The 57286-nt window shown below is 64.1% G+C and carries 51 protein-coding genes (2 of these 51 only partly in view); 24 read left to right on the top strand and 27 right to left on the bottom strand.

Translation table 11 applies throughout. The features are described from left to right. The 4 genes in view from QM672_RS13420 to QM672_RS13405 are tightly spaced (at most 4 nt apart) and all read right to left on the bottom strand, a layout consistent with a single transcriptional unit that may run on beyond the window. A protein-coding gene (locus QM672_RS13420) for an MBL fold metallo-hydrolase (protein ID WP_415083126.1) crosses the window boundary here: on the bottom strand, window positions 1-563 show its 5' portion. Its footprint begins 310 nt before the window's first position; 563 of the gene's 873 nt are visible here — the first part of the coding sequence; it begins with the start codon at window positions 561-563; the stop codon falls past the left edge of the window. 4 nt (window positions 564-567) lie between these two features. Continuing rightward, window positions 568-1500, bottom strand: coding sequence for an NAD(P)-dependent oxidoreductase (locus QM672_RS13415; protein WP_311944773.1), 933 nt, complete (start codon window positions 1498-1500; stop codon window positions 568-570). 4 nt (window positions 1501-1504) lie between these two features. Further along, entirely contained in the window at window positions 1505-2458 is a 954-nt protein-coding gene (locus QM672_RS13410; protein WP_415083124.1) for a shikimate dehydrogenase family protein, read from the bottom strand. Continuing rightward, window positions 2455-3111: a bifunctional 4-hydroxy-2-oxoglutarate aldolase/2-dehydro-3-deoxy-phosphogluconate aldolase gene (locus QM672_RS13405; RefSeq protein WP_311944775.1), complete on the bottom strand. Its 657-nt coding sequence runs from the start codon at window positions 3109-3111 to the stop codon at window positions 2455-2457. The genes QM672_RS13410 and QM672_RS13405 overlap by 4 nt, the downstream gene beginning before the upstream one ends. 232 nt (window positions 3112-3343) lie before the next feature. Here QM672_RS13405 and QM672_RS13400 point away from each other — a divergent pair, with 232 nt between their 5' ends. Continuing rightward, window positions 3344-4852 (top strand): xylulokinase, encoded by a 1509-nt coding sequence (locus tag QM672_RS13400; RefSeq protein WP_415083121.1) that lies wholly within the window; start codon window positions 3344-3346, stop codon window positions 4850-4852. Between the two features lie 42 nt (window positions 4853-4894). Beyond that, a complete protein-coding gene (locus tag QM672_RS13395; protein ID WP_311944777.1) occupies window positions 4895-5653 on the top strand; it encodes an SDR family NAD(P)-dependent oxidoreductase in 759 nt (252 codons plus the stop codon). A 69-nt stretch (window positions 5654-5722) separates the two neighbouring features. Here QM672_RS13395 and QM672_RS13390 read toward each other — a convergent pair whose 3' ends face one another. Together QM672_RS13390 and QM672_RS13385 are read right to left on the bottom strand one after the other, a co-directional pair. Continuing rightward, complete coding sequence (locus QM672_RS13390) at window positions 5723-8623, bottom strand: caspase family protein (protein WP_415083119.1); 2901 nt, start codon at window positions 8621-8623, stop codon at window positions 5723-5725. 289 nt (window positions 8624-8912) lie between these two features. After that, window positions 8913-9275: a hypothetical protein gene (locus QM672_RS13385; protein ID WP_311944779.1), complete on the bottom strand. Its 363-nt coding sequence runs from the start codon at window positions 9273-9275 to the stop codon at window positions 8913-8915. Between the two features lie 100 nt (window positions 9276-9375). Between QM672_RS13385 and QM672_RS13380 the strand changes: the two genes are divergently transcribed. The 4 genes from QM672_RS13380 to QM672_RS13365 all read left to right on the top strand — a co-directional run bounded on the left by QM672_RS13380 (window position 9376) and on the right by QM672_RS13365 (window position 13554). Then, window positions 9376-9840, top strand: a complete 465-nt coding sequence (locus QM672_RS13380; RefSeq protein WP_311944780.1) for a MarR family transcriptional regulator — start codon at window positions 9376-9378, stop codon at window positions 9838-9840. Then, the gene (locus QM672_RS13375; RefSeq protein ID WP_415083116.1) at window positions 9833-11017 is read left to right on the top strand and encodes an HlyD family secretion protein; all 1185 of its coding nucleotides are present in this window, start codon (window positions 9833-9835) and stop codon (window positions 11015-11017) included. The genes QM672_RS13380 and QM672_RS13375 overlap by 8 nt, the downstream gene beginning before the upstream one ends. Window positions 11018-11113: 96 nt before the next feature. After that, window positions 11114-12688, top strand: a complete 1575-nt coding sequence (locus QM672_RS13370) for a DHA2 family efflux MFS transporter permease subunit (protein ID WP_415083114.1) — start codon at window positions 11114-11116, stop codon at window positions 12686-12688. A 113-nt stretch (window positions 12689-12801) separates the two neighbouring features. Further along, window positions 12802-13554 carry a helix-turn-helix transcriptional regulator gene (locus QM672_RS13365; RefSeq protein WP_311944783.1) on the top strand — a complete coding sequence of 251 codons (753 nt, stop codon included), beginning with the start codon at window positions 12802-12804 and terminating at the stop codon, window positions 13552-13554. A gap of 20 nt (window positions 13555-13574) precedes the next feature. Here the strand turns inward: QM672_RS13365 and QM672_RS13360 are convergent, their stop codons facing one another. From QM672_RS13360 to QM672_RS13350, 3 genes are all read right to left on the bottom strand, one after another. Then, a complete protein-coding gene (locus QM672_RS13360; protein WP_415083112.1) occupies window positions 13575-14678 on the bottom strand; it encodes a polyamine ABC transporter substrate-binding protein in 1104 nt (367 codons plus the stop codon). A gap of 107 nt (window positions 14679-14785) precedes the next feature. After that, on the bottom strand, window positions 14786-15892 hold the full coding sequence (aguA, locus tag QM672_RS13355) for an agmatine deiminase (RefSeq protein WP_415083110.1): 1107 nt from the start codon (window positions 15890-15892) through the stop codon (window positions 14786-14788). A gap of 137 nt (window positions 15893-16029) precedes the next feature. Continuing rightward, window positions 16030-17358: a glycoside hydrolase family 15 protein gene (locus QM672_RS13350; RefSeq protein ID WP_415083108.1), complete on the bottom strand. Its 1329-nt coding sequence runs from the start codon at window positions 17356-17358 to the stop codon at window positions 16030-16032. 267 nt (window positions 17359-17625) lie between these two features. Between QM672_RS13350 and QM672_RS13345 the strand changes: the two genes are divergently transcribed. Beyond that, window positions 17626-19755, top strand: coding sequence for a glycoside hydrolase family 3 N-terminal domain-containing protein (locus QM672_RS13345; RefSeq protein WP_311944791.1), 2130 nt, complete (start codon window positions 17626-17628; stop codon window positions 19753-19755). Between the two features lie 53 nt (window positions 19756-19808). Here QM672_RS13345 and QM672_RS13340 read toward each other — a convergent pair whose 3' ends face one another. Next, a complete protein-coding gene (locus QM672_RS13340; protein WP_415083106.1) occupies window positions 19809-20957 on the bottom strand; it encodes an alpha-hydroxy acid oxidase in 1149 nt (382 codons plus the stop codon). A 134-nt stretch (window positions 20958-21091) separates the two neighbouring features. Then, entirely contained in the window at window positions 21092-21535 is a 444-nt protein-coding gene (locus QM672_RS13335; RefSeq protein ID WP_415083104.1) for an RES family NAD+ phosphorylase, read from the bottom strand. A 177-nt stretch (window positions 21536-21712) separates the two neighbouring features. Between QM672_RS13335 and QM672_RS13330 the strand changes: the two genes are divergently transcribed. Then, the gene (locus QM672_RS13330; protein ID WP_415083102.1) at window positions 21713-22114 is read left to right on the top strand and encodes a DoxX family protein; all 402 of its coding nucleotides are present in this window, start codon (window positions 21713-21715) and stop codon (window positions 22112-22114) included. 13 nt (window positions 22115-22127) lie between these two features. Here the strand turns inward: QM672_RS13330 and opgC are convergent, their stop codons facing one another. Then, entirely contained in the window at window positions 22128-23624 is a 1497-nt protein-coding gene (gene opgC / locus QM672_RS13325; protein WP_367625027.1) for an OpgC domain-containing protein, read from the bottom strand. 413 nt (window positions 23625-24037) lie between these two features. Between opgC and QM672_RS13320 the strand changes: the two genes are divergently transcribed. Then, a complete protein-coding gene (locus QM672_RS13320) occupies window positions 24038-25117 on the top strand; it encodes an alpha/beta hydrolase-fold protein (RefSeq protein ID WP_415083100.1) in 1080 nt (359 codons plus the stop codon). An 81-nt stretch (window positions 25118-25198) separates the two neighbouring features. On the opposite strand, the gene QM672_RS13315 is transcribed toward QM672_RS13320, so the two are convergent. Continuing rightward, the gene (locus QM672_RS13315) at window positions 25199-25984 is read right to left on the bottom strand and encodes an SDR family NAD(P)-dependent oxidoreductase (protein WP_311944800.1); all 786 of its coding nucleotides are present in this window, start codon (window positions 25982-25984) and stop codon (window positions 25199-25201) included. 349 nt (window positions 25985-26333) lie between these two features. Between QM672_RS13315 and QM672_RS13310 the strand changes: the two genes are divergently transcribed. The 5 genes from QM672_RS13310 to QM672_RS13290 all read left to right on the top strand — a co-directional run bounded on the left by QM672_RS13310 (window position 26334) and on the right by QM672_RS13290 (window position 34046). Next, entirely contained in the window at window positions 26334-27560 is a 1227-nt protein-coding gene (locus tag QM672_RS13310; protein ID WP_415083097.1) for an efflux RND transporter periplasmic adaptor subunit, read from the top strand. A gap of 1 nt (window position 27561) precedes the next feature. After that, the gene (locus QM672_RS13305) at window positions 27562-30753 is read left to right on the top strand and encodes an efflux RND transporter permease subunit (RefSeq protein WP_367625025.1); all 3192 of its coding nucleotides are present in this window, start codon (window positions 27562-27564) and stop codon (window positions 30751-30753) included. A 318-nt stretch (window positions 30754-31071) separates the two neighbouring features. Then, window positions 31072-32022, top strand: coding sequence for a GNAT family N-acetyltransferase (locus QM672_RS13300; RefSeq protein WP_415083095.1), 951 nt, complete (start codon window positions 31072-31074; stop codon window positions 32020-32022). A 746-nt stretch (window positions 32023-32768) separates the two neighbouring features. Next, window positions 32769-33734 (top strand): hypothetical protein, encoded by a 966-nt coding sequence (locus tag QM672_RS13295; protein ID WP_311944807.1) that lies wholly within the window; start codon window positions 32769-32771, stop codon window positions 33732-33734. A gap of 102 nt (window positions 33735-33836) precedes the next feature. Then, a complete protein-coding gene (locus QM672_RS13290) occupies window positions 33837-34046 on the top strand; it encodes a hypothetical protein (RefSeq protein WP_311944808.1) in 210 nt (69 codons plus the stop codon). Window positions 34047-34220: 174 nt separating this feature from the next. Here QM672_RS13290 and QM672_RS13285 read toward each other — a convergent pair whose 3' ends face one another. Further along, window positions 34221-35048 carry a helix-turn-helix transcriptional regulator gene (locus QM672_RS13285; RefSeq protein ID WP_311944878.1) on the bottom strand — a complete coding sequence of 276 codons (828 nt, stop codon included), beginning with the start codon at window positions 35046-35048 and terminating at the stop codon, window positions 34221-34223. A 195-nt stretch (window positions 35049-35243) separates the two neighbouring features. Here QM672_RS13285 and QM672_RS13280 point away from each other — a divergent pair, with 195 nt between their 5' ends. Together QM672_RS13280 and QM672_RS13275 are read left to right on the top strand one after the other, a co-directional pair. Then, window positions 35244-36428: an NAD(P)/FAD-dependent oxidoreductase gene (locus tag QM672_RS13280; RefSeq protein ID WP_311944810.1), complete on the top strand. Its 1185-nt coding sequence runs from the start codon at window positions 35244-35246 to the stop codon at window positions 36426-36428. 21 nt (window positions 36429-36449) lie between these two features. Further along, window positions 36450-36863 (top strand): hypothetical protein, encoded by a 414-nt coding sequence (locus tag QM672_RS13275; protein ID WP_311944811.1) that lies wholly within the window; start codon window positions 36450-36452, stop codon window positions 36861-36863. Window positions 36864-36965: 102 nt separating this feature from the next. On the opposite strand, the gene QM672_RS13270 is transcribed toward QM672_RS13275, so the two are convergent. Continuing rightward, window positions 36966-37529 (bottom strand): chorismate mutase, encoded by a 564-nt coding sequence (locus QM672_RS13270; protein WP_415083091.1) that lies wholly within the window; start codon window positions 37527-37529, stop codon window positions 36966-36968. A 187-nt stretch (window positions 37530-37716) separates the two neighbouring features. On the opposite strand from QM672_RS13270, the gene QM672_RS13265 reads away from it, so the two are divergent. Beyond that, entirely contained in the window at window positions 37717-39120 is a 1404-nt protein-coding gene (locus QM672_RS13265; protein WP_415083089.1) for an amidase family protein, read from the top strand. 269 nt (window positions 39121-39389) lie between these two features. On the opposite strand, the gene QM672_RS13260 is transcribed toward QM672_RS13265, so the two are convergent. The 6 genes from QM672_RS13260 to QM672_RS13235 all read right to left on the bottom strand — a co-directional run bounded on the left by QM672_RS13260 (window position 39390) and on the right by QM672_RS13235 (window position 44656). Further along, entirely contained in the window at window positions 39390-39524 is a 135-nt protein-coding gene (locus QM672_RS13260; RefSeq protein WP_311944816.1) for a hypothetical protein, read from the bottom strand. 111 nt (window positions 39525-39635) lie between these two features. Continuing rightward, entirely contained in the window at window positions 39636-40280 is a 645-nt protein-coding gene (locus QM672_RS13255; RefSeq protein ID WP_415083161.1) for a LuxR C-terminal-related transcriptional regulator, read from the bottom strand. Between the two features lie 469 nt (window positions 40281-40749). Next, entirely contained in the window at window positions 40750-41442 is a 693-nt protein-coding gene (locus QM672_RS13250; protein ID WP_415083087.1) for a DUF899 domain-containing protein, read from the bottom strand. A gap of 2 nt (window positions 41443-41444) precedes the next feature. After that, entirely contained in the window at window positions 41445-41738 is a 294-nt protein-coding gene (locus QM672_RS13245; protein ID WP_415083085.1) for a hypothetical protein, read from the bottom strand. A gap of 588 nt (window positions 41739-42326) precedes the next feature. Next, window positions 42327-43202: a glycosyl hydrolase family 17 protein gene (locus tag QM672_RS13240; RefSeq protein ID WP_415083083.1), complete on the bottom strand. Its 876-nt coding sequence runs from the start codon at window positions 43200-43202 to the stop codon at window positions 42327-42329. Window positions 43203-43699: 497 nt separating this feature from the next. After that, window positions 43700-44656, bottom strand: coding sequence for an NAD-dependent epimerase/dehydratase family protein (locus QM672_RS13235; protein WP_415083081.1), 957 nt, complete (start codon window positions 44654-44656; stop codon window positions 43700-43702). Window positions 44657-44722: 66 nt separating this feature from the next. Between QM672_RS13235 and QM672_RS13230 the strand changes: the two genes are divergently transcribed. From QM672_RS13230 to wrbA, 6 genes are all read left to right on the top strand, one after another. Further along, window positions 44723-45352 (top strand): TetR/AcrR family transcriptional regulator, encoded by a 630-nt coding sequence (locus QM672_RS13230; RefSeq protein WP_415083079.1) that lies wholly within the window; start codon window positions 44723-44725, stop codon window positions 45350-45352. A 180-nt stretch (window positions 45353-45532) separates the two neighbouring features. After that, window positions 45533-46120 (top strand): helix-turn-helix domain-containing protein, encoded by a 588-nt coding sequence (locus QM672_RS13225; RefSeq protein ID WP_311944824.1) that lies wholly within the window; start codon window positions 45533-45535, stop codon window positions 46118-46120. Between the two features lie 47 nt (window positions 46121-46167). Then, complete coding sequence (locus tag QM672_RS13220; protein WP_311944825.1) at window positions 46168-47487, top strand: glycosyltransferase; 1320 nt, start codon at window positions 46168-46170, stop codon at window positions 47485-47487. Between the two features lie 289 nt (window positions 47488-47776). Further along, entirely contained in the window at window positions 47777-48292 is a 516-nt protein-coding gene (locus tag QM672_RS13215) for a cytochrome c (RefSeq protein ID WP_311944881.1), read from the top strand. A gap of 136 nt (window positions 48293-48428) precedes the next feature. Then, window positions 48429-49244: an arylamine N-acetyltransferase family protein gene (locus QM672_RS13210; protein WP_311944826.1), complete on the top strand. Its 816-nt coding sequence runs from the start codon at window positions 48429-48431 to the stop codon at window positions 49242-49244. A 208-nt stretch (window positions 49245-49452) separates the two neighbouring features. Then, the gene (gene wrbA, locus QM672_RS13205) at window positions 49453-50052 is read left to right on the top strand and encodes an NAD(P)H:quinone oxidoreductase (protein WP_415083076.1); all 600 of its coding nucleotides are present in this window, start codon (window positions 49453-49455) and stop codon (window positions 50050-50052) included. A gap of 149 nt (window positions 50053-50201) precedes the next feature. Here the strand turns inward: wrbA and QM672_RS13200 are convergent, their stop codons facing one another. From QM672_RS13200 to QM672_RS13175, 6 genes are all read right to left on the bottom strand, one after another. After that, a complete protein-coding gene (locus tag QM672_RS13200) occupies window positions 50202-51170 on the bottom strand; it encodes a 2-hydroxyacid dehydrogenase (protein ID WP_415083074.1) in 969 nt (322 codons plus the stop codon). A 154-nt stretch (window positions 51171-51324) separates the two neighbouring features. Beyond that, window positions 51325-52221: a succinate--CoA ligase subunit alpha gene (gene sucD / locus QM672_RS13195; RefSeq protein WP_311944831.1), complete on the bottom strand. Its 897-nt coding sequence runs from the start codon at window positions 52219-52221 to the stop codon at window positions 51325-51327. Between the two features lie 12 nt (window positions 52222-52233). Then, window positions 52234-53418, bottom strand: a complete 1185-nt coding sequence (locus tag QM672_RS13190) for a malate--CoA ligase subunit beta (RefSeq protein WP_311944832.1) — start codon at window positions 53416-53418, stop codon at window positions 52234-52236. 12 nt (window positions 53419-53430) lie between these two features. Beyond that, the gene (locus tag QM672_RS13185) at window positions 53431-54396 is read right to left on the bottom strand and encodes a CoA ester lyase (protein WP_311944833.1); all 966 of its coding nucleotides are present in this window, start codon (window positions 54394-54396) and stop codon (window positions 53431-53433) included. 120 nt (window positions 54397-54516) lie between these two features. Beyond that, window positions 54517-55707, bottom strand: a complete 1191-nt coding sequence (locus QM672_RS13180) for an aminotransferase class V-fold PLP-dependent enzyme (protein ID WP_311944834.1) — start codon at window positions 55705-55707, stop codon at window positions 54517-54519. Between the two features lie 226 nt (window positions 55708-55933). Then, on the bottom strand, window positions 55934-56680 hold the full coding sequence (locus QM672_RS13175) for a DUF899 family protein (RefSeq protein ID WP_415083071.1): 747 nt from the start codon (window positions 56678-56680) through the stop codon (window positions 55934-55936). Between the two features lie 242 nt (window positions 56681-56922). On the opposite strand from QM672_RS13175, the gene QM672_RS13170 reads away from it, so the two are divergent. Beyond that, a protein-coding gene (locus QM672_RS13170; protein WP_415083069.1) for a DNA-binding response regulator crosses the window boundary here: on the top strand, window positions 56923-57286 show its start. Its footprint extends 695 nt past the window's final position; only the first 364 of its 1059 coding nucleotides appear in the window; it begins with the start codon at window positions 56923-56925; its stop codon lies off the right edge, out of view.

Here is a 57286-nt window from a genome sequence, read left to right as displayed (position 1 = left end):
AAGGGGATCGTATCGCCGGAATGGAAGACACACACACCGTTCAGCGCGAGGCCATAGCCCAGAAACAGGTGATGGCCCTGCTCGTCCCGCTGCAGCGCTTCATGGGCAGCCCGCACCGCGCGCACCTCGATGTCCTGGTCGAGCATGAGGGTTTCGCCGGCATCCAGGCCGATGAAGCGCTCCGCATCGAGCCCGGTTCTCTCCTGCGCCAGTTTCAGCGAGGCCTTGGGCACCACCAGGCGCAGCCGCGGAAAGCGCCGGGCGAGCGGGGTCAATGTCGCCGCATCGAGGTGATCGGTGTGGTGGTGAGTGCAGAGGATGAAATCGAGCGGCGGCATGTCCTCGATCTCGATCGGTGCCGGCATCATGCGTTCATGCGAGGGGCCGCGATCGCGATATTTCTGCGCCAGCGAATCCGAGAGATAGGGGTCGATCAGCAGGCGGCGCCGGCCGCTGTCGAGAAGGAAACCGGCCTGCCCGAGCCAGTAGAGCGAGAGGCCGGCCTGCGGACGGTTCGCGAGCTGTCCGGCCAGCGGGCCGGCAAAGGGCAGGACTTCCAGCATTCCCTCACGCCCTCCCCTGCAGCGCATCCATCAGATTGGCGATGGCGACCTCGGTGGCCCTGTCGACGCTCTCCTGGGTGAAGCCGCCGATATGGCTGGTGGCGATCACTCCGGCGTGGCCGGCGAGAGCGAGGCTCGCCGGCGGCTCCTCTTCGAAAACATCGGTGGCGTAACAGCCGAGACGCCCGTCTTCGAGGGCCTCCAGCAGAGCCGCTTCATCGACCAGCGACGACCGCGCCGTGTTGATCACCACCGCGCCACGCCGCATGGCCGCGAATTCGGTCGCGCCCAGCAGGGGACGACCATCGGCCGGCGCCGGACAATGAAGCGTGACGACATCGGCTTCCGCCAGCATGCCTGAAATCTCCACCCAGCGCAGGCTGCTTGCCTCGACATTGACGGCAGGACGTTGCGGATCATAGGCGAGAATCTCGGCCCCGAGCGCGGCAGCCAGGCGCGCGACCTCGGCGCCAATGGCGCCACAGCCGACCACGCCGACCTTGCGGCCCCGGATCTCGGCACCGATCCGGCGCGGCCAGCTCCCCTGCTTGATGCCGGCATCACAAAGGGGAATCTGGCGGAGCGCCGCGAAGATCAGGCCGATGGCAAGCTCCGCCACACCCGCCGCATTAGCGCCTGCGGCGATGCGCACGGCGATCTTGCGCGCGAGCAGCGTATCGACCGGCAGATTGTCGGTCCCGGTGCCGTTGCGGCTGATCGCCCGCAGCGAGCTCGCCGCGGCGATGACACGCGGCGAGATCTTCTCCACCCCCGCCAGCCAGCCGGTCACGCCCGGCACGAGTGCGAGCAGGTCCGCCTCATCCGGCAATTTGCCGGGCGCCGGCATGACGATCTCGTGGCCCTCGGCCCGGAGGCGTTCGACCAGGGGATGGGTCGCCGATGTCAGCGAGCGCGGCGTGACCAGGATACGTTCCACGGCATCACCCCTTGGAAGCGGCGATGGCGATCTCGCCCAGCCGCTCGAAGGAGGGGCCGGCGGTTGGGATCTCGATGTCGAAGACCTCGGCGATCACCTGAGTCCAGCCATGCAGGAAATAGGTCCAGCCATCCTCGATCTGCAGATGACGTGCCGCCTGCTGGCGCCGGGCCTGGTCGAGGAAGACGAGGTCGCCGCGATAGTTGAGATCCCACACGATCGCCTGTTCCGGAAAGACCACCGCATCGGTGAGCGGCGAACCGGGCGCATCCTTGCCGAGCCCGGTGGCATTGATCACCACAGAACCTGGCTTCAGGGCAGCGGTGACCGCGTCATTGTCCGTCGGGTGGGGTGCGAGCACGTAATCGACCGGCACCGGCATGCCGATCTCTTCGTGAATGCGCCGGATCTCGTCGAGGCGGGGCTGGCTGCGATTGGAGACCACGATGCGCGACGGCCGGTCGGCGCCGCGTGCCTCTCGCACCATGTGCCAGGTCAGGGCAATGGTGGAACCGCCTGCCCCCATCGAAAAGAGCTCGGCGCCGGTCCGTTCGAAATGGCCCCTGGGAATGAAATTGTCGAGGGCGAGCCCGGAGGAGATCGGGTCCTTGGCGTGGCAGATCAGGCGTCCGTCCCGCTTGGACAGGCAGCTGGTCTCCTCCATGCGCAGGGCGAAATCGTCGACCTCGTCGAACAGGTCCCGGCAGGCCTTGTAGAGGTCGATCTTGTGGGTGGTGACCAGTGCCCCCAACGAGAGGGGATCGGCCTTGATGAAGGCGACCGCCTCGCGATAGGCGGCCGGATCGGCATGGAGAGGAAAGTCGATGCCCTTGATCACCGCATCCTTCAGGCCCAGATGTTCGGCCCAGGCTGGGAAGACCCGCATGATCGAGCTTTTGGTGGTGGTCACACCGATGAAATAGAGAGTCGGCCGGGTCGCCGGCTGATAGTTGCTCATGCCGCGCCCGCCCGGATCGCCTTGACACGCTCGACGGCGGCCTTTGCCTTGGCGGTGATCTCGGCGAACTTGCCGCCGCTGATATCTTCGGGCTTGGCGATCCAGGTGCCGCCGACAGCCGCGACGAAGCGATGCTTGAGCCAGTCGCCCATCGTCTCCAGCGTGACGCCACCGGTCGGGATGAAGCGAACGCCCAGGTGATTGAAGGGCGCGGCGATGCCTTCCAGGGCCTTCGGCCCACCGGCGACACCGGCCGGGAAGAACTTGCACAGGCGCAGGCCGGCGCGCGTGGCCGCGGTAAGGTCCGTCGGCGTCATGATGCCCGGCGCGAAGGGCAGTCCGATCGCCTTGGCGGCAGCGACGATCTCCGCATCGAAACCGGGGGAGAGGGCGAAGCTCGCGCCATTGTCCTTGCAGGCCTGCACCGATTCCAGATCCAGTACCGTTCCGGCACCGGCCAGGAACTCCGGCCTCTGGTCGTGCAGGATGGCCAGGACTTCGGCGGCCGCCTTGGTGCGGAAGGTGATCTCGGCGATCGGCAGGCCGCCGGCCGTCAAGGCATCGGCCAACGCGACTGCGTCCGCGGGATTGTCGATCGCGATGACCGGCACCACGCCAATCGCCTCGATCCGCTCAATGGGGTTGATGGCCATGTCTGCGCTCTCCTCAGGGCTTGCCGATGATATCGGCCTGGGCGTCAATTTTGTAGCAATGCTACATATTCCATGTCGCCCCGGCAAGATAGTTCGGTGATTTTATTGCGATGCAGCATGAATATGTCGGAATTTTCAGTTGACCGCCTGGAAAACGTGTAGCATCACTCCCAAAAATGCAGAGGCAATGGCTGCACGCCCATTCTTCAAAGAGCGAGCCGAGGACACACCCATGACGCAGGATCTCATCCTGGCCATCGATGTCGGAACCGGCAGCGCCCGGGCAGCCCTGGTCGAGGCCGGCAAAGGCGCCATTCTGGAGATTGCCGCCAGCGAATATGACCAGATCGTACCTGCTTTCGGCTGGGCCGAACAGCGCCCGAGCGACTGGTGGTCCGGCACCGTGGCGGCCATCCGCACCGTGCTCGCCCGGCAGGAGAATGCCGCCGCCCGGATCCAGGCCGTCGCCGCCTGCGGCCAGATGCACGGCACCGTGCTGGTCGATGGTCACGGCAATCCCACCCGCGATACCGCCCCCCTGTGGAACGATAAGCGCACGGCGGGCCTGGTGGCGGCCTTCGAGCGCGACAACCCGCCTGGCTCCTACCTTTCCGAGAGCGGCAACCCGCCGACGCCCGCCTGGCCCGGCTTCAAGCTCGCCTGGCTGCGTGACAACGACCCCGAGGCCTATCGAGCCGCCAGCACGGTGCTGATGCCGAAGGACTACATCAACCTGCGGCTGACCGGCGAGATCGCCATGGACGAGGGCGATGCCTCCTGCAGCTTCCTGATGAATCCGGCGAGCGGAACCTGGTCTACCGCGATGATCGATCGTCTCGGCCTCGATGCCGCCAAACTGCCGCCGATCCGCTCGCCGCTCGACATTCTCGGCTATGTCACCGCAGGCGCCGCCCTGGAGACCGGCCTTGCCCAGGGCACGCCCGTCCTGGTGGGCGGAGCCGACTATCCGGTGGCGGTGCTCGGATCGGGCGTCGTCCACCCCGGGACGGCCTCGGATGTGATGGGCACCTCCTCCATCATCACCCTGGTGACGAACGAACCGCTGCTCGATCCCGAGATCTGCAACGTGCGCACCGTCGAGGGGCACTGGGGCCCGTTCACCCTGCTGGAAACCGGGGGCGACGCCATGCGCTGGGCCCGCCGCGCCTTCCATGAGAAGGCGCTCTCCTATGGCGACATCGTCGCCAAGGCCGCCGAGGCCCCGGCCGGCGCCGAAGGCCTGTTCTTCCTGCCCTTCCTGGCCGGCGAGCGGCTCGGCGCCCATCGCAATGCCCGCGCCCAGTTCTTCGGCATCGGCGCCAAGCATGGCCTCGCCCATCTCCATCGCGCCACGCTGGAAGGGGTGGCCTTCGCGGTCAACCGCCATATCCGCGTGATGGAAGCCTCCACCGGCCAGAAGCTCGAGCGTGTGGTCGCCTCCGGCGGCGGCGCCAAGACCGAGCTCTGGCTCAAGATCAAGGCCAGCGCCTACAACGTGCCCATCCTGGTGCCCGAGGAGACCGAATGCGGCCTTGTCGGCTGCGCCGCGATGGCGGCAACGGCCCTGGGGCGTTTCGGCAAGGTCGAGGATGCCGTCCGCCATTTCGTGCGCTATGGCGCCGAGATCCTGCCCGACTCGGCCTGGGCCGAGACCTATGCCCGCATGCAGCCGGTGTTCGACCGGCTCTACCGCCATTCCCAGGCGCTCTACGACGATCTCGACCGGCTGCAGCAAGGCTGAACCGCCGTCTGGTCCTCTCTCATCCAATCGAAGGAAATCTCCATGCAGGACGTCCTATCCGCCTTTCGCCCCGGCCTGTTCGAAGGCAAGACCGTCGTGGTCTCCGGCGGTTCCAGCGGCATCGGCCTCGCCATCGCCCAGGGTTTTGCCGATCTCGGCGCCGATGTCATCGCAACGGGCTCCACCGAAGCGCGCCTGGCCGCAGCCAAGGCCGCCAATGGTGGCCGGTCCATCCGTTTCGAGCAGCTCGACGTTCGCGACAAGGCAGCAGTCGAGCGCTTCTTTGCGGCCTTGCCGGCCCTCGACGTGCTGGTCAACGCCCAGGGCATCGCCCGGCCCGATGCCGAATGGACCGAGGAAACCTATCTCGAAGTCGTCGACGTCAACATGAACAGCGCCATGCGCCTTGCCATGGCGGCCCACCCCCTGCTGGTGAAATCGCAAGGGTCCATCATCAACTTCGCCTCGATGTTGAGCTATCTCGCCGATGACAGCGTGCCGGCCTATTGCGCCAGCAAAACCGGCATCATGGGGCTCACCCGGGCCCTTGCCCACAAATTCGGGCCCGAGGGAATCCGCGTCAACGCGATCGCGCCCGGCTATCACCGCACCGACATGACCAAGCCCCTGTGGTCGGATCCGGTACCGGCCGGCAAGATCGCCAACAAGGCGGCGCTCAAGCGCTGGGGCAGCGTCGATGATCTCGTCGGCACCGCCCTGTTCTTCGCTTCGCCCGCCTCGATCTTCGTGACCGCCACCACGCTGCCCGTCGATGGCGGCTATGTCGTCAGCGGCTTCTGACCCGAAAAACTCCGGTAGAAGGCCTGAAGCAACACCGCCCGGCAAGCCGGGCGGTGTTTTCGTCACGTCTCATTCACAAGGCGGTGCGCCCTGGCCGCCACAGCGGCGCTGACGTCCGCCACCACCCGCGGCCGGACCACCCTCTTGCGCCGGCGGCCGCAGGCGTTGCATCGGCCGGGACGCCCCACCCTCGAGCTCTGGCTGCGCGCGCGGCTGCCGATTCTGACGCGGTGCATTCACGGCCGGTTCCATGTCCGGCGCGGGGGCCTGGTTCAAACGCTTCTGGCGCGGCGGGGGTGCCCCACCCTCGTCAGATCCACCACCCGGCTGGCCCTGCTGGACGCGCGGCCGGCGAGCGGACGGCTGGGCCGGCTCGTCCGGCTGAGCAAAACCGGCATCGGGCTGGCGCGGGCGACGACGGCCCGGCTGGGGCTGCGGCTGCCCGCTGCCGTCCGGAAGAGCTCGCCCGGCTGGTGGCAAGGGTTCGCCAAGGCCTTGCCCGTCCTGGGCCGGGCGACGCTTGCGGCCTGCCGGCTGCGACGGTGCTCCGGCATCAGGCAAGGCCTGTTCCTCAGGGGTAGCGCCAGGCCGCGGAGCCTGGATACCACCATCCTGGGGCTGACGGCCCTTTGGCCGTTTGCGGCCGGGAAGCGGCTGCGCCTCGTCGGCTCCCGGCAATGGCTTGCCGAGCTGCTGGCCGTTCTCGGCCGGAGGCTGAGTGGTGCCGTCCGGCTGCGGCTGCCCCGGCCTCAGGCGACCTTGGCCCTTCTGCCCCGGAAGGGGTTTTTGAGGCTGGGTCTGATCCGGCTGCCCCTCAGGCTGTGCTCCTGGCAGTGGCTGGCCGAGCTGACCCGGCTTGGCGGCTTTGCCACCAGGCTGCTTGCGTCCGGGAAGCGGGGTGTCACCCAATGGCGGCTTGCCGTTATCGAGCGGCAGAGCCTCGCCATTCATGCCCGGCAAGGCCTTGCCCGGCTGGCCTTGACCGGGCTTCAGGCCGGGTTGGCGCTGTCCCGGCTTGGCTTCATCAGGCTGGGCCGCCTGGCCCGGCGGGAGTTGTCCGGGCTGGGCTCGTCCCGGCTTGGTTTCATCCGGCTGGGCGGCCTGGCCTGGCTGGACCCGTCCCGGCAGCAGCCGACCGGGCTGACCCGGCTGAGCCTGCCCCGGTTTCAGCGTACCGGGCTGCACGGCCTGTCCTGGTTGACCTTCCTGCCCCGGCAGCAATCGGCCGGGCTGGCCTTCCTGACCGGGAAGAGCCTGGCCAGGAACAGCCTGTCCTGGCAGAAGGCGCCCCGGCTTTTGTGGTGCGCCGGGAGCCGGAGCCAGACCGGGCTCACCCGGCTGCGGCGCCACAGCCGGCTGCGTCATGCCGGGTTGGCCACCGCGCCCGCCGCGATTGCGCAGGAAGGGCGGCAAGGCGACGCGAGCGGCTGCAGCCGCCGCACCAACGGCAATCGCCGCACCGGCCGCCTTCTCTCCGGTCGTCAGGCCGCCCTCGCCTTCCTGGCGCGGCATGCGCTCGGGCGGGGCTTCCAGCGTCTCGTTGATGACGGTGGCGTTGTGGATGTTGTTGAAGATGAAGTTCTGCGGCGGCGGCTCGACGTAACGCGGCGGCCGCACCCATTCGGGCATCGCCACATAGCGCGGCGACGGCAGCACATACTCATCGACCGGCGGCGGCGGCGGCGGAAGTTCCACGAATTCCCGCGGCGGCGGCGGCAGGAAGATCACCGGCGGCGGCGGCGGCGGCGGCAGGTCGAATTCGGGATCGGAGAAGACGATTACCGGACGTTCGACATAGACGACCTCGACTTCCGGTGGCGGCGGCACGTCATATTCGATCACGTCGAAACGCGCCGGCGGCTCGATCTCGGCCGACAGATATCTCAGGCGGCGGCGGGCGTCCCAGGCATGGGGACCGCGCGGATAGCGCTTGAGATAGGACCAGTAGGCATTGGGCGTATCGCGCTTCCAGGTCTCGTGCCAGGTGATGGCCTCGCGCCGGGCAGCCACGATAGCGCGCACGCGCTTGGCCATGGGATCGCGCGGAAAGGCAGTCAGGAAGTCCTGATAGCCCTGCATGGTGTCCCGATCCACGGCGGCGACATAGGCATCACGCGCGTCGAAATCGGCGATGCGCTTGGATTGCATCGCCTTGTCTTCTTCCAGGGAAACCTGCGGAGCGGGCGCATCGGCGGCACGGTCGAAGAAGGCGAAGGGCTCGCCGAGCTTCGATGCGCTCCAGGGCAGCACCGCGCCATTGGTCCTCTCGCTCACCCGCAACCGGGTACGGTCGAACACATCGGCGATCGGCAACCCGCCCGTCCGCATCATTTCGGCGAGGGCCTGGGCATAGGCGCCATAAGGCCCCTGCTCGGCCGGCCCCACCGTACCGGGTGCCGCGTTGAAGGCGATCAGGGAGTTGGGCTCGGCATCGACGAGTGCCAGGCCGCCGGCGAGGGGCTGGTCGCCGCGGGCGAACTGGTTGGCGCGCGCGCCGTCGATCACCACGATGCTGGCCTTCAACTGCAAGGCGCCGAGCGGCCGAATGAAATCGGAGAGCCGTATCGCCTCTGCCGGCACGGCGGCTGGCGTCTGAATGGCGGCGTCGACGGGCACGAAGTAATTCTGCCCTTCCGATTGCAGGCCATAACCGGCCAGATAGACGAAAGCCACCGTGTCGGGTCCCGATGCGGAGGCCTTGTCGAGGAATTCACGGAACGCCTTGCGCAGCGAATCCTGATCCAGGTCGCGAGCGCCGGTGACGTCGAAACCGGCAGCCTGCAGGGTCTGGGCGATAAGGCCCGCATCATTGGCGCTGGTCGCCAATGGTCCGGCCTTGTAGTCGGCATTGCCGATGACGAGGGCAATGCGCTTTTCGCCCTGGCTCTGTGCCCGAGCTGGTTGCAGCGGCAAACTCGCCGCGATGAGGATGAACAAAAGCGCAAACGCGCTGCGAAAGGTCGCGGACATTGATCTGGCCCTCTTGGTTTCCACCCGGGGTGGGCCGAGCTCGAACGGCTCATGGCCTGTGAGTACAACCTAAGCGATAGCTTGGCCGACTTGTATGGCGTGTGAACCAAAAGGGGCTGTTTTGGGGCGTTGTAGCGGCAATAGAGAGGCTGGCCGCCGAAAGCGGACCGTGACGGTCATCCCGAGCTTCATCGAAAACGACTCCTGGCTCCGTCCGACGATACTCGCCAAACCCTTGATTTGGTGTCGAAAATCGTTGGGTTTTGAAGCCCCGGATGCGAGACTGGTCTTAATTCTGGTCCTGGCAGAGGATGATCGGTGACGCCAGGGCGGCGACATAGCCGGCCCCCTGATAGACCTGGGCGTTGTTGGCGCCCGGCGGCAGCAGGAAGGAACCGCTCACCACCTGCGGGACGTTACCGACCTGCAAGAGGCTCCAGCTGAAATTGCACAGCTGCGCCGGCTTGGTCGGTGCTAGGTGGGAGCAATTGAGCAGTGCAGCCCCCAGCATGGCGGCGCCGCCGCAACTGACGAAGCGCGGCGCGGCGACCGCAGGTTGCGTGCCAAGCGCCAGCCCGAACCAGGCCGCACACAGCAAGCCGGCCCCCGTCAGGACCGAACCCCGATCAAATCTCGCGTGATCAGCAGCCATTTTGCGGTCCGCACCATCTGGGCGATTGCATTTGAGGCATCCTTGTTATAATCATGGATAAAGATAAGCAAGCTTATAATTAGAACGGCATGTTCTAGATATGCTCAACCAGCCTACTCTCGGCTTCATCCTGCATGACGTCGCCCGCCTGATGCGGAAGCGCTTCGAGCAGCGCGCCGGTGATATCGGCTTGACGCGTTCGCAATGGCAGGCGCTCGCCTTCCTCTCGCGCAGCGAGGGGATCCATCAGAGCGGGCTGGCCGAACTGCTCGAAATCGAACCGATCACCCTGGTGCGCATTCTCGACAAGCTCGAAGCGCGCGGGCTGATCGAACGGCGCCAGCATGCGAGCGACCGTCGGGTCTGGCTGCTCTTCCTGACGCCGGCCGCCCATCCCATTCTCGCCGAGATGCGCGTTCTCGGCGACCGGACGCGGGCGGAGGCCCTGGCATCCATCCCGGACGAAGACCGCGTGAAACTACTCGACACCCTGACGCAGATGAAGGCCAACCTTCTCGAAGCCTGCCGCCAGCCGGTCGACGACAAGGAGGCAAAACATGGCTGATGGCAGCAACCAGGCCCAGAAACTCGAAAACCCCATCGAGATCGAGCGGCTTTCCGACGACAAGGCCGGTCAGGACGCGGTCACGCCGCAGCCGGCCAGGATGCGCAAGCGCTCGCTGACCCGCCCCCTGCTCTTTGCCCTGCTCCCCGTCGCCCTCGTTGCCGGCGGCTATTTCTATGTCACCGGCGGGCAGGTGATGGAGACGGACAACGCCTATGTGCAGGCGGCGATGGTCGGCATATCCACCGATGTCGCCGGCACGGTGGTGGAAATCGACGTCGTCGAGAACCAGACCGTCAAGAAGGGAGACGTGCTCTATCGCATCCGTCCCGGCAGCTACCGCACGGCCCTTGAAGGGGCGGAAGCGCAGCTCGGCACCGTGCGCAACCAGGTTCTGACCCTGCAGGCGAGTTACGCCCAGGCCGAAGCCCAGATCGAACAGGCCAAGGCGGACATTCCCTATTACGAGGCCCAGTTCAAGCGCCAGCAGGACCTGCAATCCTCCAGCGCCGCCTCCAAGCAGAGCTTCGACCAGGCCAAGCATGATCTCGATGCGGCGCGCCAGAAGGTCATCGTGGCCCAGGCCAATGCCCAGGCCATGCTGGCCCAGCTCGGCGGCGACGCCTCCCTGCCGGTGGAAAAGAACCCCTTCTACCTCCAGGCCCAATCGGCCGTCGACAATGCCAAGCGCGACCTCGGCGACACCGTGGTGCGGGCGCCCTTCGACGGCATCGTCACCAATGTCGATACCCTGCAGCGCGGCGCCTATCTCAACGCCTCCCAGCGCGCTTTCAACCTGGTCTCCACCACCAATATCTGGGTGGACGCGACCCCGAAGGAAACCGAGCTCACCTATGTCAAACCCGGCCAGCCGGTTGAGATTTCGGTCGACACCTATCCGGGCGTGACCTGGACCGGCAAGGTCGAGACCATCAGCCCGGCCTCCGCCTCGAGCTTCTCCCTGCTTCCGGCGCAGAACAGCTCGGGCAATTGGGTGAAGGTGGTCCAGCGCATTCCCATGCGCATCAGCATCGATCCCGCGCCCGACAAGCCGAACCTGCGGGTCGGCATGAGCGCGGTGGTCGGTGTCGATACCGGCCATGCCCGCGGCCTGCCCAGCTTCGTGACGAGCTGGTTCGGACAAGACAAGCCCCAAGGCAACCACCAGGCCGGCTGACGCCGTCGCCGTCGCGCTCCCGTGCGCCGGCCCGCTTTTTGAGCACCTGATTATTTCATCACCTATAGTCCCAGATCGTTGCGAACGAGGCCTGCCATGAGCGCATCCGCCACCGCGAGCGCCGGCCAAATCTCCAGCCCCGCCCTGCCCGCCCCCAAGGTCGCCAATCGCGGCGCCATCACCGCCTGCGTCATCCTGGCGGTGATCATGCAGGCGCTGGACACCACCATCGCCAATATCGCGCTGCCCCATATCCAGGGCAGCGTCGCCGCCAGCCAGGACCAGATCAACTGGGTGCTGACCTCCTATATCGTGGCGGCGGCGATCATGACCCCGCCTTCGGGCTTCCTGGCCGCGCGTTTCGGCCGCAAGCGCCTGCTGCTGGTCTCCATCATCGGCTTCGTGGTCGCCTCCATGCTGTGCGGCATGGCGCAATCCCTGGTGCAGATCGTCGGCTTTCGCCTGATGCAGGGCGTGTTCGGTGCCGCCTTGGTGCCGCTGGCCCAGGCGATCATGCTCGACATCTATACGCCCGAGGAACGCGGCGGGGCCATGGCCGTATTCGGGGTCGCCGTGATGGTGGGGCCGGTGCTCGGTCCCGTCATCGGCGGCTGGCTCACCGACCACATTTCCTGGCGCTGGATCTTCTACATCAACCTGCCGATCGGCCTCGTCGCCATGCTCGGCGTGATGGCCTTCGTCACCGAGACCCGCAGCAGCACGGCCGTGAAGCTCGACTGGCTTGGTTTCGGCATGCTCTCCATCGCCATCGGCGCGCTGCAGGTCTTCCTCGACCGGGGCGAGCAGCTCGACTGGTTCTCCTCCGGCGAGATCCAGCTCGAGGCGCTGATCTGCGCCGCCGCCTTCTACATCTTCCTGGTCCATACCTTCACGGGCAAGGATACCTTCGTGAAGCCGCGCCTGTTCGTGGACCGCAACTTCGCCGTCGGCGTGGTGCTGATATCAGCAGTCGGCCTGACCTATTACGCTGCTATGGCGCTGATGACGCCCTATCTGCAATCGCTGATGGGCTATCCGGTGGTGACCGCCGGCCTGGTAATGGGGCCGCGCGGCATCGGCACCATGGTCTGCATGTTCATCGTCGGCCGCATGGTCGGAAAGCTCGACACCCGCCTGCTCCTGCTGATCGGCTTCGGCCTGACGGCCTGGTCGCTCTACGACATGACCGGCTGGACCCCCGACATCTCGCAATGGCAGATCATCGTCACCGGCTTCGTGCAGGGGGCGGGCCTCGGCTTCCTGTTCGTGCCGCTGACCACGGTGACCTTCCAGACCCTCGATGCCAGCCTGCGCGGCGACGGCACCGGCCTCTACAACCTGTCGCGCAACATCGGCTCCAGCGTCGGCATCTCCATGACCTCGGCCCTGCTGATCGAGAGCACCCAGGCCAACCACGCCGATCTCGTCACCCACATCACGCCCTACAACCAGGCCCTGCAGGACATGACCCGGGCCAAGCTCATCGACCCGCTGAGCGCAGCGGGCCAGACCATGCTCGACGGCATGGTCGGCCAGCAGGCGACCATCATCGCCTATATCAATGATTTCAAGCTGATGATGCTGCTGACACTCGCTGCGATGCCGCTGGTCTTCTTCCTGCGAAAGGCCGCCAAGTCCCCGGAAATGGACCACAGCATGGCGATGGAGTGAGGGTCTGGCGGTTCGTTTGAGGGTGAAAGCACCGATTTGAGCCTCCCGGACTTTATGCCATGTTGTTCGAAAGCGGTGTCTGCCGCGCTCGAACAACATGCGATGGCCGTCCCATGGAACCAGGGCTCCCTTTGTCCCGCTTTGCGCAGTGGAATCGCGGCCTTGCCGAGGCGTTCGCCGCAACGTCCCCGGCGCAACTGGCGGAACGCTTTGCACCGAGCGCCCGCAACCTCCTGGCAGCGGACAGCTGCCATGTCGGCCTCTATCTGCGGGAAGGCGCCTGCGTCACCATCGACGGCGGGCGGCCCGATCGCTGGAACCGCCAATATGACGGGGGCCTCTTTCGCCAGGATCCCTTCTTCCAGAAATTCGCCGCCACGCGGCAGGATTTCCTGCTGCCCCTGTCCAGCTTCGACACCTTCCATTTCGAGAAGACGCCCTATTATCGGGACTTCTACCAGCCGTCGCAGACCATCGACGAAATCACCGGCGTGTTCAATCTTTCACCCGGCACCGCCGGCTACGTGACCTTCTTCCGCCATCGGGGAAGCCCCGGCTTCATCCATGCCGACCTCGTCCTCGCCGAAGGGGCCGGCGACGCCATCCGGCTGGTGCTGGAACGGCTGTGGCGACTGTGGCAGACGGGCCGCCAGGCTGGCCGTATCGGCGGCAAGACCGGGCTGAGCGCCCGGGAACGGCAGATCCTGGACCTCATGCTGGAGGGTGGCTGCGCCAAATCCATCGCCCGCAGGCTCGCCATATCGCCCGGCACCGTGCGCAACCACATCAAGAGCATCTATGCCAAGCTGGGCGTGCACTCCCAGGTCGAATTGCTCGCCGGCGGACGCGACGGGCGCTCGCTCTGAGGCGTCTTCTCACGGCAGGCTCACTGCCCCGTCAGGATCCGCGTCCAGGCCCTGGTCTGGCGGCGGAGGACCGCCACGTCGGAATTGGTCACCACGAACAGCCGTGCCTTCACGTCGTCCGGCGGATAGATGCCGGGGTCCTTGGCAATCGCCTCGGTGAGCAAAGGCCGCGCCGCCGGCACCGCATTGGCATAGGATATGAAATTGGAATTGGCCGCCGCGATGTCCGGCCGCAGATTGAAGTCGATCCAGCGCATGGCATTGTCGGGATGCGGCGCGTCCTTGGGCACGGCCATGGTGTCGAAATTCACCAGCGTGCCCTCCCGCGGGATGGCGTAGGCCACCTCGACCGGCTTGGCTGCCGCCGCTCCACGCGTCTTGGCCTGGAGGATGTCGCCCGACCAGCCCAGCGCCAGGCAGATGTCGCCATTGGCCAGATCGTTGATGTAGCGCGAGGAATGGAAATAGCGAATGGAGGGCCGCACCTTCTTCAGCAGGGCTTCGGCCTTGGCGAGATCGCCTGGGGCGGTCGAATGCGGATCGAGCTTGAGATAGGCCAGCGCCATGGGGATCACCTCGGTCGGCGCATCGATCATCGCAACGCCGCAATCGGCGAAGCGTTGGACGATCACCGGATCGAAGATCATGGCGAAGGAATCGACGGGCGCATCCGGCATGCGGCGCTTGATGGCCTCGACATTGTAACCGATGCCATCGGTCACGCCCATGTAAGGCATGGCGTGCTGGTTGCCGGGGTCTGCCTGAGCAATCAGGGCCAGCACCTGAGGGTCGACCTTGGCGGCATTGGGCATGGCATCGCGCCGCAAGGGCTGCAGGGTCTCGGCCTTGACCTGGTTCCTGAGGAAGGGAAAGGCGGAAGGATACACCACGTCGTAGCCGGAGCGGCCCGCCAGCAGCTTGGTCTCCAGCATCTCGTTGCCGTCGTAATTGTCGTAGACGACCTTGATTCCGGTCTCCTTCTGGAATTTCTCCACCGTGTCGGGCGCGATGTAGTCCGTCCAATTGTAGACATTGACGGTCTTCTCGTCCTCGGCCCGGACTGGAGCCAGGCCGATAAGGGCGAGACATATGACAAGGACGACCGAACGAAGCAGGGAGCGCATGCGAACCTCCTTTGCAGCCGATGGAGCGTTTCCGGTCCGCTCAGACCAGGAAGGTCCCATCTCGTTGAGATCATGAGGAGAATTATCCAAGCAGACCGAAGCCCGCTCTAACCGCGACGCCCGGCATAAACGGGCAGCGTGATGCAGGCGACATTGCCGCCGCCGAGCAGGATCTCGCGGGAATTCTCGATGCCGACGATGGCATGGCCGGGGAAAAGCCCGGCCAGGACGGCTTTGGCGGGACGATCCAGGGCACAGCCGAATTCGGGCACCACCACCACGCTGTTGCCGGGATAGTAGTTGATGTAGCTCGCCGCGATGCGGTTGCCCACCGGCCGCGCCCAGGTCAATTCGACCTGGTCCACCCCCTCGCTTTCCTCGGCCGTGGTCTCGATCGGCAGGGGATGGGGCAGCTTGTGCACTTTCAGCGCCCTGCCTTGGGCATCGCGCGCCGAGCGCAGCACGTCCTCGGCCTCGCGCACGATCTCATATTGCGGATCGTCCTTCTCGTCGGTCCAGCTCAACACCACCTCGCCCGGGCGCACGAAGCAGCAGATGTCGTCGACATGACCATCGGTCTCGTCGAAGGCGAAGCCCCGAGGCAACCAGACGATGGTGTCGATGCCGAGATAGTCGGCGAGTTGCTGCTCAACCGCTGCAAGGCCGAGATGGCCATTGCGGTTGGCATTGAGCAGGCATTGCGCGGTGGTGATCAGCGTGCCCTGCCCGTCGCATTGCAGGCCGCCACCCTCGGCGATCAGGGTGGAGCGATAGCGGTGCATCCCCTCCATTTCGAGGATCTTGTGGGCAAGCTGGTCGTCGAGGTCCCAGGGAAAATACAGCCCGCCATTCAGCCCGCCATAGGCGTTGAAGGTCCAGTCGACACCGCGCACCTCGCCGTGGTCGTTGACGACGAAATTGGGGCCGCTGTCGCGCAACCAGGAATCATTGCTCGACATTTCGACGAGCCGCACCGTGTCGGGCAGGCAGGCCCGGGCATGACGCCACTGCCGCGCCGAGACGATCACCGTGACCGGCTCGCTTGCGGCGATCGCGGTGGCGACGCGGGCGAACAGCTTCTGCGCGGGCTTGGCCCCCAGCCGCCAGGTGTCGGGCCGTTCGGGCCAGATCAACCAGCAACCGGCTTTCGGTTCGAACTCGCCGGGCGCGCGGAAACCATCCTGCCGCGGCGTGGTGGTGAGCGTCTTCGACAAGGCCTTCCCCTCTGATCCGGTACCGCCTTAGCGGCTTGCCGGCCATCGTAGGAGCCTTGTCGGCGCCGACGCCATGTCCCATTTGGGATAGAGCGTTTCGCAGGGAAGTCGCCGAAATCGTGCTTATGCCGGGCGGCTTACCCCGCCTTTCGCCGCGCCTCCACCGCCGTGATGAAACCGGCATAGCTCCAGGCCAGATGCTTGGCCGAGGTGTGTTCGCCGGTCGCCTGGTCGAACTGCTCGGACATTTCGCCGTCATCGGGCGTGAAGGCACGGATGGTCTCGAGATAGGCGTCGCCCCGCGCCTTGAGGCGATCCGCAGCGGCAGGATCCGCCGCACGCAGGGCCGCCGCGCGCAGATAGCAGAATTCGGCCCCCGCCTGCGTCGAGAAGTAATAGGCCCCGCCGGAGTAATATTCGTCGCCCCGGTAGCGGCCAAGCGCAATGCCGCGTCCCTCGGGCCGGCCCCGGTTGATCGCATAGTCCTCTTTGAAGATCTCATCGAGGCGATCCAGCGTCGCTTCCATCCTGATATCGTGCGGCGAATGGGTGGGCAGGGCGCCGGCGGCATGGATCGCGGCGAGGATAACGGCGATGTCGAGATCCTTCGGCGTCGGCTTGCCGTCCTCGGTCAGGCGGGAGCGGTAGAACTCCTCCTCCGGCTGCCAGAAATGATGGAGGCGGCCCTGGATCTCCGCTGCATCCGCCCGGGCGCGCTGGGCGGTCGCGGCATCGCCCTGCGCCGCCAGCCAGGAGGCCCCTTCCTCCAGCGCCGCCGCCTCGATGCGCAGCGTATAGTAGTGATGCGCCTTTTCCTCCTCCCAGATGTCGTAGCTCGGCTCGCGCCAATGGGCGAGGACGAAACGGATGTCCTGGTCCAGCAGGGTCGCGACGGCATCGTCGTGCCTGACACCGAAGGATCGGCCGGAGGCCCAGCGCAGCACGGTCAGCACACGGGCCGCGATGCCGTCATATTGCGGCCGGTTCCAGCGCGAGATGTCGAGGGATCCATCCGGGTTGACCCGCGTTTCTCCACGCACCACCGCGCTGGCCAGATCCGCATCCTCGCGCACGAATTGCCGATAGTCCTCGGCGACCTTGACGCGCCAACCCGGCTCCGCGACCAGATCGGCGCCCCTGAGAGCGTTGAGCGACAGGCTGAAATCGACGAAATCGCAGAAATGCGCCGCTGCCATATCGTCGTCCAGCCAGCGGGGATCGATCTGCCGGAGGGCATCGATCACCACGGCCGAATCGCGGTACCAGTGAAAGAAATAATCGGGGTCCGGATCGTAGGAGGCCGGTACGGGCGATGCCACCACCGAACCCCTTTTCGGCGTGATGGTCTGGCCGAAACCCGGCCGCTCCTTCACCGTGGCCGTGGCGGAGATCGCAAGCTGCATGTTCCTGACGGCAATGGGATATTGCTGTTCGATCCAGCGATCCAGATCCGTGATCACGCTCATCTGCCCTCTCCGATTCCCAGAGCAAAACACGTTAGCGGGAAACGTCGTTCTTGCTCTAACTCTTTGTTCCCGGCCAATTCAACGGATTGGCCGCAGCGCCCTTGCGGTTCCTGGCGATTCCGCCAAACCGCACGATGTTCCGGCGATGCTAACCAAGGCGGGGGTTGAACAGAAGCCGCGAGGCGTTAAGCAAGGAAGAGAGGCTGATTTGCACATCGGCCCCGCCGATCCGGCGATCGGCGAAAGCCTGCCGAACGAGGAGTTATGATGAGCCGCATCGAGACCCTGTTGTCCAAGATGACGCTGCGAGAAAAACTCGGCCAGCTCAATATGGTTGCCTCGGGCTATGCGGTGACCGGCCCCCTGCTCGGCGGGGACTCGCCCGACGCCATCCGCTCCGGCGATATCGGCAATCTGCTCAACATGGTCGGCGTCGATCACGTCAACGAGGTCCAGCGCATCGCCGTGGAGGAATCGCGCCTCGGCATTCCGCTGCTGCTCGGCTTCGACGTCATCCACGGCCACAAGACGGCCTTCCCGGTGCCGCTGGCGGAAGCCGCCATGTTCGATCGGGCTGCCTGGGCCCGCACGGCGCGCATCGCGGCCGTGGAAGCCTGGAACGACGGCCTTGCCTTGACCTTCGCGCCGATGATCGATGTCTCCAGGGACCTGCGCTGGGGCCGCATCGTCGAAAGCGCGGGCGAGGATTCCTGGCTCAACGCCGAAATGGCGATTGCCAAGGTCAAGGGGTTCCAGGGCTCGGATCTGTCGGCCATTGGCTCGATCGCCGCCACCGCCAAGCATTTCTGTGCCTATGGCGCGCCGGTCGCCGGGCGTGAATATGCCTCGGTCGATATTTCGGATCGGGCTCTGCACGAGATCTATCTGCCGCCCTTCGAGGCTGCCGTCAAAGCCGGGGTGGCCGCGATCATGCCCGCCTTCAACAGCCTGGCCGGCATGCCGATGACGGCGCATGAGCCGCTGCTCAAGGGCTGGCTGCGCGACAAGCTCGGCTTCGACGGCGTCATCATCAGCGACTACAATGCGGTGGCCGAGCTGCTGAACCATGGTGTCGCGGGCGACCTCGCCGAGGCGGCAGCCCTCTCCCTGCGGGCCGGCGTCGACATCGACATGGTGTCCAACGCCTATCGCAAACATCTGCCGGAGGCCCTGTCGCGTGGCCTCGTCACCATGGCGGAGATCGACGCCTGCGTCAGGCGCGTCCTCGCCCTCAAGGAACGGCTCGGCCTGTTCGACCAGCCCTATCGGCGCGGTACGGCGCCCCTGGCCGCCATGGCCGGCAACATCGACCATCATGAGGTCGCGCGCGACGCGGCGCGCAAATCCTGCGTCCTGCTCACCAATTACAACGAGGCCCTGCCGCTCACGCGTACCGAGCGAATCGCTCTGATCGGTCCGCTCGCCGACGCCCAGGCCGACATGCGCGGTCCCTGGGGCGGCGCCTCGGTGGCCGAGGACAGCGTCACGCTGCGTACCAGCCTCGGCAAGGTCGCTACCGTCGTGGCACAGGCCGAGGGCGTGAAGATCAACTCGGACGACACCTCCGGCATCGCCACTGCGGTGGAAGCGGCGCGCATTGCCGACACCGTGGTGCTCTGCCTGGGCGAGACGGCACCGATGAGCGGGGAAGCCGCCAGCCGCGCGCATCCCGAGCTGCCGGGCAAGCAGCGCGAGCTCGCCGAGGCGATCCTGGCGCTCGGCAAGAAGGTGGTCGTCGTGCTCTTCGCCGGCCGGCCGCTCACCTTGCCCTGGCTGTTCCACAAGGCATCGGCCGTGCTGATGGCCTGGTGGCCCGGCGAACAGGCCGGCCCCGCCATCGGCGATCTCCTGATGGGGCAGGAATCGCCTTCCGGCCGCCTGCCGGTGAGCTGGCCCGATGCAGTCGGGCAGGCCCCCCTCTACTACGAGCAATATCCGACGGGCCGCCCCTTCAACCCGAACGACCACTACACCTCCAAATATATCGACGCCCCCAATGCGCCGGCCTTCCCTTTCGGCCATGGCCTCACCTATGGCGCCTTCAGTCTGTCGGGCCTGAAGGTGAGCAAGGCCGTGTTCGGCCCCGACGACACCATCGAGGTCAGCGCCACTGTAACCAACACCGGCAAGCGCGCGGCCCAGGAAACCGTGTTCCTGTTCACCCATGATCTGGTGGCGAGCCTGTCCCGGCCCCTGCTGGAACTGAGGGGCTTTGCCAGGATCAGCCTCGATCCCGGCCAGAGCGGCACCGTCACCATCGCGCTGGCGGCGAGGGATCTCGCCTTCCCCGGCAGGGACCTGCAGCCGGTATTGGAAGCTGGCGACTTCGAGATCAAGCTGGGTTCGAGCGCCAGGCGCAGCCAGCTCCTCAACACCAGGGTGACGCTCAAGCTGTGAGACGCCCCATCGCGGATCGCGCTTGCCGGACCGGGCGCGGGCCGGGAACCGTTTCAAGAACGCAGGCGAATGTTCTGGCGCGTGAGTTGGGCGACGGACGTGCAGCCCATCAGCTTCATGCCTCGCTCGATCTCGATCCGCATCAGCTCCAGGGCGCGCTCGACGGCGGGCTGCCCGCCTGCGGCAAGCGGGAATAGGTAATACCGGCCCAACCCGACAGCCTTGGCCCCCAAAGAGAGCGCCTTGAGGACATGCGTCCCGCGCTGGACACCGCCATCCATCATGACGTCGATCCGGTCTCCCACCGCATCGACGATCTCCGCCAGCTGGTCGAAGGCGCTGCGCGAGCCGTCGAGCTGGCGGCCGCCATGATTGGAAAGCACGATCGAACTGCAGCCGATTTCCGCCGCACGCCGTGCATCCTCGGCCGACATGATCCCCTTCAGGCAGAACGGTCCGTCCCAAAGCCGCACCATCTCCGCCACCTCGTGCCACGACATAGAGGGGTCGAGCATCTCGGTGAAATAGCGGCTGATCGACAGCGCCCCGCCGTCGAGCTTGAGGTGTTCCTGCAACTGAGGCAGCTGGAAGCGTTCATGGGTGAGATAGTTGATCGCCCAGGCCGGCTTGATCGCGAACTGGGCCATGCCGGCGAGCGTGAGCCTGAAGGGAATGGCAAATCCCGTGCGCTTGTCGCGCTCCCGATTGCCGCCGGTGATACTGTCGACGGTCAGCATCATCGCCTGCACGCCGGCGCTCTTGGCGCGCGCCATCATATCGTGGTTCAGGCCCCGATCCCTGTGGAAATAGAACTGGTAGACTTGCGGACCGCCGCTGATCCGCCGCGCCTCCTCCAGGCTGACGGTGCCGAGCGAGGACACCCCGAACATCGTGCCGTATTTTCCCGCCGCCGCCGCGACGGCCCGCTCGCCCTGGTGGTGGAAGAGGCGCTGCAGCGCGGTCGGCGAACAATAGACCGGCATGGCCAGCTTCTGGCCCATCACCGTGACCGACATGTCGACTTCCGCCACTCCGCGAAGCACGTTCGGAACCAGGTCGCAGGCCTCGAAGGCAGCGGTATTGCGCCGATAGGTCACCTCGTCATCAGCACCGCCGTCGATATAGTCGAAGATCGGCCCCGGCAGTCGCTGCCTGGCCATGCGACGGAAATCGTGAAAATTGTGGCACTGCCCGAGGCGCATCTGGTTGCTCTACCGGTTCGATCCGGGCGTACTCTACGGCATGGTTCGCAATATTGCCCAGGCGCCGCGTTGCAACCGGATGCACGAGGCTGAGGACGACAGGTGCGCCATCCAGCCACGGACGTTCATCGATCCTAGCCCGGCATGGGAGGCAGGCTGAGGCACTGCTCGAAACTGAACGGGCGCACCGTCAAGGGTGCGATCGAGCCCGCCTTGGGATGTCTCGGATTCATCAGGATGAGCCTGGCTTCCGGCAGCACGGCGGAGGGCACGGCTGCGAGCAGGGAGCGGTTCGAGGACAGCCATGCATCCCCCCTCGCCCGCTTCTCGACCGGATCCGGCGTGAAGGGAATGTCCTCCGGTTCTTCCTCAGTCTCGGTCCAGCCCAGCAAATAGTCCTGATCGATTCCCTCCAGATCCCGCGGCAAGTAACGCAGGACGATAAGGACGGAGAGGGCCGCTTCCGAGGCGAAATTGACGACCGGCCGGCCCGGCGACGTCCAGCGGGCGCCATGGCGCTCCGCGCCGCTGCCGTCGAGAGCCAGGAAGGAGCGTCGCGCCAATCGCCATAACCGCATATCCGTCCCGCTTCCCTCATCGCCTGCAACAGGTCGGCGCCGAGAGATACTCCGGCAGCAGCCTTTTACAACGGGAAAAGCGAACGATCTTGCGCGGGTCCTGTCGGCCCCACGTGCAGACGAACGTCCTTGTGGCAACGGGCGGACAACCCGTTCCGCCAACACGGAGACGAAGCCATGCCGAACGAAACCGCCTCCATCTCCAGGGGTGCCTATTGGACGGGCATCGTGCTCAGCACCCTGGTGGTGGTCTTCCTCCTCTTCGACGGTGCCATCAAGCTGATGCCCCTGCAGGTGGTTATCGACACCATGCAGGGCCTGGGCTATCCGCCCGAGCATGCCCGCACCATTGGCGTGATCACCCTCGCCGCCACGGTGCTCTACGCCATTCCGCGCAGCTCGATCCTGGGAGCGGTGCTGCTCACCGGCCTGCTGGGCGGCGCCATCGCCACCAATCTCAGGGCGGGCACGCCGGTCTTCAGCCACCTTCTCTTCGGTGTCTATCTCGGGGCGCTGATGTGGGGCGGCCTCTATCTGCGCGATGTCAGGGTCCGGGCCATCCTGCCCCTGCTGCGCTGAGGTGGGGGCTGGTTCAGCCCCGCACCATCACCGGGCCGCCGGCCGCCTTCTCGGCCTCGCTGAACTTGGCGGCGGCGCACAGGAAGGCGATGCCGCCGCAGACCAGAGCGATCTGGATCCACAGCGCATCATGGCCCGTCATCAGCACCACCTGGCCGGCTCCGGCCAGCAGCGAGAGCAGGAAGAACACCAGCAGGCTGTGGCGACCGAGCATGATCAGCGGCTGCATCACCCGCAGCGACGCCAGCTTGGGCGAGATGCCCAGTCCATAGATGAAGGCGGCCATGCCCAGGAAGTGCACGAGGCGGCCAAGGCCGAGATTGGTCTTGTCGAGGTCGAGCCAGCCATAAACAGCCTCACGCACGCCGAAGGACAGGCCGAAGCCGTTGGTGACGACGAAGGCACCCGCGAAGACGATCAGGCCGCCAAGGGCGAACAGCGGCTTGGAGATGGCGAGCCGCCCCTGCTGCAGCAGCAGGCCGACGGCGATACCGATCGCCATCATGAACTGCCAGGTGAAGGGGTTGAAGAACCAGCCGCCGGCGATCGGCCAGGACGGCAGGTTCCAGCCATAGTGGCGGGCCAAACCGTAGAGCAGTGCCGACGCGGCCAGCATCACACCGATATGCAGCCGCGCCAGATAGAACAGAGCGGGCACCAGGGCGATCAGGGCGATATAGAGCGGCAGGATGTTGAAATAGCCGATCTGATGGCCGAGCGAGAGCGTGCCGAGCAGGAAGGTGCCGGCATCCTGGATGTAGAGATCACGTCCATGCATCGCCATGAGATCGGGCATCCGCCAATGCAGGGCACCTGCCGCGAAGATGGCGATGCCGGCCAGCGTCATCAGGACATGCACGCCATAGAGCTTCAGGGCGCGCTTGCCGAGCGCCAGCGAGACATCGACTTCCTTGCCGGCATTGAACTTGCGGCCATAGGCAAGCGCCATGGCGACACCGGACATGAAGACGAAGGCTTCGGCCGAATCGGACAGACCGAAATTGCGCGAAGTGATGACCTCAAAGAGGTTGCCGGGCATGTGGTTGATGAAGATCGTGCACAGCACGAAGCCGCGCCACATGTCGACGGAGATGGCGCGCTGATTGGGCCTCACCGCCGGGCTGGCGGCAACCGGCTTCGGAGGGTTTTGCCGACGATCGGCAACATAGTCGATCAACAGGCGCACCGCCTCGCAAGCGCCGAAGATCAGGATCGCCGTAAGGGCAAACAAGGCCAGCGCCGGAAGCTGGGCGGGCGCCAGCCACAGCGTATAGAAGGGCTGGATGAACAGGAACGTGACGACGGTGGCCGTCAGCAGGATGGCAAACAGGCCAATGCCGAAGCCGAACAGAACTTCCGCAAGCACGACCGCCGGCAAGAAGACAAAGTATGAATAGCTGTGCCAGCCCAGGTAGGCCTGCAGAAAATAGCAGGGCACGAACAAAAGCGCCGTAAGCAGATAGGGGCGCATCGGCCGTGCCAGCTGCAAGAAGCTGAATTGATTGTTCATAATACGCGCCTTCCACTTCCATCACTGCTGTCGCCGCGGCGCGCTTGAATTGCCACGACAGGATGCCAGCACTTCGGCATCCTTCCTTCAGCACCTCGCTCAACCAAGTTCAGAAGCGATTCTTGGAGCCTGGCGACATAGTGGCGGCCTCATCCTGTACCGGGGATGAACGAAGTTGCGGCCAAAAAGTTGCATGCCCTGTTGCATCATCGCCACGCTGTTCGACAAAATGACGCTCCGGCAACGTCAAGGCCGGAAATTGTCGTTGTTTTCCAAATTTGTGACACAGCTTGCCGTCATAAGCGGCTGGTCAAACGGCCTCAGCGCAGCAACCATGCGATGGATGCGAGCAGCGATCGCCGGCTTTCGACGAATTCGCTTGTCGCACGGCACAATACGAGCTTGAAATGCGCATGGTCCGCACCGAACCCGCAGGAATTTTTGCTGTTGCCCGCAGGGCCATGACGCTTTGTCTCGGCCTCGTTACCGGATTGACCATGCTCGCCGGGGCCAGGGCCAGCACGCTCGAGGAAATGTCCTTTCCCAGCAAGGCCTTGGGCCGGCCCTTGACCGTGTCTGTCTATCGTCCGGACCTGCCGGCGCCGGAAACCGGCTGGCCGGTGCTCTATCTCCTGCATGGCCGCGACGCCAATAATCGCGACTGGTCGTCGCTCGCCACCATCAAGGTGACGCTCGACCGTCTGATCAAGAGCGGGCGCATCAACCCGATGCTGGTGGTGATGCCCTCCGCCGGCAACAGCTGGTATGTCGATTCCGCCGATGTGAAGGGGCCGGGCAATTACGAAACCGCGCTCCTCAACGAGCTGCCTACCGCTTTCGAGAAGCGCTTCGCACCCCATTGCACCCGCAAATCCCGCGCCATCGCCGGCATTTCCATGGGTGGATTCGGGGCGCTGCGCTTTGCCTTCAAGCGGCCGGACCGCTTCGTCGCGGTCGCCAGCCTGTCCGGTGCACTGTGGCAGAACATCCCGACCTCCCAGACCATGACGGCATGGGCGGGCGCGAGCGGCAGCTATTTCAAGCGCATCGACCAGGCCACCGTGGTCGGAGGCCCCGATCTGCCACCGGAGGGCGCCCATTTCGGCGGTGCCTTCGGTACGCCCTTCGACGCCCGGCGCTTCAATGACGCCAATGTGTTCACCCTGCTCGCCCGGCAGATCGAAGCCGGCAGCGAACTGCCGGCGATCTATCTCACCGTTGGCGACCATGACGGCCTCAATTTCTGGCGCGGCTCCATGGCCCTCTACGAGACACTGATGGCCGACAGGATCAACATCGAATTCCGCGTCACCGATGGCGACCACACCTGGTCGCTGTGGCGCAAGACTATCGAGGATGCCCTCGAATTCGTGGATTCGAAATTCACGCCGGTGACCGCCCCGCCCCTGGTGGCGGTGAGCCCTGCCATGCCGAGCAGCGCCAGCGGCGAACCGGCACCCAAGATGGCCGGCGGCGAGACCGTGGTGAAATAACCCGATCGGGGCTCTCCGCCGCTTCGATGCTTCAAGGGGCCGGCGCGCGAACCACGGTGAGTCCGGTGCGCCCGGAAAACCTCATTCCGGCAGCACGATGCCGAGCTTGGCCATCACGCCGCCATCGATCTTGAAATCGCTGCCGGTGATGAAACGCGCCTTGTCGCCGGCCAGGAACGCGACGGCCTCGGCGATCTCCCAGGGCTGGCCGATGCGCCCGATCGGGTGGCCCTTGCCCCAGGCGGCAAGGGTGGCTTCCGCGGTCGAATCGCCCTTGTAGAGATCGGCGGCCCAGCGCAGCATCGGCGTATCGACCGAGGCCGGGCAGACGCTGTTGACGGTGATGTTCTCGCCGGCATGGTCGAGCGCCATCGCCCGCACCAGCGCGTTGATGCCCCCTTTGCTGGCGGTATAGGCGGCAACCGAGGTCTGCGACGCGAAGGCCTGCACGGACGAGATCGCCACGATCGCGCCCCCGCCGCGCTTGCGCATCTCGGGAATGGCGTATTTGGCCGCCAGATAGATGCCCTTGAGATTGACGTCGAGCACGTCGTCCCAGACCTCCTCCGGCGTCTCGACCACCGTGCCGTAGCGCTGGATGCCGGCGCAGCACACCAGGATGTCGACGCCGCCAAAGGCGCTCGCCGCCTCAGCAGCGGCTGCCTGCATGTCTGCCGCCTTGCGCACATCGCCCACCAGGCCGCGCACCTGCGGGCCAAGGCTGGCAAGGGCGGTCTCGATGGACGCCTTGTCGTTCGCCACGATCAGCACATCCGCACCGCCCTGCACGAAGCGTGTGGCGCAGGCCAGCCCCATGCCAAGGCTGCCACCGGTCACGATCACGGACTTGCCGGCAAAATCACTCATGACTTCCCCCTTGCGCCAGCGGCCCTTGCCGGACCCGGCGCTTCATCTTTTCTTGCCGAGTTTCTGTAGAAAGATTCTGCCGCCCTGTCCCCTCTTTTGAAAGTCATGTCCAAGTCGGGCGGCATCGGCGCTGTTGCAAAAATGTCCCATTTAGGGCAGGAGCGACGCTGGCTTGCCGGTTTGTGCCGCGGAGGCCATTGATCTGCCACAATGGAGCTTCCAAAAAGGCAGTTCATTCTACTAAATTGTTTTTGTTTTTTATTTTGATCCAGTTTGTCTCGTGGCGCCGCATCACTGCGATGGGGATGCCAAGCGCCGCAGCGGCTGGCATCTTGCGACAGGGCGCGTGATGATAGCAGCAATTCTACGGCGTTTTCTTTCTTCCAATTCCTACGCCCAGCCCCGCCCCCTACCAATGCTCGCCCTCGCGGCATTGCTCGGCTCGACCGCGATGGTGCCGGTTTTCGTCTCGCCGGCCGCCGCCCAGATGCCCAACGCCGGTCCTCCGGCCGTCGGCTTCATCGTCGCCGCCAAGATGCCGATCACCCAGACCCAGCAATTCATCGGCCGCATCGAGGCGATCAATCGGGTCAGCATCGTAGCCCGCGTCACCGCCCAGCTCGAGGAAACCCCGTTCACGGAAGGACGCGAGGTCAAGAAGGGCGAAGTGCTCTTCCGGCTGGAGCAGCCGCCCTACCAGGCCGCCCTCGACGTCAACAAGGCCCTGATCGCCCAGTATGAAGCGCAGCTTCGCAATGCGAAGCTGACGACCGAGCGTGCGCAGGCCCTGCTCAAGACGCCTGCCGGCCAGCAATCGACGGTCGACACGGCGATCGCCTCGCAGCAGGCTCTCGAAGCCCAGATCCTGGGAGCGAACGCCCAGCTGCGCACCTCGCAGATCAATCTCGACTACACCACCATCACTTCGCCGATCGACGGCAAGATCGGGCGCTACGCCGTCACCACCGGCAACATCGTCGGACCGACCTCGGGAACGCTCGCCACCATCGTCAGCCAGGATCCGATGTATGTCACCTTCCCGGTGCCGTCGCCGCAATTCCTGGAAATGTCGAAATATTACGGCAGCCGCGGCGGCTTTGCCGCCGTGCGCATCAAGCTGAAGCTGCCCGACGGCTCGACCTATGAGCAGGACGGCAAGCTCAACTATGTCGATCCGACGATCGCCAACGGTACCGACACGGTGACCCTGCGCGGCGAGATCGCCAACCCCACCGTCTCCGGCGCAACGCCTGGCGAGATCAACCGCCGCCCGCTGATCGACGGTGAGTTCGTCACCGTGCTGCTGGAGGGCGTCGAGCCGATCCAGGTTCTGGGCATTCCGCGCGGTGCCGTGCTGACCGACCAGCAGGGCAGCTACGTCTATGTCGTCGGTCCCGACAACGCCGTCGAACAGCGGCGCGTCCAGCTTGGCCAGACGACGCCGGCAACCGCCATGGTCTCGGCCGGCCTCAACGAAGGCGAGAAGGTGATCGTGGACGGCATCCAGAAGGTCCGTCCCGGCATCAAGGTCGCCCCCTCGCCGGTCCCCGCCTCCAACAATGGGGCGGCCAAGTAAGATGTTTTCATCCGTCTTCATCGACCGGCCGCGCCTCGCCGTCGTCATCGCTATCGTCATCACCCTGGCGGGCGCGCTGGCGATGGGCTTCCTGCCCGTCGCCCAATATCCCGACCTGGTGCCGCCGCAGGTCCAGGTCAGCGCCACCTATCCGGGTGCCTCGGCTTCCGTGGTCGAGTCTTCCGTGGCCCAGCCGCTGGAAGCCCAGATCATCGGCGTCGACAAGATGCTGTACATGCAGTCGAACAGCGGCAATGACGGCAGCTACGGCCTCACCGTCTCCTTCGCGCTCGGCTCCGATCCCGACATCGACACGGTGAACGTCAACAACCGCGTGCAGGCCGCGCTCGCCAAGCTGCCGGACACAGTGCGAACCCAGGGCGTGACGGTGCAGAAGCGCTCGTCCTCGATCCTGCAATTCGTGCTGTTCTCGTCGGACGATCCCAAGCTCGATCCGCTGTTCATCACCAATTACCTGGCGATCAACGTGCTCGACCGGCTGTCCCGTACGCCCGGCGTCGGCCAGGCCAGCCTGTTCAGCAAGCAGAACTATTCCATGCGGATCTGGTTCGACACCCAGCGCATGACCAATCTGGGCCTGCAGCCCTCCGATATCGCCAGCGCGATCCAGTCTCAGAACGTGCAGGCGCCGGTCGGGCGCATCGGCGCGCAGCCGGCGGCCGCGGACCAGCAATTGCAGCTCAACCTGCAGACCCAGGGGCGCCTGACCACGCCGGAGCAGTTCGGCAATATCGTGGTGCGCGCCAATCCTGATGGCTCGGTGCTGCGCGTGCGTGACGTCGCCCGCGTCGAAATGGGCGCGCAAAACCTCGACACCACCTCGCGCCTCAACGGCAAGCCGGCCGTCGCGGTCGCCATCTATCTGTCGCCCGGCGCCAATGCCGTGGCAACTTCGAAGGAAGTGCAGAAGACCCTCGCCGCCGCGCAGAAGAACTTCCCCAAGGGGCTGTCCTCCACAATCGTCTACGACACCTCGACCTTCGTCTCCGATACCATCGGCGAGGTGATCCGGACACTGATCGAAGCCTTCATCCTGGTGGTGGTCGTCGTCTTCCTGTTCCTGGGCAGCCTGCGCGCCACCATCATTCCGGCCATCGCCGTGCCCGTCAGCCTCGTCGGCACCTTCGCCATCATGCTGGCGCTCGGCTATTCGGCCAATACGGTGTCGCTGCTGGCCCTGGTGCTCGCCATCGGCATCGTCGTCGACGACGCCATCGTCGTGGTGGAGAACGTCGAACGCGTGATGGAGGAGGAGCCGGAGCTGTCGCCGGTCGCCGCCACCAAGAAGGCGATGAGCCAGATCACCGCGCCGATCATCGCGATCACCCTGGTGCTGCTGTCGGTGTTCGTGCCGATCGCCTTCATCCCGGGCCTGACGGGCGAGCTGTTCCGCCAGTTCGCCGTGACCATCTCGGCCGCCATGCTGATCTCGGCCCTCAACGCCCTGACGCTGTCGCCCGCTTTGTGCGCCGTCTTCCTGCGCCACAGCAAGAAGCGCGGCATCATGGCCTGGGTGATGCGGCGGATCGACAATGTCCGCGACGGCTACGCCGCCGTGGTGACGAGGCTGGTGCGCGTCTCCGTGCTGAGCGTGGTTGCCGTCGCCGCCTTCGCGGCGGGTACCTATTTCCTTCAGCAGAAGACCCCCACCGGCTTCGTGCCTGAGGAGGACCAGGGTGCCTTCTTCATCGTCCTGCAATTGCCGGACGGCGCCTCGGTCAATCGCACCACAGCAGTGGTCGAACAGGTCGAAGGCATCCTCAAGAAAATGCCGCAGATCCAGGACAATCTGGCGATCGTCGGCTTCTCGTTCCTCGATGGCGGCGCCCAGTCGAACAGCGCCTTCATGGTGGCGCGCCTGAAGCCGTTCGAGGATCGCAAGAAGGCGGCCGATTCCGCCCAGACGCTCATCAGGCAGGTTTTTGGCGCTACGCAGTCGATCAACACCGCTCAGGTGCTGGCGCTCAACGTGCCGCCGATCATCGGCCTGTCCACCACGGGCGGCTTCCAGTACATGCTGGAAAACCTCGAGGGCGCCGAGCCGGCAACCATGGCAGGCGTGGCGCAGGGCCTGATCGCGGCTGCGAACCAGGATCCGAAATTGTCGCGCGTGTTCACCACTTTCAGCGCGAACAACCCGTCGATCTTCCTCGACATCGATCGTGACAAGGCCCAGGCCCTGGGGCTGCAGATGTCGGATGTGTTCGCCGCCCTGCAGGCGACGCTGGGCTCGGCCTATATCAACGACTTCAACCTGTATGGCCGTACCTGGCAGGTCAACATCCAGGGCGAGATCGGCGATCGCAACGATACCGAGGCGTTGTGGAAGATCTATATCCGCAACAACAAGAACGAGATGGTGCCGCTGCGCTCCATCACCTCGATCTCGACCCAGCTCGGGCCTCAGACGATCGCGCGCTATAACAATTATCGCGCCGTGAGCGTCAACGGCTCGCCCGGGGCCGGCATCTCCTCGGGCGATGCCATGTCGGCGATGGCCGAGGTCTCGGCCAAGACCCTGCCGCCCGGCTATGGCTTCGAATGGACGGGCACCTCCTATCAGGAGAGCCAGGCCTCCGGCCAGACGGGCATCATCCTTGGCCTTGCCGTGCTGTTTGCCTTCCTCTTCCTGGTGGCCCTGTATGAGAGCTGGGTGATTCCGATCCCCGTGTTACTGTCCGTGGTGGTGGCGGTGTTCACCTCCTTCCTCGGCATCCTGTTCGTCCCGCAATTCCTGGCCTGGGTCGGCTCGATAACCGGGATGCCGGTCGCCACGCTTTCTCTCGACGTCTACGCCCAGATCGGTCTGGTGGTGCTGATCGCACTCGCCGCCAAGAACGGCATTCTGATCGTCGAGTTCGCCAAGGAACAGCGCGAGGCCGGCCTGCCGATCCGGGATGCCGCCATTCTCGGTGCCAAGATGCGGTTCCGCGCGGTGATGATGACGTCGATCGCCTTCATCCTCGGCCTGGTGCCGCTGGTGATCGCCACCGGTGCCGCCATGGTCAGCCGCCGCGCCGTCGGTACGGCTGTGTTCGCCGGCATGGTGGGCGCCTCCGTTCTCGGCATCTTCCTGATCCCGATGCTCTATGTCTTCTTCCAGGGCTTGCGCGAATGGGTGAAGCAGCGTTTCGGGGGCAAGCCCCACGCGGGAGATAACCCCGCCCATTAGATCGGGCTCCTTCCGTAACGCACAAATCACCCCGCTACGGCAACGTAGCGGGGTTTTTCATGCGCAGGCCGGCAATGGAAAGAACTAAGATGGTAATTTGGCGGACGCACTACCCCATCGCAGGTCCTATCTAATACTTTTGGTTTAATTAAATATTTTTAATGTACGAAAAAGGATAGTATCCTCGGAATTATTATTGAAATTGAAGCATAAACGCGAAGCTCCAATCTTGACCGCCGCCTGAATCATTCTGTAAACGACCAAGGAAGCGCGATTATTCGATAATTATTTCAATCATACTGGGCCACCAGCAGCGTGTTGGAAAAAGCGACATCAGGCATCCTTGTCGACCCCCTGGTCCCGACCGTCTTCCATGAAGACTGGTGGCTGAACGCGGCTACGCTGGGGAAAGTCGAATTCGTGGAACATGAGGAAGGAGGACGCACCGTCGGACGCCTGCCCTATGTCCTGGAATCGCGTCTTGGCCTGCAGAGCGCCAACATGCCGCCGATGACGCATTTCCTCGGCCCCGGCGTTGTCGAACCCCAGGGATCGAAGCCGAACCGCTTCCTGAAGACGCAAGGGATCATCCGCGAACTGCTGCGCAAGCTCCCGGCAATCGCCTCCTTCCGCCAGAAAATGCATGCGGGCATTTCGGATGCTCTCGCTTTCCAGGCCGAGAATTACGAGGTCTCGGTGCAATTCACCTTCGAGATCCAGCCGGCAGAACAACAACAGCTCTGGCGCGGCATGCGTGACAAGACGCGCAACGTGATCCGCCGAGCCGAGGAGCACCATCTCGTCTCGCAGGACATGGATCCGGAGGAATTCTTCCGCTTCGCGAGCGCCAATCTGGAAGCGCGCAACGAAAGCGCCAATGTCGATTTTGCGGCCTGCCAAGCGGTCACGGCGGCCAGTCTGGAACGCAGACGCGGCCACTTCCTGGTAGCCCGCGATGGCGGAGTGGCCAAGGCGGCCGTCTTCTGCGCCTGGGACAGCAAGGCCTATTACTACCTGCTGTCGACCCGGTCGGCCGACAGCGCGAATGGCGTCATCCCCTTGCTGCTCTGGCACGGTATCCGAGAGGCGGTTGCCCGTGGCCTGACCTTCGACTTCGACGGGGTGGTCAATTCAGGCTCGATGCTGCTGTTCTCCGGCTTCGGGGGCACCGTGAGTCCGCGCTACATCGTCTCCAAGTCGACGCCGCTCTATCGCACCCTGCGGGAGATCCGCCGCTTCAACCCGGAAGTCTACAACGCGTTTTGCTGATATCTGCGTGCCACAACGCCGAGGGGCGGGCTCGCATTGCCGACGTGAGCAGCCGCGTACTGTTCGGATAAAAAAGCGATCGCAGCGGGCGATAAAAGGCCCGAAAACAGGCCGGTGCATCGAGCGACCTGGCGGATTTGCGCGGAACGGGACCCACAACAGAAAACGGAGGAATGAGCCTGCAACTCAATTCCTCCGGTCCTGAATTCACCAACGTCGAGTTCTCACAGGTGAGATCTACACTTGGATGCTACGTGAAGCACCGCCTGGCAGAAGAACACCCACAACCCCGCAACGTAGTCGCTAGCCTTGGCGCCCCTGCTAGCTTGGGTAGGATCTTACGGGAGAGAGCTCACAAGTCTACCCGTCAAAAATGCCGGGGTCTTTCCGGGAACATCCGCCCCGATATTTAGCGCTTCAAAATTCCTGTTTAAGTTCAATGAGATAAGCCCTCAAGGCAATCGCGTCCCGCCAATGGTCATCGGAATCTGAACGGCAACAGCACACACAAACGATATTACAAGCACAGTATCCCGATTTCATGGGAAAGGACGCGCGTTTCTTCATTTCTCCTTTGCACAAATTGGACAACCATGTAGAGAATATGTCCAAAATAGGGCTTTCCGAGATTGAGTTGGCCAAACACGATCCAGATGGAAACAATGACGGATAATTCTGCGATTGCTTATATCGATACGGAATACAAAAATCCGCTGCGTGATAGAATTACCCAGATCGAAGGGTGGGTGTCATCGCATAGCCCGATCGATTCACTTTCGGTTTTCGTCAATCGGCAGCCGCTTGGTTATGTCGAGACCTGCGAACGCCCCGACGTTCCCATCGCGACCAACCGGCCGCACGCGCTCGGCTGGCACGTCTATTTCGAACCCCGCAAACATCTGATCGGCGAGCTCGGCACCATCCTGATCGAGGTCGCAGTCAATGGCAGCGTGGTTCAACGCCGCTATCACCGTTATGACCCGCGTCCCCATTCGACGCGGCCGGCCGTCTATTTCATGCATATTCCCAAGACGGCAGGAACCAGCACCCGGCGAGCCCTGCAAAGCGACCCGGATATCCAGTTGCTGCAGGTCTATCATCAATATCCCTGCCTGCATGAAGAGCAGTTCGCCACCTTCAGCGACAACGCCCTCGATGACGTCGACATCATCTTCGGCCACTACATGTACGGGCTTCACAGGCATTCCGGCAGGCGCCACCAGTATGTCTCGATCGTGAGGGACCCGATCGACCATGCCATCTCATGTTACCTCTACATGAAATATGTCATGAAGGACCCGAGGATCGTCACCCGCTCATCGATCTTCGATGCGTTCGACAATGTCGACGACGTGACATTCGATAATTACAGCACGCGATATCTGGCTGGATACCCTGACCAGCAGAAAGTCGGTCCGGCACAATTCGAGACGGCGCTGAAAAACGTCGACAACGACTTTGCCTATATCGGCACGGTCGAGAACTACAAGCAGAGCCTGGAGGCGATCAGCTTCTACCTCGGCAAGGAGCTGCCACATCATGTCGACAACGTCACGCCGGCGTCGGACGAGATGGCCGCGCTCGACAGGAACGAGGTGGCCGAACGCCTCGGTCCCCGGCTGGGCCATGACCTGAAGCTCTATCAGGCGATACGAGAGAGGTTTCCGGGCGACTATTTCTTCGATATGCGGGCGCGATCCCATGCGGGATAGGTCCATCGCGAACAGCGGCCACGCCACTGGCATGGAGTGACTTGACGGCCCTTGGCGTCCGGTTCAGGTTCACCGCCACGTTGCGAAAGTGAGGGAATGTTCATGCGCACGAAACTGATTCTGGCCGTGATGGCCGCCAGCCTGGCAATCGGACTGAGTGCGTGCGCGACGGAGCGCGGCATTCCCTACAGCGCCACTGATTGCGCCCGCGCCGGCCGCCTGCCAAAGCATTGGACACCGAGTGCCGGCAATTGGTGCCAGCACTTCAAACCAAGATGGCAGTCGAACCACTATTGGCGCCAGCCGGCCTGACCCTGGCAGCTTCCACGTGGAGAGCAGCAACCACCGATTCCGCTCTCCCTGAAGCCACGATCGCCCGCTCCGGCATCGGGCCAAATCCCGCATCGGCCTCGGTGTGGCTGGTTCTCCGGCCGCACTGACACCTTTTCTCGATCCGAAAGTCCATCCGCTTTTCCTGAAGATGTCCTAGCGGCTCCCCTCGAAATCCCGCGGTCCGCGTCCCGAGAAATAGCGCGCCGGCGATTCGCCGAAGGCACGCCGGAACATCGCGATGAAACTGCTGGGGGAGGCATAGTTCAGGGCGTCCGCAATGGTGGCGACCGGCTCCCCGCATGCAAGCATTTCGAGGGTATGGGTCAATCGGACCTGCTGGCGCCACGCCGCGAAACTGAGGCCGGTTTCGGCTTGCATCAGCCGGCGCAGCGTCCGCCCAGAGATCGCCCCCCAGAACGCCCATTGCTCCAATGTGCGGGTGTCGCCCGGCTCACTTAGGACAGCCCGCGCGATACGCGCCAGCCGCGGGTCGGATGGCATGGGCAGATGGAGCGGCTCGTGCGGCGCGCGTGCCATCTCATCGAGCAGAACCTGCATGACACGCTGCTGCTCCGGGAACAGCGATGGCTGCATCGTCCAGGAAACAGCGCGCCGCACCAGCGCCCGCATCAACTCGCTGATGCCGAAGACGCAGGGCAGACCCGGCAATTGCCGGGCCTGCTCCGGCGCCACGACGACGCTCCAACCGCTGGTGGCACCGCTGACACTGGCCCAATGATGCTCCCCTGGCGGTATCCATCCGGCGCGGTGAGGCGGCAGCAGCCATGACCCGTGCGACGTGCGCACATGGACAAGCCCGCTCTCGACACAAAAGACCTGGCCGCGCACGTGGCAGTGCCAATCATATTCACGGGTGCCCAGACGATATCGGCTTTCCGGCTCCTCACCGCCCCATATCGCAACCAGCGGCGGCCCATCCGACCGCTCGATGAAATCCATGCCCTGAAGATCAGGCACCATCTTGGCCACTTCTCACTATTATTTGGCCAAATGTCGTTATCAGGATTTCCTGCTCTGCTCTAGCCTGGTCTTCTTCACGCAGGAGCGTCTCCCGGCCGGGCGGAATCGCCACGGACCGCAAAGACGCATCGAAACAGGAATGAGGGCAGGTACCTGGCCATGGCCGCGGATACCCTGTCCCGGAACAGGCTTCGCATGCCCCTTCATGTCGTTATCATCGGTGCAGGGCTGGGCGGCCTCTGTCTGGCCCAGGGACTGAGACAGCACGGCATCTCGTTTGGCGTCTATGAAAGAGACGAGGCGGCGGATAGCAGGACGCAGGGCTACAGGATCAGGATCGACGAGACGGGCCGACAGGCGCTGGCGGCCTGCCTGACACCGGAACTGAACCAACTTTTTCGCCAGACCTGTGCCATCTCTCACTCGAATGGACGTTTTCTCGATACCCGACTCGGGCCGGTCGAAGGTCGGCCTTCCTGCAACTGGCGCCCCGCGGCGGTGGGCGCAGACCCATCAAGCGATGGCGATCTCAGCGCCAACCGTCTCACCCTTCGGGAGATTCTCCTGCGCGGCATCGAGGACCGTGTCCACTTCGGCAAGGCCTTTCGCCGTTTCGACGCGCGAAAGGAGGGCGCGGTTACAATAGGATTCGAAGACGGCACGGCGTGCGAAACCGACATCCTCGTCGCCGCCGACGGCGTGAATTCCACCACACGTCGCCAGGCCTTGCCGCTGCTGGCACCGAAGGAAACCGGTGCCGTTTGCATCTACGGCAAATCCCATCTCCCCTTCGACGGTCGGGTTGCCGACACGCTCCTGGACGGTACGTCCGTGATCTTCGCCGACGACTTCGCGGTGATCGTCGATGCCATGACCTTCCGCTTCCCGCCGGCTGCGGCGGGGCTCACGCCGATAGCGGATTATCTCTATTGGGCCGTCATTGGCCGGCGGACGGGCCTGGGACTGGACGAGGCGACCTTGGGCGAATTGGATGGCGAGGCGCTGGCGGCTCGGGTCCGTTACCTCGCCCGTTCCTGGGCCGGTGGCTTGCGTGCCCTGTTTGCCGAGGCTGACAGGTCTACCATCGCTGCGCTTGCGATACGCAGTGCCGACGCTCTGCCCGCATGGACGCCAGGCCGCGTGACGATGCTGGGAGATGCGATCCACGCGATGAGCCCGGCCGGTGGCGTCGGTGCCAACACGGCGCTGGACGATGCAGCCCATCTCGCTACCTGGCTGGGCATGGTGGCTGCCGGCAAGTCCCCACTTCCGGCAGCGATTGCCGCCTATGAAGACGATCTGCGCCGGCGGGCCAATGCGGCGATCGCGACCTCCCAGCAGGGTGCGCACCGCCTTTTCGGCGAAGACACCGCCATCTGACCATGAAACCGAGGATCGCTCATGCCATTGGACCATCAAGCCTTCATCGTCCACGACGTTTCCGACTTTCCGATCATTCGGTCCCGGCCCGAGGCAATCGTTCCGGGCTATGCCGGGCGCTGGGTGAGCGAGATGGAGGTACTCCTTGCGCAAGGCCAGCCCTTCGTCGTGATCTTTCCAGGCGGCCAGACGGAAGAAACCCATGAGGATCGCAAGCGCAGGGGTATCTGGCTCAAGGCGAACAAGCAGGTCCTCGGCAGGCTCTGCCTGTCCCTGATCGCCATCGAGCCTGATCGCCTGAAGCGCATCACGCTCCGGGCCCAGACGGCGATGGCCACCAAGGCCTTCGGGATCGCCATGGAAATTGCCGCCTCTTCCGAGGAAGCCGCGGCCCTCGCCACGCGGCAGATCGCGACTGGACGGGGAACCGCATGACCCGCCGGCCTGCGCTATGATGGAGGTGGCTGCACCTCCCCGTGGCCGGTGCAACCCATGGCTGCCATGATCTGAGGGCGCGCTGCGCGCAGCCCTTGAGACCTACTTCACCAGCCTTATCGCCAGCAAGGCAATGAACAATTGCTGCTTGTCCGATTCCCTCAGATTGGGCTCGTCTACTGCCTTGAAGAAGCTGGAGCGCTCGTCCGAGGTGAACCGTCCGCTTTTGAGGTCCTGCGCCACCTGCTGCAGAATCTCCTTGCTCAACTGGGCGATGTCCTGCCGTACCTTGTCGAGCGGCCGCGGTTGCCACCCCGTCTCAGGCTGCGCCAGCCAATCGGCCAGGTAGCGATACTCGACGGCCTTGGCAGCATTGATCTGGGCGATGATGAAAGGCTCCACCGTGGCAGGATCCAGCCCCAGTTTCTCCGCATCGGACTTGGCACTGGCCAGGACCTTGGCTTCCTGGGCCAGGTCTTCTATGGGCAGGTGATTTTGCGCCTTATATCCGGCGACATCCTTCATATAGGACAGCCGGTGGCCGACCTTTTCCGCCAAGGGCGTGATCCCGGCGGCAAAAGAACTCGTCTGAGCCGCCAGGAACAGGCTCACAAACAGCAATGGCAACAGCCACACCGCTGCCTGGTTCAATCCAATACGCGACATGTTCAATCCAAGATCCTCATTGGTGATTGAAGCTGATCGTGCAAATGGTGTTGCACCTTATTCCACGATCGCGGAAGCGAATTTGCCCTGCGCCGGCGCGAGATGCCGCGATCCTTCTTGCTCCATGAGCAACGAGCCGACACTATTTCTGCCTTCATGCCACGATCGAGGGAATCGGAAAACCGCGATGAATGAACTCTGGCGCTTGGACGCGGTGAGAATCGCCGCTCTCGTCAAATCCAGGCAGGTCTCTGCACGCGACGTCGCGGCGGCGGCCCTCGAGCGGCTGTCTGCCGTCAATCCGTCGATCAACGCCGTGGTCGACATGCGGCCCGGCGACGTCCTGGCCCAGGCGGGCCGGATCGATGCCGCCATTGCCCGCGGCGAGGAAACCGGCGCGCTGGCGGGGGTCCCCGTTACCGTCAAGGTCAATGTAGACCAGAAGGGATATGCCACCACCAACGGCGTGACTTTGCAGAAGGATCTGCTGGCCGCGGACAACAGCCCCGTCGTCGACAGCCTGCTCGAGGCCGGGGCGGTCCTGCTGGGCCGTACCAACACCCCCGCCTTCTCCTATCGCTGGTTCACCAACAACCGCCTGCATGGCCATACGCGGAATCCCCATGATCCCACGCTGACGCCCGGCGGATCATCCGGCGGCGCGGCCGCGGCGGTCGCGAGCGGCATCGGTGCCATTGCCCATGGCACGGATATCGCAGGCTCGATCCGCTATCCCGCCTATGCCTGCGGCGTCCATGGCCTGCGCCCCTCGCCCGGACGGGTGGCGGCCTACAACGCCTCGTCTCCCGAGCGCGACATCGTCGGCCAGATCACGGCGGTATCCGGGCCGCTGGCGCGCTCGATCGACGACATCGGGCTCGCGCTCAGGGCGCTGTCGCGTCGGGACGTACGCGATCCGTGGTGGACGCCCGCGCCGCTGACGGGGCCTGAGGTCGCAAGGCGTGTCGCCCTTTGCCTCGATCCGGGCCGGATCGGCACCTGCGAGGCCATTCGCGCCAAACTGCGCGAGGCCGCCCTGCATCTGGAGGCCGCCGGCTGGATCGTCGACGAAGTCGAGGACCTCCCACCGCTGCGCGAAGCCGCCGATTTGCAGGTCCGGTTGTGGATCGGCGAGGGCTACGAGGCCAAGCTTGCCGCCGCCGAGAAGGAGGGCGACCCAGGCGCGCTCGCCATTTTGCGGGGTCACCAGGCACTCGGTCATGCCACGACCCTCACCTCTTTTTCGCAGGCACTGACCCGGCGTGCCACTTTGATCCGGCAGTGGCAGCTCTTCATGGAGACCTATCCGGTGGTGTTGCTGCCCGTATCGGCCGACCTGCCGTTCGAGGATGATCTGGACCTCAAGGGCCAGGCCGCATTCGAGCGGGTCTGGGGCGCTCAGATCCCGCAAATCGGCGTGCCCTTCCTCGGTCTGCCGGGGCTCTCGGTCTTTACCGGAATGACCGGGCGGACCCCGACAGGGGTTCAGGTGCTGGCGCCGCGCTTTCGCGAGGACCTGTGCCTTGCGGCGGGCGCCGTCATCGAAGCCGCATTCGGATCACCCTGCGTGGTGGATCCCGCCGGCAGCTGAAACCTTTGCTGGCTCGGCCCGGAGGCTTTGTCGGAATGTGTTGCTTGGTTTCATCGGCCGCGATCCCGCGGATAGCCGATCGCGACATGCGGGTGTTCGGGTAAGGGTGTCACCAGGCCATGCCGGCCGTCGCCGAGCACTCGCCTTGCAGCTTCTTCCGGAAGAAACCCAAAGCGTTTTGCGATGGGACGGAATCACCTCGAATCGCAAAGACGCGTCGAAACAAAGAGCTGGAGCAAACGAGCGTTCACACTTGAACGCACTTTGCTCTAGCGGCGCTGAAACTCGCGACGCTGGCGCAGGCATTCCATCCATTCCGGTCCGATGACGAAGCGAACGATGCCCGCCCCCGCCACGAGCCCGGCAAGGGGTAGAACCAGAAAGGGCCAAAGTTCGATGGTCATCGCGTCGCTCTCCTCACACGCGCGGCCTTCTGCCCTTCCGTCATGACAGGCGGATGACGTACGAGTCTGTAATCCCAGTCGAGTGTGTGTGAATCCGGCGGCCGCCTTGCGTCAGGAATTGGCCTGCGGGCCCCTGCTCTTCTCGGTGGCATAGAGGGCGACCGCCATGGCCCGATTGCGCACCTCGAGCTTGTCGTAGAGATTCTTGAGATGATATTTGACGGTGTTTTCCGAGATACCAGTGCGGGCGGCGATCTGCAGATTGGTCCAGCCATCGGCGAGCACGGCAAGCAGTTCGCGCTCGCGGGTCGTCAGGCGTGAAAGCGGGGTATCGTTGATTTTGGACACGTCCAGGTAAGGGATGCAGATCCGGCCATGGGCGACAGCCACCAGCGTGTCGAACAGGATGGCGGGGTCGTCGAACTGGTAGCAATAGCCTTGTACGCCCAGGCGCACGCACTGCTTGAGAATGGCAATGTCGTGATCGTTCGAGAAGATGACGATGCGTGTATGCAGGCCGCGCTGGCGCATTTCCTCCAGGACTTCGGCGCCGTTCATGTCGGACAGTTTCCAGCCGAGAACGGCCAAATCGAATTTCGGCTCAGCCACAGCCGCCAGAAAGGCCTCGCCGGACTGCACGCTGGCAACCAGTTCGAAACGGACATCATTCTTGATCATGTCGCCGAGAGCAGCCACAACCAAGGGGTTGCGCTCGGCGATCAGCACCCTGAACCGGCCTTCCGGAGCTCCCCGCATCCTATCGACCTCGATGCCCTGACGCTGGCTTTTCCCCTCGGCGTTCATATGCCCCTCGATTTGCGGCGCGCGCCACCTCTGATCCGACGTCTTCTGTTTTGGGCCTTCTCTGTTTCGGGGCGCTTCGAGCCACGACGACGATCCGGTACCTGCCTCAGTCCATATTCATACCGTGAAACATTTTTTCATTCCAGTGCGTTGTTTGATTTCACAGTGCTGGAGCGACTTCATTCCCCCATGGGTTGTGCGCAGTGAATCAATCTTTGTCCGCAAATCACAACATAGTTTGTCCTTAGGCAGGAAAAATCCGTTCCGAGCCCGTCTGATGGGCACTCGGTGCAGGCCTGCGAGCGTGAATTACGGCCACGGATTACAGAAACGAAAAAGGCAATTGCCGGCATCCCGAAGGAGCCCGGCAATCACCTTGTCTTCTCGCTGTTGGCAGGTCGGTCGCTGCTCTCCGGGGCGGTTACTCGTAGCGGTCGTGGCGGCGCACCCAGTCCATTCCCTCGGCCTCGTTACGGCCTTTTGGTGCGAGATCGAGCATGTTGCAGGTGCCCATCATCACCTCGACGCCGCGCCCATAGGTGGAGTAGGTGCGGAAGACCTCGCCCGCGTCGTCCTTGTAGAAGGCGCTGACACCGGGCCATTCCCCGCCGATTTCCCGCCATTCCCCGAAATTGTAGTCGATATGTCCGCTGGCGACTTCCTCGGGTGTGAAGCTGACGCGGAAGTCATAGTTGAAGTCGTTGCCGAAGGACGAGACCCATTTGAACTGCCAGCCCATGCGTTTGCGGTAGCGCTCGATCTCGGCAAGCGGTGCCCGCGAGACCGCGATCATGGTGACGTCGTGATGCGCCAGATGCTTGTTCATGCCGTCGGTGTGATCGGCCATGTAGGAACAGCTCGGGCAGCCTTCCTTCCATCCCGGCGCGAACATGAAATGTTGCACCAGAAGCTGCGATCGACCGTCGAAGAGATCGGCCAGCGTGCGCGGGCCATCCGGCGTGTCGAACACATAGTCCTTGTCGATGCGCACCCATGGGAGGGCGAGCCGCTCTCTGGCGACCCTGTCGCGAAGATGGGTGAGCTCCTTTTCCGCCTTCAGGAAATTCCGGCGGGCGGTCAGCCATTCACCGTGTGGAACGACAGCGTTTTGCATTGTCAGTCTCCTTCGGTTTGGGTGGTGGGAACGTTGCGGCGCTGCAAACGGCCGGAAAGGAATTTCAGCCACGCCGAACCATGAAAAAAGCTCATCAGCAGGTACATCAGGGCCATGTCGTTGATCGGCATGAAGGTCGGGACGGTGGAGCACATCATCATGGCCGGCGAGCCAGCGGCAGAAATCCCGGCCATCAATGCGAAAGTCGGGGCAGCGGCGAGCCCGAGCCAGCCGGCCATGTCAGTAGCAGGCTCTCGCAACGAACCGATCCTCCCTGCTGATGCGGACATCGTCATTTCCGATCCTCCGACATTTGCCGTTTCCAAGCGTTGCGATACGAAGACGTTATCCCGGCCGGCGGGCCCTGCGAGAGTTACAAGTGTGACGGGATTTCAATGGGCTTGCTTATCACTGCCACCGCACGCGCTCTCTCGGTTGCGCCCCTCGCTGCGCTGAAGAGGGTCACATTGCGCGATGACCCTCTGGGGCTGGCGTTGCGTGGCCTCGCGTTGGCGCAGCTGCAAACCGAAAGAGGCGGGAGCTCATGCGTGTTATGCCGTCGCCGAGGCAAAATCGTCCTTGCCCGTGCGATCTTGGCCGGTCCTTGCAAACGCTCGACGCGGCCCAGGCGACTGTCCGGGTTCGGTGGAACGGGCGAGCGTGACCGCCGCTTCTCCATGGGCTCGGTCGCCCAAGGGGCCCTCGGTCTCAGGGCCGCCGACACTTCCGCCAGCATGACGGATTTGGCAAAAGGCAAGTAACAAGGCGCTGTCGCTCACCGAGCAGGCGACGAACCGACATATCACCACGGGTGCAGGCCGCCCAACCAGATCCGGCTGGACGGCCTTGCGTTCATTGCTTGTGAGCTTCAGGCATGGCGTGTTTCAGCCCTCGAAGGCGAACTTCGGCTGGGGATTTGGCCCGCCAGTGTACAGGCCCCAGTGCGGGCCCTGGGCGCCTTCCTTGGTCTTCCACCGCTCGTCGAACATCTCGAACCAGTAGGTATCGAACTGCATTCCCATCGGGTTTCCGTAGTTCACCCACTTCTTCGTCGTCTCGAAGTTGATCTTTTCGTTTTCGACCGATGTCGCGCGGCCGCCGGCGCTCGGCCAGCCGATCTCTGCGATCACGATCTGCTTCTTGCGCGCCTGCACCTGCTTCAGGCCATTGTCCCACGACCACTGCATCTGCTTGTCGATATTGCCCGGATCGGCGCCGCCGTACCACGGATAGACCGTCAGCAAAGTGCGTTCGTCGCAAAAATCGACGACCGGCTGCCACTTGGCCGCGTTAGGGCCGGGTCCCAGGACCGTGCCGCTGAAGCAGGTCGTCACATAGACGCTATCCAGCGTTGGATACTTTTGTACAGCCTGCTTGGCATAAGCCATGCCGTTGCGGATGTCGGCCGGCGTATAGACGGCGACGTCCGTGCGATCGACCTCATTGCCGATGACCAGGTCCAAGTGCTCGAACCCGCCGTACTTCTTGGCGGCAGCGTCGAGCTGGCTCAACGCCAGGTCAATCTGCTTGTTCGTCGCCGATGCATCGTTGGGCGTGACCCAGACCCCGACCGACATCTTGCGGATGCCATTCTTCAGGGCCTTGTCGGCATTCCACTGATTGCCGCCATCGACGCCATAGGTGCGAATCTGCGTGAAGTGCGCAGCAACGATCTTCATGTCGGCTTCGACATCGGCTTCGGTGACGCCGCTGGGCGGGCCGCTGTCGGTTCGATGATAGGGAGAATAGCAAACGAACACTTGGCGCCTCCTTGTAAACACCCGATGCCGCCATGCGGCGGCGGATCCATTTGCTGAATCAATACAGCTCATCATTATTCTGTATAGTTACGCGGAAAATCAAGAAGATACTGGGAGATAACCTTAGTATATCAATCGAAGTCGAGGCATGACTTCAACGCGTTCTATATCTGAGTCAACCAGAGCACGTGGTTGGGATATGTCGGAATGAACGTCTGGAATCGGCAACGATCCCGGCGTCTCCTCGTGGCGCACCTCCGCCCCAAGCGGGATCGGGGCACATGGAAGCGGCGGCGCCCAGCCCTCTTCGGCCCAGCGTCCATACCAGCAAGAAGCTCACTAGCGACTGCGCTCGCAATCGAAACTCGTCCTCCGGGAGTGCCACAAAGATCGGCGCTCGGAGCATGATTGTGTCCCGGCCATCAACCTTTGGGAGTGCCCGCCTGATCCAATCCGTTGCTCACGCCTCCTGGCATGCTGGCGAGGCGGGTCCTGAGCTAGGTAGCCAGTGGCGCTTCATTCCGGATGGTTTCGGCAAATCCCTGCCGCCATGAAGGATGGCGCGGCGACCAGTCGAGTTCCCGCTTGGCCTTGGCGTTCGATCCCGCACGCGATTCCGTCATCATGACAACGATATGCTGCCCGGCGGCAAGGCGGCCAAGCCATGCCGGCACGCTGAATGGCCGTTTTGCGCCCAGCATTGCAGCGATCTCGGTGAGCCAGGTGCACACCGGCGCCGGATCGTCGTCGACAATGTTGTAGATGCCCTCGCCACGCTCGACCGCCGCCGCGGTTGCCTCCGCCGCGTCATCGATATGCAGGAATGACCACCACGCGGTACCGCCACCGATCAGCGGCATGCGACGCCTGCGAATCCGTTCGATCATGGCTGGATCGAAGACGCCCGTGTCGGGGCCATAGAATCCGCCATAGCGAAGCGCGACACCAACCAGGCCGGGCGTTGTCGTGACGGCGTGCTCGAGATAACGGATCGCTTCGAGCGTACCGCGGAGCTCTTGCGGCGGATCCTGGTCGAGCGGATCGTCCTCGACTTTCACATCACCGCCAACCCGCGCATAAGGCCAGCCGCAAAAGCTTTGCGCGACGATCCGCTTCACGCCGCAGTCGCGCGCGGCTGCAAGAAGATGATCGGTCCCAGTGGTGCGCAGCCGATTGCTGCTTGCGAAAACGCGGTCGAATTTGCGCAGGTCCGAAGCCCCCTTCAAATCCGTCAGCTGATGCACGATCACGTCCGGCTTCGCAGCGGCGACCAATGCGCGAATGGCCGTCTCATCGAGCGCGTCGGCAACAACCGGCTCCGCGCCGAGTTCTCGCAGGAGGCCGGCCTTCGCCGGGGTTCGCGTCAATCCGACCACGCTATGGCCGTTGTCGATCAGGCGCGGAACCAGGCGGCGTCCGACCGCGCCCGTCGCGCCCGCAACGAAAATGCGCATCGCCTCACCTCGCGGCTTGATAACCTACTTTAAAGTAGGTTAGTATCGATCTCGATGAAGTCAAGGGTGCGCAAACGTCTGAGTGCGGAAGAACGGCGGGCCCGGATCATCGAAGCCGCTGTGAGCGCATTTGCGCGCGACGGATATGACGGCACGAAAATGGACGACATCGCGGCCCGTGCGGAGATCACCAAACCGGTTCTCTACGATCATTTTCCTTCCAAACAGGCGCTATTCCTGGCCGTGCTCGAGTCAATCCGCGACAGCTTGATCGGCAAGGGCAAGGTGATCGCGCAGGATGACACCAGCCTCGAGCAAAAGTTCCGCCGCTCGATCGACGCCTTCCTGACATTCGTCGAGCAGTCGCCTGATGCCGCGCGGGTGCTGCTGACGGTTCCGGCGGGTGATCGGGTCGCGGCGAAAGTTTCGCGCGAGGTCCAGGCCGGCGCGTCCGCGGGCATCGCTGCGCTCTTGGCCGACTTCGCGCCAAATCAGCCGTCATGGCAGCGACATGGCACGGCGGAGTTTCTGAAGGAAGGTCTCCACGCGGTTGCCGTGTGGTGGCTCGATCATCCGGGACCGAGGCGCGAGGAGATCCTCGAACTCGTGCTGAATGTCGCCTGGCTGGGATTTCGAACACAGGCGGACGCCAACGGAGCGGTAAAAAGCCCGGGCTCCATCGATCGAAACGGATAGGTGGAGACAGGTTCCTCCGGCATCGTGTGAAGCCGGCATTCTCCCCGCAGGGATAGGCCCTGCTCTCTCTCGACTGCGATAGACACAATCAAAAGTTGTATCCATTCGCACTATCAACCCGCGTTGACGCTCTTCCAATTTCGCGTTACACTATGTAACATAAAATTAGGAAACGACGCCATGTCTCCGCGAGCCTATCGTCAATCGGCGCGCGCCAACGCGGTTCAGGATACCGAGCAGCAGATCGTCGATGCCTTGACCACGCTCCTTGCAGAGCGCTGGTTCGACGAAATCACTCTCGACGACATCGCCGTCGCGGCCAGCACCACCCGCCAAACCGTGATAAGGCGCTTCGGCAGCAAGACCGGTGTACTCAGCGCCATGGCGGCCCAGATGGATGTCTCGATCAGGGCCCAGCGTTGGCGCGCGCCGGCAGAGAGCGTAGCCGACATCGTCACGCTCCTGATGGACGACTATGAACGCACCGGCGACATCCTCGTGCGGACGCTCGGGCAGGAAGCCCGCATTCCCGAGTTCGCCGCCGTCCTCGATCGCGGACGCAAAGGGCATCGCGAGTGGATCGGGGACATGTTCAAGGCCTGGCTCGACAAGCTCGATGACAAGGCTCGCGGGGATCGGCTCGCGCAGTTGCTGGCCCAGACCGATGTCTGGATCTGGCATCTGCTGCGCCGCGCGCAGGGACATTCGGCGGCGAATACACATCGGCTCATGACGCAGGTGATCGAGCGTCTGCTGCGTGAGGACTGAAGCAAAATACGAACTGATCCGGTCTCCATCGAGAAAGGAGCCAGGCAATGACAAAGACGACGGATGCGAGGCCGCATCTGCGCATCCTGGCCGCCAGCTGGGAGGGCGGCGGCAACGTGCCGCCGACGCTCGCCGCCATACGTGCCCTCGCCAGCCGGGGCCACGATGTGCGCCTGATCGCCGATGACACGATGAGAGCGGAAGCGATCGAGGCAGGCGCTCGATTCCTGCCATGGCAGCGTGCGCCGAACCGTCCAGATCGCTCCTTCGAAAGCTGTTTCATACGCGATTGGGAAACCGCCGACGCTCTGGCCGGCTTCCAAAGAGGGTGCGAACGGATCTTCGTCGGACCGGCGCGATCCTATGCCGAGGATATTCTCGAGACCCTGGCGACGGAGCCGGCCGATATGCTTCTCGGCTCGGACCTGCTGTTCGGCAGCATGCTCGCCGGCGAAGTTGCCAAGGTTCCGACGGCCCTGCTCGCAAGCAATATCTCGCTCTGGCCCCTGCCTGGCCATCCGCCCTTCGGTCCCGGCTTTCAGCCTGCCCTTTCGGCGGCGGACCGGGCGCGCGACGCCGAGGTTTCGGCCCTGATCGAGCAAGCCTGGGACGGCTTCCTGCCTTGCCTCAATGCCACCCGCGCGCATTTCGGTGCCGCGCCGCTGGCCCATGTCCGCGAGCAGCCCCTGAGCGCCGGCCGCTATCTGCTTGCCACCAGCGCCAGCTTCGATTTTCCCGCCGAGCGCCTGCCGGACCACCTGCGCTATGTCGGGCCGCTTCTGGAGCTGCCGAGCTGGGCCCACCAACGCTGGACGAGGCCGCCTGCGCGCAAGGCGCGACCCCTCGTGCTCGTCTCGTTCAGCACCACCAATCAGGGGCAGGCCGACGTGCTCCAGCGGGTGATATCCGGCTTGGCCGGCGAGCCGGTCGAGGTGGTCGTCACCCTTGGCAAGGCACTCGAAGACCTTCGCCTGAAATCATCGGCGAATGTCACGATCCTTGCCAATGCCGTGCATGACGACATCCTGACCAAGGCCAGCGCCGTCGTCACCCATGGCGGGCACGGCACGGTCATGCGATCGCTGCACCACGGCGTCCCCCTCGTCGTTCTCCCGATGGGGCGCGACCAGAACGACAACGCCGCGCGCGTGGACTATCACGGCGCGGGCCTGCACCTGGATCCTTCAATTTCCCCGCAAAGGCTCGCTGAGGCCGTACGGCGTGTCCTCTCCGAGCCGAGTTTCGCCGCGCGGGCTTCGGCACTCGGGCGTGCCATCGCCCGGGAAGGCCCGGGGCCTGCGCGGCTCGTCGCCGAGATCGAGGATTTCGCGCTGAGCCCTTCCCGAAGAACCCTGTCCGCCGCCTGATTGGCAGCCGCTGAGCGCGGCGGAAGCGCCGGCCACCGCCCCGTCGCTCCTTCCTGCACTACCGAACGCCGTTGCCCTCCGCACCGGCGAACGGCGGAGCCTTGTGCCAACTCGCCCATAGCAAGCTATCCGGCCCACCCCTTCGAACGGAGCCACCCCAATGAAGCGCCTTCCGACTGCCTTTTCTACTGTCCTCCTCTCCATCGCGACCGGAAAGGCACTCGGCGCCGAGGAGCTTCCCGCCGCCTCCTTCCGGCCCAAGAATGTCGTCCCGGTCTCCCCCGTTCTTATGCTCCTGCTCGCATTGGCCATCGCGCTCGGCACATTCCCGATCGAGGCGCAGGCGCAGTCATCCATCGAGCGGGGCAAATATCTGGTGACCGTCGCAGGCTGCTCGGATTGTCACACGCCCGGAACTTTCCTCGGCCATCCTGATAGGGGCCGCTATCTGGGTGGTTCGGATGTCGGCTTTGCCATACCAGGCCTCGGCGTTTTCGCGGGCCCGAATCTGACGCCCGACAAGGAGACGGGTATCGGCAATTGGAGCACACGGCAGATCGTGACCGCGATCACGACCGGCAAACGTCCCGACGGGCGCAGGCTTGCGCCGGTCATGCCCTTTGAAGCCTTCTCGCACCTTAGCAGCGCGGATGCCGAAGCCATTGCGGCCTATTTGAAGAGCATCAAGCCGGTCTCCAACAAGATCGCAGGCCCCTTTGGCCCTTCCGAGAAGCCCAGCACCTTCGTGTTCGCCGTCATGCCCGCGGAGACCTATTCTTCATTGCCGAAGCCGCCAGCCCAATGAGGCAGGCTGGCCCTGATGACGCCTGACGACGCGGCGATCTCACTACGGGGCCCCTGAAACACAATCTCGCAAACCTCGAAATCGGTCCATCGAAAGGAACCGAAGGATGAAACACGTCCCTGCAAACGAAAATGGCATGGCCCTGACGCCTGCCCAATTGGATGCCTATCTCGCCAGGATTGGAATGGCGCGGTCGATTTCTCTCGATATCGACGGCCTGTCGAGGCTTCACCGCGCCCATCTCATGGCCTTCACCTGGGAGGCGCTGGATGCTTTCATGGGATGGCCCTCCTCAATCGCGCCGGCCGCGGCTTTCGCCAAGATGGTGCAAGGCAAGCGCGGCGGTTGGTGCTACGAGATGAACGGCCTGTTCGGCGCGGCGCTCGCCGCGCTCGGTTTCCGCGTGACCCGCCTGTGCGGCGGCGTCAATCGCGCCATATTGGGCGATGTCGCCATCGGCAACCATCTCACGCTACGCGTCGATCTCGACCGGACATACCTAGCCGAGGTCGGCCTAGCGGACGGCATCATCGAACCCATACCGCTTGCCGCCGGGCCGATCCGCCAGCGCGGCTTCGATTTTTCGATTGCCCCGACGGCCGACGGCTGGCTGCGATTCAACAACCATGCCAATGGCCTCGCCCACAGCTTCGATTTCCGGCCCGATCACAGCGACGAGGCCGCCATAGAAGCCACGCTCGGCTGGCTGACGCAGGATGCCGGCTCGCCGTTCACAAACGCCCTGGCGATCCTGCGGCATATCGAGAATGGTTATGTCGCCCTGAAGAACGACTGCCTGAGCACCGTGACGGCAAGCAGCATCAGCGAGCGGCGCATCACAAGCGCGGACCATCTCGCGGACATATTCGATACGATTTTCGGCCTCGACATTCCCAGGCCAGCACAGGTCTGGGAAAGAATCCAGGCAGTCAGCCACGAACAGGCCAGCTGAACAGGCATCCCTTGCCCTTGCAGCGGAGCGCGTCGGCTGCTCGGCGATCCGGCTGGTGCAAAATCGATTCCCGTTCAGGCCGAGATATAGGATAGTCGGAACGGAATTGGGCATTGCTCGCCATGCGCGGCAATGGGCCGGGGCGTTCGTTTCAACTGGATGGATACGCATTCTTTCGGGCAGGCTGCTAGATCGAGAGGAGATGTCGATGGCAAAGGTTCTCGTACTCTATTACTCCGCCTATGGTCACATCGAGGCGATGGCCAACGCAGTCGCGGCGGGTGCTCGCGAGGCCGGAGCCATCGTCGACGTCAAGCGCGTGCCCGAACTGGTGCCGGAGGCGGTCGCCAAGGCATCGCACTACAAGCTTGATCAGGCCGCGCCGATCGCCAGGATCGAGGAGCTCGCCGATTATGATGCCATCGTCGTCGGCACCGGCACCCGCTTCGGCCGGATGTCCTCGCAAATGGCGAACTTCCTCGACCAGGCCGGCGGCCTCTGGGCCAAGGGCGCGCTGAACGGCAAGGTCGGCGGCGCCTTCACCTCGAGCGCGACCCAGCATGGGGGCCAGGAGACCACCCTGTTCTCGATCATCACCAATCTCCTGCATTTCGGCATGACGATCGTCGGTCTCAACTATGGCTTTGCCGGGCAGATGCGGCTCGACGAGGTCACCGGCGGCGCCCCCTATGGCGCCACCACCATCACCGGCGGCGACGGTAGCCGCCAGCCGAGCGAGAACGAACTGGCGGGCGCAGGCTATCAGGGCCGCGCGATCGCCGATACCGCAATCAAGCTGCATGGCTGACGATCTGAGGCTCTCTGACGGCAAGATCAGCCTCCCAGACCCACAGCTGTGGCCCAAAAATTTCCCGGTCCCTACGGACCGGGAATGGCACTGTCTCAAGCCGCTATCGCAGCATCGTTCCTGCCGCTTCCGACAGGTCGCCTGATACGCTACGCAACCCTGTCGGGCACGGACCGTCCCTCGAAGAAGGCGGTGAGATTGTCGACCGCCCTCATGCCCATCGCCACGCGGGTTTCTTCCGTAGCACTGCCGAGATGCGGCAACAGGACCACATTCTCCAGGCGCAGGAGCGCGGCGGGCACCGCCGGTTCGCCGTCATAGACGTCGAGCCCCGCGCCGGCGATCGTCCCGCTTTCGAGCGCATCGACCAGGGCCTGCTGGTCGACAACGTCGCCCCGCGCAGTATTGATCAGGAAGGCGCTCGGCTTCATCGCCCGCAATCTCGCGGCATTGATGAGATGCCGGTTCTCCGCGCCGCCCGGGCAATGCAGGGAGACGAAGTCCGCCTCGGCCAGCACATCCTCCACGCTTGCCAGCTGCCGCGCGCCCATGGCGCTGACAGCCTCGTCGTCGACTTTCGAGCGGTTGTAGAACACGACCTTCATGTCGAAGCCGAAATGGGCCCGCCTGGCCGTTGCCTTGCCGATCCGCCCCATGCCGATGATGCCGATGGTCTTGCCGCTCACCTTGGCACCGATCATGTGGGTGGGGCACCAGCCCGCCCACTCTCCGGCCCGCAATTGACGCTCCCCCTCCCCTGCCCGGCGCGCCACAGCGAGGAGCAGGCTGAGGGCGATGTCGGCGGTACAGTCGGTGAGGACGCCCGGCGTATTGGTCACCGTCATGCCGCGGGCGCGCGCCGCGTCAATGTCGATATGGCTGAAGCCGACGCCAAAATTGGCCAGGAGCTTGGTCCGCACATCCGCCTCGGGAAAGACCGAGGCCGGCAGCTTGTCGCTGACCGTGGGCAGGACAGCATCGAACTGTCTGAACGCGTCGCTCAGCTGCGATGCGGTCAGCGGCGTGTCGTTCTGGTTGAATGTCGTGTCGAACCTGTCGGCAAGGATGCGTTCGACCGCTTCAGGCCAGCGCCGCGTCACGAGAATCCGAGGTTTCATGGTCACTCCTTGCGATCGGCGGGATAGCAGGGCGCGCTTCGACCCGTAGGGCCGCGCGGCCCCTTTTGCTTTGCCTTGCCTCTCCCCATTCTAACGGGGAGAGGTCCGCACTTGCCTGCAGGTGCGTTGGCGAGGGGCGGCGTGACCTTGCCGGTCAGGCCGCCTTCCTGCTTTCGAGCACGCTTGCCACGGTCGGCCCGAATTCGGCCGGCGTCGGTACGATCGCGACACCGGCGTCACGCAGGATCTCGACCTTTTCCTGTGCCGACTCGCCGAAGGCGGAGATGATGGCGCCGGCATGGCCCATGCGCTTGCCCTTGGGTGCGGACAGGCCGGCGATATAGGCGATCAGCGGCTTGCGCATGTGATGCTTGGCCCATTCGGCGGCTTCCGCTTCCTGGGGGCCGCCGATCTCGCCGATCATCACCACGGCGTCGGTATCCGGATCTTCCTCGAAGAGCTTCAGGATGTCCTTGAAGGACGAGCCGTTGATCGGGTCACCGCCGATGCCGACGCTGGTGGAAACACCGATGCCCAGCGCCTTCATCTGCGAGGCCGCCTCATAGCCGAGCGTGCCCGAGCGACCGACGATGCCGACCCGGCCCGGCAGATAGATATTGCCAGGCATGATGCCCATCAGTGCCTGGCCGGGCGTGATGACACCGGCGCAGTTGGGGCCGATCAGGCGCATGCGGTCCTCGTAGCGGAAGCGGCGCATATAACGCTTCACGCGCATCATGTCCTGAGAGGGGATGCCGTCGGTAATGCAGACGCAGAACTTCAGGCCGGCATCGGCTGCTTCCATGATGGAATCAGCCGCGAAAGGCGGCGGCACGAACACGATCGAGGCCTCGGCACCCGTCTCCCGCACCGCGCCCTTGACCGTGTTGAAGACCGGAATGCCGTGATGCTCCTGGCCACCCTTGCCGGGGGTAACGCCGCCGACGACATTGGTGCCGTAACGCTTCATGTCCTGGGCGTGGAAGGAACCGATCTTGCCGGTCAGGCCCTGGACGATGACGCGCGTCTTGCGGTTCAACAGAACTGCCATTTCGCTTCCCCCTCAATGCTTCTTGGTTTTGGCAAAGGCCTGCATCGCCTCGACCGATTTTTCGGCCGCTTCGGCCAGGGTTTCGGCCACGATCACCTTCTCGCCGGACTCGGCAAGGATACGCCGTCCCTCTTCGACATTGGTGCCGGCCAGGCGCACCACCAGGGGCACGTTCACGCCGACCTCGCGCATTGCTTTCACCACGCCCTCGGCCACCCAGTCGCAGCGATTGATGCCGGCGAAGATGTTGACCAGGATGGTCTCGACATTCTTGTCGGCCAGCACGGCCCGGAACGCCTTGGCGACACGCTCGGGCGAGGCACCGCCACCGATATCGAGGAAGTTCGCCGGCTCACCGCCCGCGATCTTGATCATGTCCATCGTCGCCATGGCCAGGCCCGCACCGTTGATGATGCAGCCGATATTGCCGTCGAGCCCGACATAGGACAGGCCACGATCGGAGGCGAAGGTCTCGCGCGGGTCTTCCTGCGACTTGTCGCGCAATTCCGAAATCTCGGCACGGCGGAACAGCGCATTCTCGTCGAAGGACATCTTGGCATCGAGGGCGATCAGGTTCCCGTCGCGGGTGACGACCAGCGGATTGATCTCCAGCATCGAGGCGTCGTAGTCGCGGAAGACGCGGTAGCAGCCGAGCAGCGTGTCGACGGCCTTGCCGATCAGGTTGTTCTCCAGCCCCAGGCCGAAGGCGATCTCGCGGGCCTGGAACTGCTGCATGCCCGCACCGGGATCGACGATGGCGCGGATGATGGAGTCAGGCTGCTTTTCGGCGATTTCCTCGATCTCCATGCCGCCGGAGGCCGATGCCACGATCATCACGCGCTCGGATTTGCGGTCGAGCACGATGCCGAGATAAAGCTCCTGGCGGATATCGACGGTTTCCTCGACATAGAGGCGCGAGACGAGCTTGCCCTTCGGGCCGGTCTGGTGGGTCACCAGCTTGCGGCCGAGCATGGCTTCGGCCGCATCCGACACTTCGCTGTCCGACTTGCAGATGCGGATGCCGCCGGCCTTGCCGCGGGCGCCGGAATGGATCTGGGCCTTGACCACCCATTTGTCGCCGCCGATCTCGCTGGCACGATAGGTCGCCTGCTCGGGGCTGTAGGCAAGCCCGCCGCGCGGGATCTGCACCGAATAGCGCGAGAGCAGTTCCTTGGCCTGGTATTCATGGATGTCCATAAGGGTACCTCGTCAGTTGGGCAGGCCGGCGCGCGGCTGGGTCGACTGTTGGATGGCCTCGTGCATGACCAGGACGTTGCGGGCCATGCGTTCGGATGCGGCATCGATCATCTTGCCGTCGAGGGCGGCAGCACCCTTGCCCTGCTCCTCGGCCTCCCGGAGCATCTCGATGATGCGGCGGGCACGGTTCACTTCCTTCTCGGGCGGCGAGAACACCTCATTGGCAAGCGCGATCTGGGTGGGATGGATCGCCCATTTGCCTTCGATGCCGAGCGCGGCGGCACGCCTCGCCGCCGCGATATAGGCTTCGGGATCGGAGAAGTCGCCGAACGGACCATCGATGGCGCGCAGGCCATAGGCCCGGCAGGCCACCGTCATGCGCGACAGGGCCGCATGCCACTGATCGCCGGGATAATCGGGATTGAGGCCGCCGATCGAGACCGTGCGCGCCTTGCAGCTCGCCGCATAGTCGGCAACGCCGAAATGCAGAGCCTCGAGCCGACCGCCATAGGCGGCGATCGCCTCGACATTGGCCATGCCGAGCGCCGTCTCGATCAGACCCTCCAGGCCGACGCGGGTCTTGAAACCCTTGGCAGTCTCGATCTGGTTGACCATGGCCTCGACCATGTAGAGATCGGCAGGCACGCCGACCTTGGGCACCAGGATGGTGTCGAGCCGGTCGCCCGCCTGCTCCATCACGTCGACGACATCGCGATACATGTAATGCGTGTCGAGGCCGTTGATACGTACCGAAATGGTCTTGCCGCGGGCGCGCCAGTCGATCTCGTTGAGGGCCTCGATGATGTTCTTGCGGGCCCGCTCCTTGTCGGGCGGGGCGACCGCATCCTCGATATCGAGGAAGATGTAGTCGGCCGCGCCGTCGGCAGCCTTGCGGATCATGTCCGGATTGGAGCCCGGTACCGCGAGTTCGCTACGCTGCAGCCGCAGTTTTCGCAGGTGATGGATGGTGTGGCTCATGATGTTCCTCCCTCCGGGTTGCCGCAGCTTCGAGCGTGGGCGCGACCCATTGGCACTGGCTTCAAGTCTTTATGGAGCATGTCTTCGCCCTCCCCCGGATGGGGAGGGCAGAGTTGCGTCTTAGGCAGCCTTGGCCAGGCTCGGCTGGGCCGACAGGCGATAATGTTCGAGGGCCGCGCCCACGCCGGAGCCGGGCTGGACTTTCACGCCGCAATCACGCAGCGCCATTTCAGCCGCCGAGATCGCACCGCACATCATCACGTCGTTGACCCAGCCGAGATGACCGATGCGGAACACTTTGCCGGCAACCTTGTTGAGCCCGACGCCGAGGGAGGTCTGGTAGCCGTAATGGGCCCGCCGCACGATCTCGGCACTGTCGATGCCTTCGGGCACCAGCACCGCGCTGACCGTGTCGGAATTCCACTTGGCTTCCTTGGCGCAGAGCTTCAGCCCCCAGGCCTCCACCGCCTTGCGCACGCCGGTAGCCAGACGGTTGTGACGCTCGAAGACAGCCTCGAGGCCCTCCTCGTGGAGGAGATCAAGCGCCACGCGAAGCCCACGCAGGAGCTGAACGGCCGGCGTATAGGGGAAATAGCCGGTGTCGTTGGCGCGAATCTGATCCTCGAAGGAGAAGTAGCAGCGCTTGTGCCCGGCGGTCTTGGCGGCTGCGAGAGCTTTCTGGCTGACCGACAGGAAGCCCAGGCCAGGCGGCAGCATGAAGCCCTTCTGCGAACCGGAGACGGCGCAGTCGACGCCCCAATCCTCCTGGCGGAAATCGATCGAGCCGATCGAGGAAACACCGTCGGCGAAGAGCAGGGCCGGATGTTTGGCCGCGTTGAGCGCGGCCCGCACGCCGGCGACATCGCTGGTCACGCCGGTCGCCGTTTCATTATGCGTGACGAAGACAGCCTTGATGCGGTGCTCCTTGTCCTGGAGAAGCCGCTCGGCATAGATCTCGACAGGGCAGCCGGTGCCCCATTCGACATCGACCACATCGACGTCGAGGCCGAAGCGTTCGCACATGTCGACCCATAGATGCGAGAACTGGCCGAAGCGCGACATCAGCACGCGGTCACCCGGGCTGAGCGTATTGGTGATTGCCGATTCCCAGGCGCCCGTGCCCGAGGAGGGGAAAATGAAGACGCGACCGGTCTCGTTGCGGAACACCTTCATCAGGTCGGTGAACAGACCGCGGGTGAAGTCTGGATAGTCAGGCGCGCGCATGTCCTCCATCGGCATGTTCATCGCCTGGCGAACGACTTCCGGAACATTGGTCGGTCCTGGAACGAAAAGCTGGGTGAAGCCGGCCATCTAAATCCTCCCGAAATGTGCGGCGGGTCCTGAGCCTGCCGGTTGCTTTCGAGGGTGATGATCGGTCGGGGGGCCTCCTGCCCACAACACCTGTCGGGATAGATTCACGAGCCTGAGGGCGTTGGACGCCCCCTACACTTTCAGAGCCTGCCGCACCCCATCGGATGGGTGAGACCCTACCCGGACTGCCCCGAGAGGATCAAACCGCCCCCAGCAACAAGCGGCCTCAATGCCCGGAAGGGCCGAGATCGTCGGAGTAGCCGGCCTTGAGGCGGGACCACTGGGCGGTAGGGCGCCCATCGACACGCATCCTGTCGACCCCTTCGAGCCGTCGCGGCCATCCGGCAGGCGAGTCCTCCCACGCCTCCTGCCGTCCATAGACGGTCAAATCGAGCAGCCGGTAATTGTTGTCCATCGCCTCGACGCCACGCCACGTCGTCCAATAGGTCTCGAAGACGTCCGACCCCAGCCGCAGATAGCAGACGATATACATCAGGCCTACCCGGCGCCCGACCAGGAGCGCATCGAGCGAGGCACGAGGCGCGCAATACCAGGGCATCTGCCAGCCCATGAAATCCCGATAGCGGGCACTTTCCGGGTAGGGCCCCTGGCAGAAGGTGGCGTAGGTGACATCGCGCGAATGCACATAGGACAGTTCGCGGACCTGCGAAGTGACCCAGGTACAGCCTTCGCATTGCTCCGGCGCAGGATGATGCCACATGAAGTAATAGGCGATGAGCATGCGGCGCCCTTCGAAGGCATCCAGCAAGGTCACTGCCCCCTGGGTACCGATGAGCGGGATTGCCCCATCCACCTTGACCATGGGCAGCCGCCGGCGGGCTGCGGCGATGGCATCGCCCTCCCGGGTGTGAACCTTTTCCCGGGCCCGCAACGCCTCTATCTTCGCCTGGAAACTATCCCGATCGACTATTTCGGGAGTTCCAAGTCGATCTGCGGTGTTGTCGTCGATCATCGTTCTCGCCTTCCCCGGCCTGTATCGATGGCGACCAGGCTAGCGCGGGATGTCCGGACGCTGCGAGTGACAAGTGTGTCGGGATTCCGACGCGGGCTCGTCCGCGATCCAAGCGCCGCCAACTTTTCACCCTTGTTCAATTCTGTATGATATTACCTATACCCTCTCTTACAGAAGGAGGGGCTCCGGCGTAAGCCGGGCTCTGCCCAGCCCGGATTTGGGGCCGTGCGAAGATCGGCACGATGAAGGCGGAATCGGCGGCTGCAAATACCCGTGAGAACAAGTTTCACCGCCCACCATCATACCAACGTATAATACTGGCAGAAACATTCAGTAAAAAAAGCCGGTATAAATGTGATGGTACGGTGGAGGGAGTGCAATCCTCGATTGAGGTAAGTGGCTTGGGGGCGAGCCGCACTTTCGGACTGATCTGCCGGAGGAAACGCCAGGATGGTTTCAAAGCCCGCATGACCTTATCGCCGACAGAGATTCTAATCGGGGTTCGCGTGGACGAAGGACGTTGCTTGCATGCCCTGCAGGCCGAACGAACCTTCGACACCTATGGTCTCACCCAATGCAGGAGCGCCGGAACGCGCACCAACATAC

The organism is Labrys sp. (in: a-proteobacteria), from assembly GCF_047605565.1.
Classification (GTDB): Bacteria; Pseudomonadota; Alphaproteobacteria; order Rhizobiales; family Labraceae; genus Labrys; species Labrys neptuniae.
The sequence above is the reverse complement of the archived record's forward strand: the minus strand, read 5'-3'. Positions and strand labels throughout refer to the sequence as shown.

Excerpts from the sequence above, each read along its gene's own strand:
- QM672_RS13265 (WP_415083089.1), top strand. The coding sequence starts at position 37,717 with ATGAATGAACTCTGGCGCTTGGACGCGGTGAGAATCGCCGCTCTCGTC.
- QM672_RS13320 (WP_415083100.1), top strand. The coding sequence starts at position 24,038 with ATGGTCCGCACCGAACCCGCAGGAATTTTTGCTGTTGCCCGCAGGGCC.
- QM672_RS13395 (WP_311944777.1), top strand. The coding sequence starts at position 4,895 with ATGCAGGACGTCCTATCCGCCTTTCGCCCCGGCCTGTTCGAAGGCAAG.
- QM672_RS13270 (WP_415083091.1), bottom strand. The coding sequence starts at position 37,529 with ATGTCGCGTATTGGATTGAACCAGGCAGCGGTGTGGCTGTTGCCATTG.
- QM672_RS13345 (WP_311944791.1), top strand. The coding sequence starts at position 17,626 with ATGAGCCGCATCGAGACCCTGTTGTCCAAGATGACGCTGCGAGAAAAA.
- QM672_RS13390 (WP_415083119.1), bottom strand. The coding sequence starts at position 8,623 with ATGTCCGCGACCTTTCGCAGCGCGTTTGCGCTTTTGTTCATCCTCATC.
- QM672_RS13225 (WP_311944824.1), top strand. The coding sequence starts at position 45,533 with ATGTCTCCGCGAGCCTATCGTCAATCGGCGCGCGCCAACGCGGTTCAG.
- QM672_RS13275 (WP_311944811.1), top strand. The coding sequence starts at position 36,450 with ATGCCATTGGACCATCAAGCCTTCATCGTCCACGACGTTTCCGACTTT.
- QM672_RS13335 (WP_415083104.1), bottom strand. The coding sequence starts at position 21,535 with ATGCGGTTATGGCGATTGGCGCGACGCTCCTTCCTGGCTCTCGACGGC.
- wrbA (WP_415083076.1), top strand. The coding sequence starts at position 49,453 with ATGGCAAAGGTTCTCGTACTCTATTACTCCGCCTATGGTCACATCGAG.
- QM672_RS13340 (WP_415083106.1), bottom strand. The coding sequence starts at position 20,957 with ATGCGCCTCGGGCAGTGCCACAATTTTCACGATTTCCGTCGCATGGCC.
- QM672_RS13180 (WP_311944834.1), bottom strand. The coding sequence starts at position 55,707 with ATGGCCGGCTTCACCCAGCTTTTCGTTCCAGGACCGACCAATGTTCCG.
- QM672_RS13400 (WP_415083121.1), top strand. The coding sequence starts at position 3,344 with ATGACGCAGGATCTCATCCTGGCCATCGATGTCGGAACCGGCAGCGCC.
- QM672_RS13315 (WP_311944800.1), bottom strand. The coding sequence starts at position 25,984 with ATGAGTGATTTTGCCGGCAAGTCCGTGATCGTGACCGGTGGCAGCCTT.
- QM672_RS13330 (WP_415083102.1), top strand. The coding sequence starts at position 21,713 with ATGCCGAACGAAACCGCCTCCATCTCCAGGGGTGCCTATTGGACGGGC.
- QM672_RS13285 (WP_311944878.1), bottom strand. The coding sequence starts at position 35,048 with ATGGTGCCTGATCTTCAGGGCATGGATTTCATCGAGCGGTCGGATGGG.
- QM672_RS13215 (WP_311944881.1), top strand. The coding sequence starts at position 47,777 with ATGCTCCTGCTCGCATTGGCCATCGCGCTCGGCACATTCCCGATCGAG.
- opgC (WP_367625027.1), bottom strand. The coding sequence starts at position 23,624 with ATGAACAATCAATTCAGCTTCTTGCAGCTGGCACGGCCGATGCGCCCC.
- QM672_RS13200 (WP_415083074.1), bottom strand. The coding sequence starts at position 51,170 with ATGAAACCTCGGATTCTCGTGACGCGGCGCTGGCCTGAAGCGGTCGAA.
- QM672_RS13385 (WP_311944779.1), bottom strand. The coding sequence starts at position 9,275 with ATGGCTGCTGATCACGCGAGATTTGATCGGGGTTCGGTCCTGACGGGG.
- QM672_RS13250 (WP_415083087.1), bottom strand. The coding sequence starts at position 41,442 with ATGCAAAACGCTGTCGTTCCACACGGTGAATGGCTGACCGCCCGCCGG.
- QM672_RS13370 (WP_415083114.1), top strand. The coding sequence starts at position 11,114 with ATGAGCGCATCCGCCACCGCGAGCGCCGGCCAAATCTCCAGCCCCGCC.
- QM672_RS13350 (WP_415083108.1), bottom strand. The coding sequence starts at position 17,358 with ATGAGCGTGATCACGGATCTGGATCGCTGGATCGAACAGCAATATCCC.
- QM672_RS13360 (WP_415083112.1), bottom strand. The coding sequence starts at position 14,678 with ATGCGCTCCCTGCTTCGTTCGGTCGTCCTTGTCATATGTCTCGCCCTT.
- QM672_RS13380 (WP_311944780.1), top strand. The coding sequence starts at position 9,376 with ATGCTCAACCAGCCTACTCTCGGCTTCATCCTGCATGACGTCGCCCGC.
- QM672_RS13245 (WP_415083085.1), bottom strand. The coding sequence starts at position 41,738 with ATGACGATGTCCGCATCAGCAGGGAGGATCGGTTCGTTGCGAGAGCCT.
- QM672_RS13405 (WP_311944775.1), bottom strand. The coding sequence starts at position 3,111 with ATGGCCATCAACCCCATTGAGCGGATCGAGGCGATTGGCGTGGTGCCG.
- QM672_RS13310 (WP_415083097.1), top strand. The coding sequence starts at position 26,334 with ATGATAGCAGCAATTCTACGGCGTTTTCTTTCTTCCAATTCCTACGCC.
- QM672_RS13190 (WP_311944832.1), bottom strand. The coding sequence starts at position 53,418 with ATGGACATCCATGAATACCAGGCCAAGGAACTGCTCTCGCGCTATTCG.
- QM672_RS13280 (WP_311944810.1), top strand. The coding sequence starts at position 35,244 with ATGCCCCTTCATGTCGTTATCATCGGTGCAGGGCTGGGCGGCCTCTGT.
- sucD (WP_311944831.1), bottom strand. The coding sequence starts at position 52,221 with ATGGCAGTTCTGTTGAACCGCAAGACGCGCGTCATCGTCCAGGGCCTG.
- QM672_RS13305 (WP_367625025.1), top strand. The coding sequence starts at position 27,562 with ATGTTTTCATCCGTCTTCATCGACCGGCCGCGCCTCGCCGTCGTCATC.
- QM672_RS13210 (WP_311944826.1), top strand. The coding sequence starts at position 48,429 with ATGGCCCTGACGCCTGCCCAATTGGATGCCTATCTCGCCAGGATTGGA.
- QM672_RS13410 (WP_415083124.1), bottom strand. The coding sequence starts at position 2,458 with ATGAGCAACTATCAGCCGGCGACCCGGCCGACTCTCTATTTCATCGGT.
- QM672_RS13255 (WP_415083161.1), bottom strand. The coding sequence starts at position 40,280 with ATGCGGGGAGCTCCGGAAGGCCGGTTCAGGGTGCTGATCGCCGAGCGC.
- QM672_RS13175 (WP_415083071.1), bottom strand. The coding sequence starts at position 56,680 with ATGATCGACGACAACACCGCAGATCGACTTGGAACTCCCGAAATAGTC.
- QM672_RS13375 (WP_415083116.1), top strand. The coding sequence starts at position 9,833 with ATGGCTGATGGCAGCAACCAGGCCCAGAAACTCGAAAACCCCATCGAG.
- QM672_RS13365 (WP_311944783.1), top strand. The coding sequence starts at position 12,802 with ATGGAACCAGGGCTCCCTTTGTCCCGCTTTGCGCAGTGGAATCGCGGC.
- QM672_RS13220 (WP_311944825.1), top strand. The coding sequence starts at position 46,168 with ATGACAAAGACGACGGATGCGAGGCCGCATCTGCGCATCCTGGCCGCC.
- QM672_RS13290 (WP_311944808.1), top strand. The coding sequence starts at position 33,837 with ATGCGCACGAAACTGATTCTGGCCGTGATGGCCGCCAGCCTGGCAATC.
- QM672_RS13185 (WP_311944833.1), bottom strand. The coding sequence starts at position 54,396 with ATGAGCCACACCATCCATCACCTGCGAAAACTGCGGCTGCAGCGTAGC.
- QM672_RS13260 (WP_311944816.1), bottom strand. The coding sequence starts at position 39,524 with ATGACCATCGAACTTTGGCCCTTTCTGGTTCTACCCCTTGCCGGGCTC.
- QM672_RS13235 (WP_415083081.1), bottom strand. The coding sequence starts at position 44,656 with ATGCGCATTTTCGTTGCGGGCGCGACGGGCGCGGTCGGACGCCGCCTG.